Source organism: Janthinobacterium sp. SUN211 (assembly GCF_030587315.1).
GTDB lineage: Bacteria > Pseudomonadota > Gammaproteobacteria > Burkholderiales > Burkholderiaceae_D > Janthinobacterium > Janthinobacterium kumbetense.
Genome location: NZ_JAPWIC010000002.1, coordinates 346029 through 403573, shown reverse-complemented (window position 1 = coordinate 403573; position 57545 = coordinate 346029). Strand labels below are relative to the sequence as shown.

General features: G+C 63.1%; 54 protein-coding genes (2 of these 54 cut by a window edge). 24 read left to right on the top strand and 30 right to left on the bottom strand.

From position 1 onward, the window contains the following. The 9 genes from flgJ to flgB form a co-directional block, all read right to left on the bottom strand. Positions 1–268, bottom strand: the beginning of a protein-coding gene (flgJ, locus tag O3301_RS07500) for a flagellar assembly peptidoglycan hydrolase FlgJ (RefSeq protein ID WP_289911195.1). It extends 659 nt beyond the left edge of the window; 268 of the gene's 927 nt are visible here — the first part of the coding sequence; its start codon is at positions 266–268; its stop codon lies beyond the left edge, outside the window. A gap of 10 nt (positions 269–278) precedes the next feature. Next, a complete protein-coding gene (locus O3301_RS07495) occupies positions 279–1394 on the bottom strand; it encodes a flagellar basal body P-ring protein FlgI (protein WP_099666858.1) in 1116 nt (371 codons plus the stop codon). A gap of 2 nt (positions 1395–1396) precedes the next feature. Further along, a complete protein-coding gene (locus O3301_RS07490) occupies positions 1397–2047 on the bottom strand; it encodes a flagellar basal body L-ring protein FlgH (protein ID WP_099377950.1) in 651 nt (216 codons plus the stop codon). Positions 2048–2097: 50 nt separating this feature from the next. Then, positions 2098–2880, bottom strand: a complete 783-nt coding sequence (flgG, locus tag O3301_RS07485) for a flagellar basal-body rod protein FlgG (RefSeq protein ID WP_034754070.1) — start codon at positions 2878–2880, stop codon at positions 2098–2100. Between the two features lie 72 nt (positions 2881–2952). Beyond that, the gene (locus O3301_RS07480; RefSeq protein WP_070253727.1) at positions 2953–3696 is read right to left on the bottom strand and encodes a flagellar basal body rod protein FlgF; all 744 of its coding nucleotides are present in this window, start codon (positions 3694–3696) and stop codon (positions 2953–2955) included. Positions 3697–3756: 60 nt separating this feature from the next. Beyond that, positions 3757–5304 (bottom strand): flagellar hook protein FlgE, encoded by a 1548-nt coding sequence (locus O3301_RS07475; RefSeq protein ID WP_099666857.1) that lies wholly within the window; start codon positions 5302–5304, stop codon positions 3757–3759. A gap of 53 nt (positions 5305–5357) precedes the next feature. Further along, entirely contained in the window at positions 5358–6053 is a 696-nt protein-coding gene (locus O3301_RS07470) for a flagellar hook assembly protein FlgD (RefSeq protein WP_099666856.1), read from the bottom strand. A 15-nt stretch (positions 6054–6068) separates the two neighbouring features. Continuing rightward, the gene (flgC, locus tag O3301_RS07465; protein WP_071075845.1) at positions 6069–6470 is read right to left on the bottom strand and encodes a flagellar basal body rod protein FlgC; all 402 of its coding nucleotides are present in this window, start codon (positions 6468–6470) and stop codon (positions 6069–6071) included. A 2-nt stretch (positions 6471–6472) separates the two neighbouring features. After that, positions 6473–6925 (bottom strand): flagellar basal body rod protein FlgB, encoded by a 453-nt coding sequence (gene flgB, locus O3301_RS07460; protein ID WP_099666855.1) that lies wholly within the window; start codon positions 6923–6925, stop codon positions 6473–6475. A gap of 191 nt (positions 6926–7116) precedes the next feature. Between flgB and flgA the strand changes: the two genes are divergently transcribed. From flgA to O3301_RS07445, 3 genes are all read left to right on the top strand, one after another. After that, entirely contained in the window at positions 7117–7812 is a 696-nt protein-coding gene (flgA, locus tag O3301_RS07455) for a flagellar basal body P-ring formation chaperone FlgA (RefSeq protein WP_099666854.1), read from the top strand. 111 nt (positions 7813–7923) lie between these two features. Then, the gene (flgM, locus tag O3301_RS07450) at positions 7924–8232 is read left to right on the top strand and encodes a flagellar biosynthesis anti-sigma factor FlgM (protein WP_034787161.1); all 309 of its coding nucleotides are present in this window, start codon (positions 7924–7926) and stop codon (positions 8230–8232) included. Between the two features lie 8 nt (positions 8233–8240). After that, the gene (locus O3301_RS07445; RefSeq protein WP_099666853.1) at positions 8241–8708 is read left to right on the top strand and encodes a flagella synthesis protein FlgN; all 468 of its coding nucleotides are present in this window, start codon (positions 8241–8243) and stop codon (positions 8706–8708) included. A gap of 17 nt (positions 8709–8725) precedes the next feature. Here the strand turns inward: O3301_RS07445 and O3301_RS07440 are convergent, their stop codons facing one another. From O3301_RS07440 to O3301_RS07385, 12 genes are all read right to left on the bottom strand, one after another. Next, positions 8726–9220: a type II CAAX prenyl endopeptidase Rce1 family protein gene (locus O3301_RS07440; RefSeq protein WP_305056016.1), complete on the bottom strand. Its 495-nt coding sequence runs from the start codon at positions 9218–9220 to the stop codon at positions 8726–8728. A 186-nt stretch (positions 9221–9406) separates the two neighbouring features. Continuing rightward, a complete protein-coding gene (locus O3301_RS07435; protein WP_305056015.1) occupies positions 9407–10294 on the bottom strand; it encodes a hypothetical protein in 888 nt (295 codons plus the stop codon). Positions 10295–10337: 43 nt separating this feature from the next. Further along, on the bottom strand, positions 10338–10700 hold the full coding sequence (locus O3301_RS07430) for a translation initiation factor Sui1 (RefSeq protein WP_305052932.1): 363 nt from the start codon (positions 10698–10700) through the stop codon (positions 10338–10340). A 64-nt stretch (positions 10701–10764) separates the two neighbouring features. Then, entirely contained in the window at positions 10765–11547 is a 783-nt protein-coding gene (gene motD / locus O3301_RS07425; RefSeq protein ID WP_305053148.1) for a flagellar motor protein MotD, read from the bottom strand. A 5-nt stretch (positions 11548–11552) separates the two neighbouring features. Beyond that, complete coding sequence (locus O3301_RS07420) at positions 11553–12299, bottom strand: flagellar motor protein (protein WP_099666849.1); 747 nt, start codon at positions 12297–12299, stop codon at positions 11553–11555. Next, positions 12281–13012: an RNA polymerase sigma factor FliA gene (locus O3301_RS07415; protein WP_077407859.1), complete on the bottom strand. Its 732-nt coding sequence runs from the start codon at positions 13010–13012 to the stop codon at positions 12281–12283. The genes O3301_RS07420 and O3301_RS07415 overlap by 19 nt, the downstream gene beginning before the upstream one ends. Before the next feature lie 45 nt (positions 13013–13057). Continuing rightward, positions 13058–13921, bottom strand: a complete 864-nt coding sequence (locus O3301_RS07410) for an antiactivator of flagellar biosynthesis FleN protein (RefSeq protein ID WP_099666848.1) — start codon at positions 13919–13921, stop codon at positions 13058–13060. After that, complete coding sequence (gene flhF / locus O3301_RS07405) at positions 13914–15242, bottom strand: flagellar biosynthesis protein FlhF (protein WP_305056014.1); 1329 nt, start codon at positions 15240–15242, stop codon at positions 13914–13916. Before flhF ends, O3301_RS07410 begins: the two co-directional genes overlap by 8 nt. 268 nt (positions 15243–15510) lie before the next feature. Further along, positions 15511–17607: a flagellar biosynthesis protein FlhA gene (flhA, locus tag O3301_RS07400; RefSeq protein WP_077407865.1), complete on the bottom strand. Its 2097-nt coding sequence runs from the start codon at positions 17605–17607 to the stop codon at positions 15511–15513. Beyond that, positions 17604–18797, bottom strand: a complete 1194-nt coding sequence (gene flhB, locus O3301_RS07395) for a flagellar biosynthesis protein FlhB (protein WP_092608479.1) — start codon at positions 18795–18797, stop codon at positions 17604–17606. Before flhB ends, flhA begins: the two co-directional genes overlap by 4 nt. 138 nt (positions 18798–18935) lie before the next feature. Then, positions 18936–19934, bottom strand: a complete 999-nt coding sequence (locus O3301_RS07390) for a fumarylacetoacetate hydrolase family protein (protein ID WP_305056013.1) — start codon at positions 19932–19934, stop codon at positions 18936–18938. Between the two features lie 87 nt (positions 19935–20021). Then, positions 20022–20732, bottom strand: coding sequence for a pseudouridine synthase (locus O3301_RS07385; protein ID WP_034754110.1), 711 nt, complete (start codon positions 20730–20732; stop codon positions 20022–20024). Positions 20733–20988: 256 nt separating this feature from the next. Here O3301_RS07385 and O3301_RS07380 point away from each other — a divergent pair, with 256 nt between their 5' ends. Further along, positions 20989–21366 (top strand): hypothetical protein, encoded by a 378-nt coding sequence (locus O3301_RS07380; protein WP_305056012.1) that lies wholly within the window; start codon positions 20989–20991, stop codon positions 21364–21366. A gap of 374 nt (positions 21367–21740) precedes the next feature. Here the strand turns inward: O3301_RS07380 and O3301_RS07375 are convergent, their stop codons facing one another. The 4 genes from O3301_RS07375 to O3301_RS07360 form a co-directional block, all read right to left on the bottom strand. Next, positions 21741–22742 carry a S49 family peptidase gene (locus tag O3301_RS07375; protein WP_099666845.1) on the bottom strand — a complete coding sequence of 334 codons (1002 nt, stop codon included), beginning with the start codon at positions 22740–22742 and terminating at the stop codon, positions 21741–21743. Between the two features lie 39 nt (positions 22743–22781). Beyond that, a complete protein-coding gene (locus O3301_RS07370; RefSeq protein WP_115057572.1) occupies positions 22782–23159 on the bottom strand; it encodes a Rieske 2Fe-2S domain-containing protein in 378 nt (125 codons plus the stop codon). Continuing rightward, positions 23156–23815: an HAD-IIIA family hydrolase gene (locus O3301_RS07365; RefSeq protein ID WP_035821424.1), complete on the bottom strand. Its 660-nt coding sequence runs from the start codon at positions 23813–23815 to the stop codon at positions 23156–23158. The genes O3301_RS07370 and O3301_RS07365 overlap by 4 nt, the downstream gene beginning before the upstream one ends. An 88-nt stretch (positions 23816–23903) precedes the next feature. Beyond that, the gene (locus tag O3301_RS07360) at positions 23904–24899 is read right to left on the bottom strand and encodes an RluA family pseudouridine synthase (protein WP_077407877.1); all 996 of its coding nucleotides are present in this window, start codon (positions 24897–24899) and stop codon (positions 23904–23906) included. A gap of 686 nt (positions 24900–25585) precedes the next feature. Between O3301_RS07360 and O3301_RS07355 the strand changes: the two genes are divergently transcribed. The 6 genes from O3301_RS07355 to O3301_RS07330 all read left to right on the top strand — a co-directional run bounded on the left by O3301_RS07355 (position 25586) and on the right by O3301_RS07330 (position 35177). After that, on the top strand, positions 25586–28711 hold the full coding sequence (locus O3301_RS07355) for an Rne/Rng family ribonuclease (RefSeq protein WP_305056011.1): 3126 nt from the start codon (positions 25586–25588) through the stop codon (positions 28709–28711). Positions 28712–28799: 88 nt separating this feature from the next. Beyond that, positions 28800–30137, top strand: a complete 1338-nt coding sequence (gene chrA, locus O3301_RS07350; RefSeq protein WP_305056010.1) for a chromate efflux transporter — start codon at positions 28800–28802, stop codon at positions 30135–30137. A 29-nt stretch (positions 30138–30166) separates the two neighbouring features. Next, entirely contained in the window at positions 30167–31288 is a 1122-nt protein-coding gene (gene moaA, locus O3301_RS07345; protein WP_305056009.1) for a GTP 3',8-cyclase MoaA, read from the top strand. A 62-nt stretch (positions 31289–31350) separates the two neighbouring features. Next, on the top strand, positions 31351–33210 hold the full coding sequence (gene glp, locus O3301_RS07340; protein WP_305056008.1) for a gephyrin-like molybdotransferase Glp: 1860 nt from the start codon (positions 31351–31353) through the stop codon (positions 33208–33210). After that, positions 33207–33989 (top strand): hypothetical protein, encoded by a 783-nt coding sequence (locus O3301_RS07335; RefSeq protein WP_305056007.1) that lies wholly within the window; start codon positions 33207–33209, stop codon positions 33987–33989. Before glp ends, O3301_RS07335 begins: the two co-directional genes overlap by 4 nt. 288 nt (positions 33990–34277) lie before the next feature. After that, complete coding sequence (locus tag O3301_RS07330) at positions 34278–35177, top strand: MHFG family PEP-CTERM protein (protein ID WP_305056006.1); 900 nt, start codon at positions 34278–34280, stop codon at positions 35175–35177. Between the two features lie 12 nt (positions 35178–35189). Here the strand turns inward: O3301_RS07330 and rmuC are convergent, their stop codons facing one another. Both rmuC and O3301_RS07320 read right to left on the bottom strand, forming a co-directional pair. Next, positions 35190–36575, bottom strand: coding sequence for a DNA recombination protein RmuC (gene rmuC / locus O3301_RS07325; protein WP_289898665.1), 1386 nt, complete (start codon positions 36573–36575; stop codon positions 35190–35192). Positions 36576–36580: 5 nt separating this feature from the next. Further along, on the bottom strand, positions 36581–36976 hold the full coding sequence (locus tag O3301_RS07320; RefSeq protein WP_034785429.1) for a group II truncated hemoglobin: 396 nt from the start codon (positions 36974–36976) through the stop codon (positions 36581–36583). 132 nt (positions 36977–37108) lie between these two features. Between O3301_RS07320 and O3301_RS07315 the strand changes: the two genes are divergently transcribed. From O3301_RS07315 to O3301_RS07305, 3 genes are read left to right on the top strand one after another with little or no spacing between them, the layout of a single operon-like run. Then, the gene (locus O3301_RS07315) at positions 37109–38386 is read left to right on the top strand and encodes an MFS transporter (protein ID WP_305056005.1); all 1278 of its coding nucleotides are present in this window, start codon (positions 37109–37111) and stop codon (positions 38384–38386) included. 3 nt (positions 38387–38389) lie between these two features. Beyond that, the gene (locus O3301_RS07310) at positions 38390–38737 is read left to right on the top strand and encodes a GIY-YIG nuclease family protein (protein WP_143451483.1); all 348 of its coding nucleotides are present in this window, start codon (positions 38390–38392) and stop codon (positions 38735–38737) included. Between the two features lie 57 nt (positions 38738–38794). Further along, positions 38795–39244: a MarR family winged helix-turn-helix transcriptional regulator gene (locus O3301_RS07305; protein WP_099668394.1), complete on the top strand. Its 450-nt coding sequence runs from the start codon at positions 38795–38797 to the stop codon at positions 39242–39244. Positions 39245–39249: 5 nt separating this feature from the next. Here O3301_RS07305 and cqsA read toward each other — a convergent pair whose 3' ends face one another. After that, on the bottom strand, positions 39250–40497 hold the full coding sequence (gene cqsA, locus O3301_RS07300) for an alpha-hydroxyketone-type quorum-sensing autoinducer synthase (RefSeq protein ID WP_305056004.1): 1248 nt from the start codon (positions 40495–40497) through the stop codon (positions 39250–39252). A gap of 152 nt (positions 40498–40649) precedes the next feature. Between cqsA and O3301_RS07295 the strand changes: the two genes are divergently transcribed. Beyond that, positions 40650–41948, top strand: a complete 1299-nt coding sequence (locus O3301_RS07295) for a HAMP domain-containing sensor histidine kinase (protein ID WP_289911218.1) — start codon at positions 40650–40652, stop codon at positions 41946–41948. A gap of 3 nt (positions 41949–41951) precedes the next feature. Continuing rightward, positions 41952–42959: a response regulator gene (locus O3301_RS07290; protein ID WP_305056003.1), complete on the top strand. Its 1008-nt coding sequence runs from the start codon at positions 41952–41954 to the stop codon at positions 42957–42959. Here O3301_RS07290 and O3301_RS07285 read toward each other — a convergent pair. Together O3301_RS07285 and O3301_RS07280 are read right to left on the bottom strand one after the other, a co-directional pair. After that, positions 42956–45487, bottom strand: coding sequence for an ABC transporter permease (locus tag O3301_RS07285; protein WP_305056002.1), 2532 nt, complete (start codon positions 45485–45487; stop codon positions 42956–42958). The genes O3301_RS07290 and O3301_RS07285 overlap by 4 nt on opposite strands. A 21-nt stretch (positions 45488–45508) precedes the next feature. Beyond that, complete coding sequence (locus O3301_RS07280) at positions 45509–46540, bottom strand: adenosine deaminase (protein WP_305056001.1); 1032 nt, start codon at positions 46538–46540, stop codon at positions 45509–45511. A gap of 578 nt (positions 46541–47118) precedes the next feature. Here O3301_RS07280 and O3301_RS07275 point away from each other — a divergent pair. From O3301_RS07275 to O3301_RS07235, 9 genes are all read left to right on the top strand, one after another. After that, positions 47119–49041, top strand: a complete 1923-nt coding sequence (locus O3301_RS07275; RefSeq protein WP_099666829.1) for a PrkA family serine protein kinase — start codon at positions 47119–47121, stop codon at positions 49039–49041. Positions 49042–49113: 72 nt separating this feature from the next. After that, the gene (locus tag O3301_RS07270) at positions 49114–50382 is read left to right on the top strand and encodes a YeaH/YhbH family protein (protein WP_077407911.1); all 1269 of its coding nucleotides are present in this window, start codon (positions 49114–49116) and stop codon (positions 50380–50382) included. Continuing rightward, on the top strand, positions 50382–51983 hold the full coding sequence (locus O3301_RS07265) for a SpoVR family protein (protein ID WP_099666828.1): 1602 nt from the start codon (positions 50382–50384) through the stop codon (positions 51981–51983). Before O3301_RS07270 ends, O3301_RS07265 begins: the two co-directional genes overlap by 1 nt. A gap of 539 nt (positions 51984–52522) precedes the next feature. Then, the gene (locus tag O3301_RS07260) at positions 52523–53179 is read left to right on the top strand and encodes an energy transducer TonB (RefSeq protein WP_099377981.1); all 657 of its coding nucleotides are present in this window, start codon (positions 52523–52525) and stop codon (positions 53177–53179) included. 86 nt (positions 53180–53265) lie between these two features. Then, on the top strand, positions 53266–54198 hold the full coding sequence (locus O3301_RS07255) for a MotA/TolQ/ExbB proton channel family protein (RefSeq protein ID WP_199534342.1): 933 nt from the start codon (positions 53266–53268) through the stop codon (positions 54196–54198). Between the two features lie 3 nt (positions 54199–54201). Next, on the top strand, positions 54202–54630 hold the full coding sequence (locus O3301_RS07250; protein WP_077407915.1) for a biopolymer transporter ExbD: 429 nt from the start codon (positions 54202–54204) through the stop codon (positions 54628–54630). A gap of 105 nt (positions 54631–54735) precedes the next feature. Further along, complete coding sequence (locus O3301_RS07245; RefSeq protein ID WP_170840419.1) at positions 54736–55167, top strand: biopolymer transporter ExbD; 432 nt, start codon at positions 54736–54738, stop codon at positions 55165–55167. 78 nt (positions 55168–55245) lie between these two features. Then, positions 55246–56457 (top strand): hypothetical protein, encoded by a 1212-nt coding sequence (locus O3301_RS07240; RefSeq protein WP_099666826.1) that lies wholly within the window; start codon positions 55246–55248, stop codon positions 56455–56457. Between the two features lie 187 nt (positions 56458–56644). Next, positions 56645–57545, top strand: partial view of a bifunctional riboflavin kinase/FAD synthetase gene (locus tag O3301_RS07235; RefSeq protein WP_077407919.1) — the 5' portion only. 71 nt of this gene lie beyond the right edge of the window; only the first 901 of its 972 coding nucleotides appear in the window; its start codon is at positions 56645–56647; its stop codon lies off the right edge, out of view.

The window sequence follows — 57545 nt, the reverse complement described above, 5'->3', positions numbered from 1 at the left end:
CCAGGCCCGTGCCCCGCTTGGCCAGGTTCTGGCTCGTCTGCTGGTCCAGCATCGAGGTGTACATCTTGCTTTGCTGGCTATCCATGATGCCGTCCTGCGGCGTGGCTTCGCGCATGCTTTTCATCATCATGTTGATGAACATGGCTTCGAATTGCGTGGCCGCCTCTTTCAGGGCGGCGGGGTCCTTCGCCTTGGCGGACTGGCGCAAGCCATCCATGCCCTTGACGTCATAGGCGGCGGTATTGCTGAGGTCGGTTTGACTGATCATGGCGTGCCCATCAAATGATTTCAAGTTCGGCGCGCAGCGAACCGGCCGCCTTCATCGCCTGCAGGATGGCCAGCAAGTCTTGCGGCGAGGCGCCGATGGCGTTGAGGGCCTTGACCACGTCGGACAGCGAGGCGCCGCCCTTGACCAGCATGACCTTGCCCGGTTCCTTCTTGATATCGATCTGCGCCGTCTGCGTGACCACCGTGCGCCCGCCCGACAAGGGGGCCGGCTGGCTCACTTGCGGCTCGACATTGATGGTGACGGACAGGTTGCCGTGCGAAATGGCGCACGTTTCCAGAGTCACGGACTGGTTCATCACGACGGAACCGGTGCGCGCATTCATGATGACCTTGGCCGCCAGGCGGGCCGGGTTGACTTCGATGCTTTCCAGCTGGCCCAAAAAGGACACGCGCTGGTCGCTGCCGCTCGGCGACTGCACCTGGATCACGCGGCCGTCGAGCGCGGCGGCCGTGCCGGCGCCGTAGCGGCTGTTGATGGCGTCGACCACGCGGCTGGCGGTGGCGAAATCGGTGGCGTTCAATTCCAGGCGGATAGTGTTGTTGGCGCCCAGCGCCGAAGGCACGGTGCGCTCGACGGTCGCGCCGCCCGAGATGCGTCCCACGCTCAGGTGATTGATGACGACGGAACTGCCGGCCGCCTGCGCGCCCACGCCGCCCACCAGCACGTTGCCTTGCGCCATGCCGTACACCTGGCCATCGGCGCCCTTCAGCGGCGTCATCAATAAAGTGCCGCCGCGCAAGCTTTTCGCATTGCCCATCGACGACACCGTCACGTCGAGCAACTGGCCCGGCTGGGCAAACGCGGGCAAGGCCGTCGTCACCATCACGGCGGCCACGTTTTTCAGCTGCAAACTAGTGCCTTGCGGCAAGTTGATGCCCTGCTGCTGCAGCATCGCCGCCACGCTCTGGATGGTGAACGGGGTTTGCGTGGTCTGGTCGCCGCTGCCGTCGAGGCCGACGACGAGGCCATAGCCCATCAGCTGATTCTGGCGCACGCCGGCGATGCTGGCCAGGTCCTTGATGCGTTCGGCTTGCGCCACGGGCGCCAGCAGGGAAATGGCCAGGCCGAAAATGGCGAGAAAGCGGGGAAAGGTCGACGTTGCCATGATCAGAACGGCAACAGGCTGAGGAAGAAGCGCGACGCCATCGAGGCCATTTCGGCGCGGTCGATCTGGCTGTTGGTGCGGTATTCGACGCGCGCTTCGGCCACCTGGGTCGAGGGCACGACATTGCCCGTGCCGATGGTGTCCGGATTGACCATGCCCGAGAAGCGGATGAATTCCGTGCCCTTGTTCATGGCAATCTGTTTTTCGCCGGCGACGATCAAGTTTCCGTTTGGCAATACCTCGATCACCGTCACGCCGATGGTGCCGGAAAACGTGTTGCTGGCGGACTGGTTGTCGCCATCGGCAAATTTCGTCGCGCCATTCGCCGCCACGGTGCCGCCGAAACGGCCCTGGGCGAAGCCGGGCGTGGAAAAGCCCACGCTGCCGGACTTGTTGCCGGAACTGGCGCCCGCCTTGACGGCATTCGTGCGCTCGGTGATGGCGATCGTCATCGTGTCGCCCACGTGGCGCGCGCGGCGGTCTTCGAAGGCGGGACGGTAGGTCGACGGCTGGTAGATGGAACCGTTGTTGACGACCACGGGTTCCGGCATCGGCGCGCGCGTGGTGGTGGGATATTGCACGATGGACGTAGGCGTGATGGCGCAGCCGGACAGCAGGACTGCAGAGAACAAAGCGATGATGGGGTATTGCATGGCGAACCTCCGCTGCCATCCGGCGGCGGATGGCATGACGACTATGAAAATTAAAGTTGCGACAATTTCTGCAGCATTTGATCGGATGTGGTGATGGCCTTGCTGTTGATCTCGTAGGCGCGCTGCGTCTGGATCATGTTGACCATTTCCTCTGCCACGTTGACGTTCGACGTCTCGATATAGCCCTGCATCAGCACGCCGGCGCCGTTCGTGCCCGGGGTGTTGGTTTGCGCCACGCCGGAGGCGCCCGTTTCCATGTACAGGTTTTCGCCCTTCGATTCCAGGCCGGCGGGGTTGACGAAAGTGGTCAGTTGCAACGAGCCGATTTGCGATGGCGCAACAGTGTCGGGCAAGGTGACGGACACGGTGCCGTCGCGCGCCACGGTCAGGCTCAGCGCATTGGTCGGCACGGTGATGGCGGGCTGGATGACGAAGCCTTCCGAGGTGACGAGCTGGCCGTTGGCGTCCGTCTGGAACGAACCGTCGCGCGTGTAGGCGGTAGCGCCGTCCGGCATCAGCACCTGAAAGAAACCGGTACCGTTGACCATCACGTCGCGCGAATTGCCCGAGGCCTGGGGATTGCCCTGCGTATGGATGCGTTCGGTCGCCACGGTGCGTACGCCCGTGCCGATCTGCAAGCCCGATGGCAGCTGGGTCTGCTGCGACGATTGCGCGCCCGGCTGGCGCACATTTTGATACAGCAAGTCTTCAAACACGGCGCGCGACTTCTTGAAGCCCGTGGTGCTGACGTTGGCCAGGTTATTGGCGATCACGTCCATCTGCGTTTGCTGCGCTTCCAGGCCGGTCTTGGCAATCCAAAGGGAACGAATCATGATATTTCTCCAATAACAGCGCTAACCAGCCCTGTAGACTATTTCTATGCGACCATTATGCGGTGGCCCCCATCAATTCAAAGCGAGGATCTGGGTGGCTTTCGCCGCGTTATTCTCGGCATTCTTCAACAAGCTCATTTGCGTTTCGAACTGGCGCGCCAGGGCGATCATGCTGACCATCGAGTCGACGGGACTGACATTGCTGCCTTCCAGCGCACCGGTGGTCAGCTTGACGGCCTGGTCGGCCTGCGCCACCGTGCCATCCTTCAGGCGGAACAGACCGTCGTCGCCGCGCACCAGTTGCTGCTCGGGCGGGTTGACCAGCTTGATGCGCCCCAGCACCGTCGAGGGGCCGGGCGGCACGTCCGTGGAAATCGTGCCCACCGTGCCGTCGCTGGCGATGGCCACCGTCACGCCGGGCGGAATCGCCATGGGGCCCGTGTCGCCCTGCACCATCAGCCCGCCCTGCGTTTGCAGCATGCCGTTTTCATTGAGCTTCAGGGCGCCGTTGCGCGTATAGGCTTCGGAACCGTCGGCCGACTGCACCGCGATCCAGCCGCCGTTTTCCACGGCCACGTCGAGCGCGCGGCCCGTGTGCTGCATAGGACCTTGCGTGAAATCGGAACCGACCGTCGAATCGACGACGAAGGCGCGCGTCGGCATCATGCCGTCGGCCACCACGGGCACGGCGCGGAACGAGTCGAGCTGGGCACGGAAACCCGTGCTGGTGGCGTTCGCCAGGTTGTTCGCCGTGGTCGCCTGCTTGTCGAGGATGTGCTTGGCGCCCGAGCCGGCGGTGTAGATGAGACGGTCCATGTGTTTTCTCCGTGCAAAACGAAAGCCGGGAGCAGTCCGAAAGAACCGCTCCCCTTACTCTTAACGCAGGTTGACTAAGGTTTGCAGGACGGAATCCTGCGTCTTGATGGTCTGCGCATTCGCCTGGTAAGCGCGCTGGGCCGTGATCATGTTGACCAGCTCCGCCGTCAGGTCGACGTTCGACACTTCCACCGCCGAGGCGCGCAAGTTGCCCAGGGTGCCAGTCTTCGGCTCGCCCGTGATGGGCTTGCCCGAGGCCGAGCTTTCCACCCAGGCGTTGTTGCCCAGCGGTTCCAGGCCGTTCGGGTTGGTAAAGTTGCTCAACACCACTTGGCCCAGGGCGCGCGTCTTGCCATTGTTGTACTGGCCCTGGATGACGCCGTCGTCACCGACGATGAATTGGCTCAGCTGGCCCGCCTTGTAGCCGTCCGCTTCCGTTTTCTTTTCCGCCGTGGTGGTGCCCAGCTGGGTCGACCTGGTGAAATCGACCTGGACCGACAGGGTCGCATTCGCGCCCGTGGCCGGGAAGATCGGCAGGTTGACGGTAACGGGCAAGGTTTGCGGCGGCGTCAGGGCCAGCATGGCGGCCCGGTCCAGGCTGCCGACCGTGTTGAAGACCAGAGAACCTGTCTTTACGGCCGGCACCACGGTCACGTTGCGGATGGCCTCGTCGATCTGGTCGGGCGTGCGGCTCGAGTTGACGCCGTTCGGCACTGCGCTGCCGTAGGTGGCGGCGATGGCGGCCAGTTGCGCCGGCGTGGCGCCCGCGGCGGCGGCGGCGGCCGAGACGGCGGCACCGACCGCATTGCCATAGGCGACGGCGGCGGCCGTCACGTTGGCCGGCACCAGCGGCACGGCCGTGGCGGCGGCCTGGTAGGCGGCGCGCGCGGCCAGCGAGGCTGGGTCCGTCTGCAGGGCGGCCGCGACTTTCATGCTGGTCACTTCCGTGCCGTCAATGGCCGAGTAGACATCCCAGGTGTTGGTGCCCGTCTTGACATAGAAATTCGCCATGTTGTGGGAATTGCCCAGCGAATCGAAGACTTCGACGGGGAACTGCTTGTGGTAGGAGGTGTCGTCCGTCGACTTGAACGGCACCGTGGTCGGCATGGCCGTGTTCGAATTGAGGTTGACTTGCGTGTCGACCTTGGTCGTTGCCTGGGGCTTCATGTCCGACTGGTCGATCTGCAGGGGCACGACGGCGCCGGCGACGATCTTGCCGTTGACGTCGGCCGGATAGCCGGTCAGCTGCGCCAGCTGGGCGTTGACGATGAAACCGCTCTTGTCGACCTGGAACTGGCCATTGCGCGAATACTGGATGGCGCCATTCACGCTGGTACGGAAGAAACCGCCGCCATTGATGGCGATGTCGAGGGGATTTTGCGACGTTTCCAGGTTACCCTGGTTAAATTGCTGGGCGATTTGCGAGACCGACACGCCGATCCCCGCCTGGTTGCCGCCCACGCCATACAGCGAATTGGCATAAATGTCGGCGAACTGGGCCTGCGACTGCTTGAAACCCACGGTCGACGAGTTGGCGATGTTGTTGCCGATGACGTCCAGCGATTTGGCGGCGCCATTCAAGCCGCTCAGGCCTTGTTGGAAAGACATTGTGTTCTCCTGGTAGAAATTAGGGGTAGAGGGTCACGCTAAGGGGAAGCGGCTTACAAAATCTGTTTCACGTCGGCCATGGTGATGCTGCCCACGCCCGGCACATTCAATTTCACGCCATTGGCGCCCGTCGACACGCTGGCGACCGAACCGAACATCAGCGCCGTTGCATCCTTGAGCTTGGTGCCGCCGCGCGTCGCTTCCACGGCGAAGGTGTAGGCGCCGTCGGCCAGCACGACCGGCTTGCCATCCTTGTCGAGGTCGGCGGTGGAACCGTTCCAGCCCAGCGGCAAGGTGCCCGCCGGCTGGGCGCCCAGGTCGATGGAATGGACTTCCTTGCCATCCTTGTAGATGACGACCTTGACCTTGTCGGCGGCCGTGGCCAGGTCCACGCCCAGCAGCGCGGCGCTCTTGCTCAGGTTGATGTCCTTGCCCGCCGTCAAGACGCCATGGCCGATGATGTTGGCCGCCTGCATCGATTCGGCTTGCTGGTAGCTCGCTTTCAAGCTTTCCACGGTGGTATTGAGCTTGTTGACGCCCGTCACCGTCGACAGCTGGGCCAGCTGGCTGGTCAGCTGTGCATTGTCCAGCGGATTCATCGGATCCTGGTTTTTCAGCTGGGTAACCAGCAGGGTGAGGAATTTGTTCGTTTCCGCTTCGACACTGCCTGCCTCGGCCGTCGTCTTCTTCGGATTCATCGTCGCCATCAGGTCGGTGACTTTGGAGGTGTTCGTATCGATGATTGCCATAATGATCAGTCAGCCTTACTGGCCGAGGGTGAGGGTTTTCAGGAGCAGCGACTTGGCCGCGTTCATGGTTTCCACGTTGGTCTGGTACGAGCGCGAAGCCGACAGCATGTTGACCATTTCGTCGACCGTATTCACGTTGGGCATGGTGACGTAGCCCTTCTCGTCGGCCAGCGGGTTCTTCGGGTCGTAGACCAGCTTCATCGGCGACGGGTCTTCGATCACCTTCTGCACCTTGACGGCCGTGGCGCCGTTGGCCATGGGCACGGCTTCGAACACCACCTGCTTGGCGCGGTAGGCTTCGCCCGTGGCGCTGGTGGCGCTGTCGGCATTGGCCAGGTTGCTGGCCACCGTGTTCAGGCGCTGCGCCTGGGCGCTCATGGCCGAACCGGAAACATTGAAGATATTAAATAGCGACATGATTATTGTCCTCCCTGGATGGCCGTCAGCATGCCCTTGATCTGCGAATTGAGGAACGTCACGGCCGCCTCGTAGCGGATGGCATTGTCGGCAAACGCATTGCGCTCGAGATCCATGTCGACCGTATTGCCGTCGACGGCGCCCTGGGCCGGCGCGCGGTACAGCAGCGGCGTGCCGTCGGCCAGGGTCTCGACCTTGCCGCCACCGGGTGCGCCCGCAGCTGCGGCCACGCCCTTGCCCGGCATATGCTGCGGTGCCGTGCCCTTCAGGGCCGGCGGCACGCCATCCTTGCGCGCCATCGCCCCCTTCAGCGCGGCGGCGAAATCGACGTCGCGCGCCTTGTAGTTGGGCGTGTCGGCATTGGCGATATTCGAGGCGAGCAATTCCTGGCGCGTCGAGCGCAGGCTCAGCGCCGTCTCGTTGAAGCGCATGTAATCGTCGAGTTTCCCTATCATGTCAGGCTCCGGAAAGATCTGCCACTGGCGCCCGAGATGGCGGAAGGATGGCGGATTAGTGATGACAGGAAACATAGTAAGGTGCCCACCAGCAAGACCATCGCCGGATCAGACCGTACTTTTACCCCTTAATCGGCGCTTCGAACGGGGCGGCGCGCACTATCATGGCACTATTCCAGAGGCCTATCACCATGAAAACACCGCTCGCTTTCTTCTTTGCTTTTGCCGCCCTGCCACTGCTGGCGCAGGCGCAAAACGCCGGCCGGCAAACGCCGGAAGCGCTGCGTAACAGCGTGGAACAATTCCTGCAAGTGCAAAGCAACGGCTTGCCCGGCAAGGTGACGGTCACCGTCGGCGCCGTCGATCCGCGCCTGAACCTGGCTGCCTGCCCCGCGCCGCAGGCGTTCATGGCGCCGGGCGCGCGCGCCTGGGGCAAGACCACCGTCGGTGTGCGCTGCACGGCGCCCTCCAGCTGGACTATTTATTTACAAGCGAACGTGGCCGTCGTCGGCGACTACGTGGCCAGCGCCGTGCCGCTGGCGCAAGGACAAGCCATCGACGCCAGCCAGCTGGTGACGATGCAGGGCGACCTGGCCGCATTGCCGGCAGGCATCGCCACCGACATGGCCCAGGTCGTGGGCGCCAGCACGAATATTTCCTTGCCGCCAGGCACACCGATGCGCCTCGACACCCTGCGCCGCAAGCCGGTGGTCATGCAAGGCCAGCTGGTGCGCGTCGTTTCGAGTGGTAACGGTTTCCAGGTGGCATCAGAAGGGCGCGCCATCGGCAGCGCCGGCGATGGCCAGACGGTGCAGGTACGCACGCAGAGCGGCCAGCAGATCAGCGGCGTAGCGCGGGCTGGCGGCCTGGTGGAGGTGGCGTTTTAAACACGGATGGACAGCGATATTGTGGTCTGGCGCACTAAAGTTTCGGCAAAAGGTGCCGATAATGACACATATCCCGGAGTTTTTTGACTTCGACCAGACGAGGATCACGCTGTGAAAATTACCGATAACACCATTAAAAGCAATCCCGGCCTGCCGGTGGCGCCCGCGAGTACCTCCGGCGCCCGGAATGCCGAGAAAGCCCAGGCAACACCGACAACGTCGGACAATGTACGCCTGTCGCCGCAAGGACAGGCATTAGCGGCCAGTGCAACTGCCGGCAGCGGCGCCGTGTTCGACACGAAGAAAGTCGAACGCATCAAGCTCGCGATCGCCGACGGCCAGTTCCAGGTCAACTCAGAAAAAGTGGCGGACGGTCTCCTCGACACGGTCAAGGACTTGCTGCACTCACGAAATAGATAGGTTCCCTCATGCAATCAGTGACTCCGTTTTCCAGCCTGCGCGACGAGCAACAGCTCATGACCACATTGCTGGCATTGATGAAAGAAGAACAGCGGCATCTGGTTGCGGCTGACATCGATGCAATCACGGAACTCACGGCGCGCAAGACGGCACTGGTAGGACAATTGAGCCAGCTGGCGGCGCAACGCCACCAGGCGCTGGCGGCAGCCGGTTTCACGGCGGCCGAAGCGGGCATGGAAGACTGGCTGGTCGGCGCCAATGAAGCCGACGCGGCGCCCCTGTGGAAAGCCCTGCTCGAGACGACGCGCGAAGCCAAGGAGCAAAACCGCCTGAACAGCCTGCTCGTCAACAAGCACATGCTGCACACGCAAGGCGCCCTGAACGCCATGCGCCCCCCGGCCCAGAGCGGCAATTTCTACGGCCCCAGCGGCCAACCGACGACGAACACGGCCAGCCGGCGCGTCGTCATCGGCTAACAGCCTTGATTCGACGCTCATCCCAACAAATCGGGAAACACGAACGACCCGCACAGTATTAATCCATTGCTGCACGCATGCGCCGTGGCCGCCGCCACATAGGCGGGCGCCAGGCCCAAGCTGCGCGCCGCCAAGTAGCTGGCCGCGAAGATACCTCCGGCAATCAAAGTCATGCTGGCATGCAAAATGCCGGAGCCGCCCATGACATGCAAGAGGGAAAACAGTATCGCGCTGGCCAACAGGCTATAGCCGGCACGCACCTTGTAGCGGCGCAACACTTCAAGCGGCAGCCACTGCCCGATGAGCGTCTCGAACAATGGCGCCCAGACGACGACTGTCCAGAATATCCGGACCGTACCGGCACCTTCCAGCGATGATGAAGCGGAGCCGCCCAGCTGCTGTGGCGAGAACAAGGCCAGGGCTGCCAACAGCAACAGCATGGCAATGAAAAAATTGACGGCGCCCGCGCACAAGCCCAGGCGCATGGCGCCCCGCATGGGGCGCTTTGCCATGCTCGCCCGCAGCGCAGCCAAGTTGCCAGCCAGTCGTGGCATCGGCAAGTTCGTCGCTTTCAACATCCGTGTATTGCTCCTCATGGCGTACCCTGCCCACATGGGCACATATACGACCATCATAGCCCGGCACAGCCATGCGAAACCACATCAATTGTTGCAAAAAAGCATACAGCCCAGCGTATGTCAGCCGTGCGCGGCACGCCCCGCATGCTGGCGGTATTTCGCCACGATGGCTTGCGCCCTGGCGCTGGCGGCCGCTTGCTGCTCCGGCGTCAGTTCCGCCTGCAGCCAGTGCCAGTATTCGTCCTGGTAGGGATTGGTGACGCCGGGCGCGAGGATATCGTCGTAGACCTGGCGCAGCGCCAGCAGGTAGCCATACGCTTGCGGCGCATCCTTGCGCACCACGTCGCCATCGCGCAGGTAGGCCATCATCAGGGTAGCCACGCTGGTCAGTTCCGCCTCGTCCGCCTGCGCCGTCAACTGGGCGATCGCTTGCCGCTTCCACGCCTGCACCAGCGGATCGTCGGGACGGTTGCGCAGCGCGCTGCGGTCGCCGAACGGCCCTTCCGACAGGAAGATGGTCGCCGCGCCGGGCACGCCCGCCCTGGCGGCAGTCGCCAGGTAGCCGAGGCGGTCCTCGCGCTGGCGCTGCGTCAGGCCCGCGCACAGCTGCTGCTGGGCGGCTTTTTCCTGCGCCGTCATCTCGCGCCCCAGCTCGAATTCCATCCCCGGCAAGCGCCCTTCCTGCTGGAAGACGATGCAATCGTCGAGCAGGTTATATGCCGCATACGCGTCTTCCGGCTTGCCGCTGGCCGCCAGACGTTCGAGCTGCTGCGCCAGGGTGACGGGCATCGGCGCGGCATCGGCGACCGGGCTGGCATCGATATTCAGATACGATTCCAGGCTGCGTCCCGCCGACGCGCCTGCGGCGGAGGTGGCGGCAGCTTCCGGCGCGCCGCTCTCGGGAGCGGGCCAGTACACGAGCGCCAGCGCTGCCGCGATAGCGGCGGCGATGGCCAGGCCGGTGAATTTGACGTTCATGGTGAGGAAGCGCGTGGATGGGAAACGCACGTTACCACAGGCGCGCGGCGGCGGGCCGCACGCCTCCGCACGCTCAGCCGCCGGCCTTTTTCGGCTGGTGGCCCAGCTTGGCCAGCGCAGCCAGGATGGCGTCGACATGGTCGCCCTGCACTTCGATCACGCCATCCTTGACGGTGCCGCCCGAGCCGCACTGCGTGCGCAACTGCTTGCCCAGCAGGGCCAGCGCGGTGGCGTCCAGCGGCAAGCCCTTGACCACGGTGACGCTCTTGCCGCCACGGCCCTTGGTCTGGCGCGAGACGCGCACCACGCCATCGCCCGCGGGCGCCGCCTTCGCTTGCGCCTTGCACGCGCACTGCGCCAGCGGCTGGCGGCAGGCGGGACACATGCGGCCCGTTTCAGTGGAATAGACGAGACCGCCCAGGGAGCTACTTTTCATGAGGAAACGATAAAAGAGGAAGAAAGCGCGATTGTACCAAGCGGCAGCCCGCAGTTGACGAGCGTCAATTGGCCGGCGCAGGCGCCACGGGCGCCGTCGGCACTTCCGTCACCGTTTCGGGGATGCCCGACAAAATCGTCACGGCGACCCGGCGGTTGCGCGCGCGCCCTTCCGGCGTGGCGTTCGGCGCCACGGGGATATTGTCGGCGTGGCCCACGGCCGTCAGGCGCGACGCCTTGACGCCGCTGGCGATGAACAGGCGCACCACGGCGCTGGCGCGCGCGGCCGACAACTCCCAGTTCGAGGCAAAGGTCGAATTGCTGATCGGCTGCACATCCGTATGCCCTTCCACCTGCACGTCGTGCGTGTCGTCCTTGAGCAGCACGGCCACGGCGCGCAAGGCCTGGTCCGATTCCGCCGTCAGGCCCGCCGCGCCCGGATCGAACAGCACGCTGGCATTGATTTCCACGCTCACGCCGCGGCTCGTCTGCGTGACCCGCACCTTGCCTTCCTTGACCAGCGGCGCCAGGGTCGACGTCAGGTCCTGCGCCAGGCGCGTCATGTGTTCGCGCTCGCGGCGGATGGCTTCCGTGCGGCGTTTCAGGGCGGGATTGGGCAACGGGATGGCCTGCGGCGCTTCCATGATGATGGGCGGCGCGCCCTTTTCCAGGCTGAAGGCCTGGCCGATGGCGCTCTGGAAGACGCGGTATTTTCCTTCGTTAACTTGCGAAATCGCATACATGACGACGAAAAAGGCGAACAGCAGGGTGATGAAGTCGGCGTACGAGATCAGCCAGCGGTCCTGGTTATCCGGTTCCTCGTCATACTTCCTGCGCGCGCGCCGCATCATGGTCAATGCTCGTGCAAGAGGCTGGACACGCGCTCTTCGATGATGCGCGTGTGGTCGCCCGTGGCGATGTCGTACAGCACGGCGGCCGTGATTTCATACTGCACCACGCGGCGCGAAACGATGGCCTTGAGTTTATTGGCCACCGGCAGGAACAGCAGGTTGGCCAGGCCCACGCCATAGATGGTGGAGACGAAGGCCACGGCGATGCCGCCGCCCAGCTTGCTGGGGTCGGTGAGGTTTTCCATCACGTGGATCAGGCCCAGCACGGCGCCCAGGATGCCAATGGTGGGCGAATAGCCGGCCGCCGATTCCCACACCTTGACGGCCTGGCGCTCGGCCATTTCGTAGGCGGAGATTTCCACGTCGAGCAGCTGGCGCAGCTTGTCGGGCGCGATGCCGTCGACGATCATGCGCAAACCCTTGGCATTGAAGCGGTCGGCCGTGTTTTCCATCAGGCGTTCGAGCGCCAGCGGGCCGTCGCGGCGCGCCGTCAGGCTCCATTGCCCGATGTCGCGCGCCAGCGCGGCGCGCGTGTCCGACGGCGGCAGGAAGACCCAGCGCAGCATTTCCAGGCCGCGCACGAAGGTGCGCAGCCGCGTCTGCAGCAGCACGGCGCCGAAGGTGCCGACGATGACGATGGCAAAGGCGGCCGGCTGCAGCAGGGAGGCCATCTTGCCGCCTTCCAGTGCCTGGCCGACCAGCAGGCCCGCCAGCGCCAGCGCCAGCCCGATTACGCTGGACCAGTCCACGCCAGCTCCCTCAAGGTTGCGCGCAGGCGCGCGACGGCCTGGGTATGCAGCTGCGAGACGCGCGATTCGGATACGCCCATCACCGCGCCGATCTCCTTCAGGTTCAGCTCTTCTTCGTAATACAGGCCCATGAGTATTTTCTCGCGTGGCGGCAGCGCGTCGATGGCATCGATCACGGATTGCCGGAAATCGGTATCGAGCAGGGAACGCAAGGGGTCGCTGTCCTCGTCCACGCAGTGGCGGTCGAGGAAGCTGTCATTGCCGTCCGGGTCATGAAAGTCTTCGTAGTACACGAGCTGGTGGCCGCCGCCGTCGCCCAGCATTTCCTGGTAGTCGGCCAGCGACATTTTCAGCAGCTTCGCCACTTCCGACTCGGTCGGCGGATGGCCGAGGCGCTGCTGCAGGGTGCTCATCGCCTCTTCGATCTTGCGCATGTTCTGGCGCATGCTGCGCGGCAGCCAGTCGCTGGTGCGCAATTCGTCGAGCATGGCGCCGCGGATGCGCAGCACGGCATACGTCTCGAACTGCGCGCCATGCGTCTCTTCATAGCGCGTAATGGCATCGAGCAGGCCGATCATGCCGGCCTGGATCAGGTCATCGACCTCGACCGAAGGCGGCAATTTCGCCTTCATATGGTGCGCCAGACGCTTCACCAGCGGAATGTGCTCCGTCAGCAAATAGTCCTTGTTCGATTTCCCTTTGACCGTGTACATAGGCTGCTTATTGTTTTCTCATCTTATCTGGTGCTGCGGTTCGATTCAGGCGCTGAACTGGTGCGGGCTCCCCGTCTGGTACAAGGTGCCGCCAAGCACCGGCGCCGCCGAACGGGCCAGCCGCTCGGCCAGTCCGCGAAACGCCACCGACGCTCCCGCCAGCGGAAACGCATCGACCACGCTGCGGCCCAGCCGCGCCGCGCGGTGCAGATACTCGTCGGCAGGCACGGAACCCATCGAAGTCAGCTTCACGGCCAGGTAGCGGCTCGCCGCCTGCGCCATATTATCGTATACCACTTTTGCTTCGGATTCGGAAGCGCCGGTGACGAGAATGCCGAACGGACGGCGTCCCAGTTCCTGGCTCAGGCGCTTGATCAGGCAGTACGCCGCCTTGATCGAGGTGGCGCTGGTCGAGACTTGCACGACGATATCCGACGATGCCATCAGCGGCACGGGGAAGCAGGCCCCCTCGTCCGCCACGACGCCGTCGACCAGCACGATGCCGCTCTGGCGCGCCAGCACCTCGAACGTCTTGCCCAGGCGGCGCAGTTCATCCTCGCCCGCATAATCCATGCTGTCCATCAAATGGTTGCGCGCGCCCAGGCTGGCCACGCCGAAGCCTTGCGGCACCTGGTGGATGACCTGGTTCAAGCCGCACTGCTGGCGCGCCACGTCGCGCAGGCTGGCGCCGTGCGCCAGTCCCAGGCGCGATGCCACGCCATCGCTGCCGCCGCTGGCGTCGAGCAGCAGCACGTCATTGCCGCCGTAGACGAGCGACGCGCCCAGGTTGACCAGCATGGCGCCCTTGTCGTCCTGCGGCGTGGCCGAGAGGAACGTCATGACGCGCGGCTGCGGGCCGGCCAGCATGCGACGCAAGCCTTCGGCCTGGTCGAAATCGAAATTAGCCAAGGTGCACCCCGCGCGCTTCATTGTTGCGGGCGGCCGCCTGCGCCATCAGCAGCGGCAGTTCGGCGTCGGAAAACTGCGTCGCCGCCGCATCGCGCTTGAGCTTGAAGGCACGGTCGATCAGGTAGCCGCGGTCGGCCAGGTACAGGTCTTCCGGCACGCGCTGGCCGTTCGACACATAAAACAGGTTCAGCTTCTGGCGGATCACCACGTCGAGCACATTGCCGATCGAGGCCGCTTCATCGAGCTTGGTCATGATGCAGCCGGCCAGGCCGCTGCCCTGATACGCGCGCACCACTTCGTTCAACGTTTCCTGCGTGGCCGTGGAGTTCAGGCACAGCAGGCGCTTCACGTCGGCGCCGGCGCCCGACAGCATGGCCACCTGTTCCGTCACCATCTGGTCGCGCTGGCTCACGCCCACCGTATCGATCAGTACCGTATGCTTGTTCTTCAATTCTTTCAGGGCGATGCGCAAGTCCGCCTCGTCCTTCACGGAATGCACCATCACGCCGAGGATCTTGCCGTAGATGCGCAACTGTTCATGCGCGCCGATACGGTAGGCATCCGTGGTGATCAGCGCCAGCTTTTCCGGGCCGTGGCGCATCACGCAGCGGGCCGCCAGCTTGGCCGTGCTGGTGGTCTTGCCGACGCCCGTCGGGCCCACCAGGGCAAACACGCCGCCCTGCTCCAGCATGGCGTCTTCATTGGCCACAGTATTCAGGTTACGGCTCAGGACCGTCTTGATCCAGCGCATGCTTTGCGCGCCCTCGAGACCGGCCGGCAGCTTGTCGATCAGGTAGCGCGCCAGGCTGGCCGAGAAGCCGGCCGCCAGCATTTCGCGCAGCACGACGGCTTTTTGCGGCTCGCGCTGCTGCGTCGAACCCCACGAGATTTCCGCCAGCTGGGTTTCCATCATGCCGCGCATGGCGCGGATTTCATTCATCATGCCGCTCATCTCGGCGGCGGCGTTTTCCTTGACGTGCGCCAGCGCGCTGGCCATCATCTGCTGCATGCGAGCCATGTCCACTGGCTCGGAGGCAGCCTGGCGCGGCGCGGCAGGACGTGGCGCGGCCGGGCGCTGGGCCGGGGCGGCCGGACGCTGCGGCGTGGCGAACTGGGTCTGCAACTGGGGACGGGGCTGGGCCATTTCGGAGGCGGCCGGCGGCGAGGCCAGCGAAGCGGCGTCGTCATTGGCCAGCGCGAGGATTTCCACCACGCCATCGGCCTGGCGGTTCGACAGGATCACGGCATCGGGGCCCAGCGCTTCGCGCACCTTGCGCAGCGCATCGCGCGACGAGGCGCCCGTAAATTTCTTCACATTCATGACCGGCCTCCCAGGGCGGGGGTGGCGCAATATTGGCTGAACTGTGTGACCATCGTCGACTCCTGTTGCTTGAGTGCTGTCTTCCACATGGACACAGATCACCCGGACAGTTTCCATTATTAGCGATGCTTGCAGGAAATGATCGAAGGAACAGGACGGGAAAGTACCCGTTATTCAGTTTGCCGAGAGGAAATTGATGTTTATTTGACCAAAAGCAAGCACCGGGAGTCCGTCCCGCAGGAACCGACCCCGATGCCGCTCATCACAACTACTGCGCGCCCACCAGCGCCGTGACGCGGATGGTCTTGGTTTCCGGCACTTCCGCATGCGACAGCACTTTGAGCTGCGGCAAGGCGCGGCGCAGGAAACGCGACAGCAAGGCGCGCAGCGGCGCCGGCACCAGCAGCACGGGCGTCAGGCCCAGCGCTTCCTGTTGCTGGGCAGCCAGGCCCGCCTGGTGCGCGATGGTGTCGGCCAGGCCCGGCTCGATGCCGGCGCCGTCGCCGCCATTGCCCATCGCCTGCATCAGCAGCCGCTCCAGGCGGCTGTCGAGGGTCATCACGGACAGTTCGGCCGAGCCGGGGAACAGTTGCTGCACGATGGCACGGCCCAGGGCCACGCGCACCAGCGCCGTCAGGTCGTTCGGGTCTTGCGTGCTGACCGTATGCTCGGCCAGGGTTTCGATGATGGTGCGCATGTCGCGGATGTGCACGCCCTCGGCCAGCAGGTTCTGCAGCACCTTTTGCAAGGTCGACAGGGACAGCATCTTCGGCACCAGGTCTTCCACCAGGCGCGGCGACTCCTTGCCCAGGTGGTCGAGCAGCGATTGCACTTCCGCGCGGCCCAGCAGCTCGGAAGCGTGCGAGGTGATCAGGTGATTCAGGTGCGTGGCCACCACCGTCCCCGCGTCGACCACCGTGTAGCCCATCGATTGGGCCTGGTCGCGCAGGCTGGCGTCGATCCAGGTGGCGGGCAGGCCGAAGGCGGGGTCGTTCGTGGCCAGGCCGGGCAAGGTGCCGCTGGCCATGCCGGGATTAATCGCCAGGAACTGGCCGTTGAACGCTTCGCCCACGCCCACTTCCACGCCCTTCAGGGTGATGCGGTAGGCGGACGGTTTCAATTCCAGGTTGTCGCGGATATGCACGGGCGGCGCCAGGAAACCCACTTCCTGGGCAAATTTCTTGCGGATGCCCTTGATGCGCTTGAGCAATTCGCCGCCCTGCGTCTTGTCGACCAGGGGGATCAAACGGTAGCCCACTTCCAGACCCAGGGTATCGACGGGCATGATGTCTTGCCAGCTGGCTTCTTCCTGCTCGGGCGCCACGGTCGCTTGCGGCACTTCGGCCGGCTTTTCGGCCGCCGCCTTTTCCTGCGTGCGCTTCTTGCTGATCAGATAGGCGGAGCCGGCCAGCAGCGAGGCCAGCAGGATGAAGACCATGTTCGGCATGCCGGGAATCAAGCCCATGCCGCCGATGATGCCGGCGGTAATATAGAGCACTTGCGGTTTCGCAAACAATTGCCCCACCAACTGGGTGCCGATGTCCTGTTCGCTGGCCACGCGCGAGACGACGATACCGGCCGCCGTGGAAATGATCAGCGAAGGAATCTGCGCCACTAGGCCGTCACCGATGGCCAGCAAGGTGTAGTTCTTGAGCGCGTCGGCAAAACCCATGTCGTGCTGCAGCAAGCCCACCAGCAGGCCGCCGACGATATTGATGACGGTGACCATGATGCCGGCGATGGCGTCGCCGCGCACGTATTTGCTGGCGCCGTCCATGGCGCCATAGAATTCCGCTTCCTGCGCCACTTCCGTGCGGCGGCGGCGCGCTTCGTCTTCGCCGATCAGGCCCGCGTTCAGGTCGGCATCGATGGCCATCTGTTTACCAGGCATGGCGTCCAGCGCGAAACGGGCGCCCACCTCGGCGATACGGCCCGCACCCTTGGTCACCACCGTAAAGTTGATGATCGTCAAAATGATAAACACGACGATACCGACCGTGTAGTTGCCGCCGATCAAGAAGTGACCGAACGCTTCGATCACTTTACCGGCCGCGTCGGCGCCCGTATGGCCTTCCGTCAACACCACGCGCGTGGACGCCACGTTCAGCGACAGGCGCAGCATGGTCGACACGAGCAGGATGGTCGGGAACGCCATGAAGTCGAGCGGCTTGACCGTGTACAGCGCCGTCAGCAGCACGATGATGGACAGCGCGATATTAAAACTGAAGAAGATGTCGAGGATGAAGGCCGGCAGCGGCAGCACCATCATCGCCAGCAGCATGATGATGATGACAGGCGCGGCGATGCCCTTGCTGGCGTTGCCACCCATTCCGCTGAGCCAGGCTGGCATTCTCAGGCCGTTCATGGTGTACTTCCTTTATTCTTGTCTTCTGCGCCGGCTGCGGGCGGTGTCTGTGAGGCGGGATTCTGCGGGTCGAGCTCGGGCGGCACGTCGAGTTTCTTCGGCTTGTCGGGACGCTCGCCCTGGCCCTTGCCATAGCTGCGCAGCTGGAACACGTAGGCCAGCACTTCGGCCACGGCGCCGTACAGCGCCTCGGGAATCTCGTCGCCGATGTCCGTATGCTTGTACAGCGCGCGCGCCAGGGCCGGCGCTTCCAGGATGGCGACCTTGTGTTCGCCGGCCAGTTCGCGGATCTTCGCCGCCACCTCGTCGACGCCCTTGGCCACCACCTGCGGCGCGCCGCGCGAATTCTCGCCATACTTCAAGGCCACCGCGTAGTGGGTAGGGTTGGTCACCACCACGTCGGCCGTCGGCACGTCGGCCATCATGCGGCGGCGCGACATTTCATGCTGCATCTGGCGGATCTTCGCCTTGATCTGCGGATTGCCGTCCGATTCCTTCGACTCTTGCTTGACTTCCTGCAAGGACATTTTCATCTTGTTGGCGTAATGCCACATCTGGTACGGCCCGTCGATGGCGGCGATCAGGCCCAGCGCGCCGACGATCAGCAGGAAAGCCGTGATCAAGAGGCTGATCAGATGGGCCGAACCGGCGCGCAGGGATTCCACCGACAAGCCCAGCACGGCGTCCTTTTGATGCTGCATCACCATCCAGGCGACGACGCCCACGACGAGGGTCTTGGCGATGGCCTTGAGCAATTCCACCAGCGCATTCTTCGAAAACATGTTGCCCAGGCCGCGAATCGGGTTGAGCTTGCCAAAATTGGGTGTAAACGCCTTGGAACTGAACAGCCAGCCGCCCACCAGCACGGGCGAAGCCAGGGCGACGAGCATGATGGCCAGCGCGTACGGCAGGCACGTCAGCAGGACCGAGCCCACGTCATAGCCGATGCGCAACATCATCGCGTCGGGATTGAGTATCTGCTCCCGGTCCAGGGTCAGCCCGGACACCATGACGGCCGTCAACCGCCGCACGATGGCGTCGCCGGCAAACCACAGGCAACAGCCGGACGCCATCAACACAGTGAACGTTGCCACTTCACGCGATCGCGGAACGTCGCCTTCCTCACGCGCCTGCTCGAGGCGCTTCGGTGACGCGGCTTCGGTCTTTTCTGCGTCGCTGTCTTCCGACATCAATCAACTCCGGTGAAGTCCTGCAGCCTGGCTAGGCGCAATACGGACTGGGCATGTGGCATTATCGAGTCAAGTGCCTGTTTACCATCGGCGGAACAGGAGGACAAATGCCCTGTATTTCCTTTACTCCCAGTAACCTTAGCGGGACTTGCGCGCCTCGGCCTGTTTCACGGTCTGTTCAATCGCGCCGAACAGGGATTTACCGTCATCGCCCAGCATTTCCAGCCGGACCACGTCGCCAAACAACAGGAATGGCGTGCTGGCGACGCCATCGGCGATCATCTCCTGGTTACGTCGCTCAAAAATACTGGAAAATCCTTTCTTGACTTCCTTGTTGGCGACCCCGCCCGCGCTCACCACGCTGCCGGCGCGCGCGTTGCGCGTCTGGCACAGGTGGGCGAGCAATTGCGGATAATTGAACGCCATGTCGGCGCCCGCATGGGGCTGGCCCGTCAACTTGCCGTTCAGGCTGCAACGCAGCGCGTAATGCACCTTGCCGCCGCGCCAGGCGTCTCCCAGCTCGTCGGGCGTGATGGCGACTGGAGAGCACGCCATGGCCGGTTTCGCCTGCAGGAAACCATAACCACTCGCCTGCTCGTCCGGCGCCAGGTTGCGCAGGGTGATGTCGTTGACCAGCATCAACAGCTTGATGTTCAGGTGCGCCTGGTCCGGTGTCGCCCCCATGGCCACGTCGTCCGTGATGGCGGCGATGCCCGCTTCGTAGTCGATGCCCCACTGCTCGTGCGCCAGCACGATCTCATCCTGGGCGCCCAGGAAATCGTCGCTGGCGCCCTGGTACATCCGTGGCGCATCGCGCAGATTGGCGGGCGCCTCGCTGCCCGCCGCCTTGCAGGCGCGCTCGATCTGCTGCAGGTAGGCTGCGCCAGCCACGCGCAGGCTGCTGCGCGGCAAGGGCGCCATGCAGTTGGCGGGATCGAATTCGAAGGCGCGATGGCCGCGGCCGCTATTGATGGTCTGGTACAGCAAATCGAGCTGGGGCGCGATGAAACTCCAGTCGTCGAGCGCCTTTTGCAGGGTCGAGGCGATGCCATCGGCCAGATGGGCCGTTTTCAGGTCGCGCGAGACGACAGCCAGCTGGCCGTCGCGCGTGCCATCCTTCAGGGTAGCTAATTTCATGTGCGGGAAACTTCGTCAAATGCAGGCAATGGAGACTAAAGACGCCAAAAAGCCGGGATATCCCCGGCTTTGGCGGTCAGGAAGGGGCTAGGCCAGGAGCGCGATCTGCTCGGGCGTGAGGTAGCACCACTCGCCTTCGGCGATGCCCAGCGATTCCAGGGTCAGGCTGCCGATGGCGGAACGGTGCAGCGCGCTGCAATGGTTGCCGGCGGCGGCCAGCATGCGCTTGACCTGGTGGTACTTGCCCTGTTCCAGCACGATTTCCAGCTGGTGCTCGCCGCGCTTGACGCAGACGAGGGCCGCCAGCGGGGCCGGCTCGTCGTGCAATTGCACGCCGGCCAGCAGCAGGGCCACCAGCTCATCCGTCACGGGCTCTTGCGTGGTGGCCTGGTAAATCTTCGGAACGTGGCGCTTCGGCGACGATTGCGCATGGATAAACGGGCCATCGTCGGACATCAGCAGCATGCCAGTCGTATCGTGGTCGAGCCGGCCGACGGGCTGGACTTCGCGCCAGGTGAATTGTTCCGGCAGCAGGGTCAGCACGCCAGGATGATGGCTGGGCTTGCGCGAGCATTCGAAGTTGGCGGGCTTGTTCAGCGCCAGGTACAGGTGCGCGCGGTACACCCATTCTTCTTCGAACACGTGCAGCACCAGGCCCTCGGTCTCGACGGTGGTGCGGTAATTGGTCTGGGTGACGCCATCGATGACGACATCGCCATCCTCGATGAGGGAACGACAATATTTACGGGTGCCAAAACCCTGCGATTGCAGGATGCGGTCTAGGGATAATTTACTCATGGGCGTGACTTTACCAGAAGCGGCTGGCAGCGTGAAGCGGCGGCGCCTGGCGTCCGCGCGGCGGTCCAGGCGGCACGAAACCATGGTGCACGCAGAAATACCAAAAAGAACAAGGTGAGATTTGGCGAGAAATGGTTGATTCCTTTGAGAAATATCAAGCGCTCGGAATATCGCGTTGATAGACTGAAACTTCGTTAGGAATCCGCCTAACGAGGTTTAGGAATAATAACTAGGCAACGACTGACAAGGACATCGTATGGAGCATACCGATACCATCGCCTTACAAGGCAACATCGCCGACATGCGCCTGCGCATCGCCGCAGAACAGGCGGCCATGCATAAGGTCAGACTCGGCGTGGCGCGCTGGAGCACCGCCCCTGCGCCGCAGGATGCGGACGCGCCGCCATCGCCGGCAAGCCAGACGCGCTGGCATGCCGAGGCGCAATGTCATTTCATGTGCTGGCTGGAACTGGGCGGTTTTGCGCACGCGGATGCGCAGGCCGACAACGCGACCGCGCCCGTCATGGCGGACATGCCGTCCGACATCGGCAGCAACGTTGACGCCGGTGCAACAGCAGCCAGGGAAACCAGCGCCGTTCCCCTGCCCGTGCACTGCAACGGCTGCGCCGTCTGAGCGCGGCCCATCCGACCAGCCATGCCACGCCCTCGCATGCCTGCCTTGCCAGCACGCTCAACCTCCTCCGGCGACACCGGACCATCGAACATGAACGACGCACAAAAGGAAACGGCGGCATTGCGCCGCCGTTCCCAAGCCCCATCGGGACTTTAGTGAGGAATGTAAATTCACTCAAAACCACATCTGCGATGCGGCGAGTAGTTCCAAGACCTGCCAATCAAGTTAGTACTGACAACATAGTTGATATATCGCCCCTCCTTGAAAAGAACTACGCTTTCACTATAGCCCAAGCAGCCCTATTTTCAAGCCAATTTACCACCTTATTGAAAATCATTCTCGACTGGCTTGCCTGCCTGCCAAGAGTGATGTCCTCAGCGCAACGCTGGTTGCGACTGCTGCACGGCCGCCTTCATGGCGCCCGCCCCCATGGCGGCGCCAAACTTCTTCAGCACCCGTTCCGGCAAGCCTTCATGCTGCGTGTAGTCGACGATGTCTTCCGCCTTGACGACGTCGCGCGCCACGCTGTCGACCGTGCCGAAATCGTCGGCCAGGCCCATTTCCACGGCTTTCGCGCCCGTCCAGTACAGGCCGGAGAAGGTATCGGCCGTTTCCTTCAGGCGCTTGCCCCGTCCCGCGCGCACCACGTCGATGAATTGCTGGTGGATTTCATTGAGCATGCCTTGCGCATACGCCTTGTGTTTTTCCGTCAGGGGGCTGAACGGGTCCATGAAGCCCTTGTTCTCGCCCGCCGTCAGCAGGCGGCGCTCGACGCCCACCTTTTCCATCACGCCCGTGAAGCCGAAGCCATCCATCAGCACGCCGATGGAACCGACCACGCTGGCCTTGTTGACGTAGATGCGGTCGGCGGCGGCGGCGATGTAATAGCCGCCCGAGGCGCACATTTCATCGACCACCACATATAAAGGCTTGTCCGGATAGCCCTTGCGCAGGCGCTGCATCTCGTCGACGATCATGCCGGCCTGCACGGGACTGCCGCCCGGACTATTAATATGCAGCACCACGGCCACGGAACCGGCATCGGAAAACGCCTTGTCCAGCGCGGGGATGACGACGGCGGCCGAGCCGCTGCCTTCGGACTCGATGGCGCCGCTGATGTCGATCAGGGCCGTGTGGCGGCCCAGGGTTTCGCTGTCGTCGGCCGTGTTGTAGTCATAAAACACCCACAGGGCGAACAGCACGATCAGCAAGCCGAAGACCTTGAAAAAGATGCTCCAGCGGCGGTGCGCGCGTTGCTCTTGCAAAGTGGCAAATACCAGCTTTTCCAGCACCTCGCGCTCCCAGTGTCCCGCAGGGGCGCCGTGGCCGGCGGCTGGCGCGCTACTGTCCAGCTTGTCATTCGTGTTATCGCTCATGGTTCACTTTGCGTAAATTACAGAAGGCCTGCCCCGGCCTCAGGCCGGCAGCGGCTGGACATACTCGTCGGGTTGCCAGTACAGCTGGCCATCGCGTTCGGCCACGGCGATCGGGCGCAGGCGCCCGCCCTTGCAGGGACCGCCCGCACAGTAGCCGCTTTCCGGCACATAGATGGCGCCATGCGTCGAACACATCAGGTACAAGCCGCTGGACTCGAAAAACTCGCCCTCCGCCCAGTCCAGCTCGATCGGCACGTGGGCGCAGCGGTTCAGGTAGCCATACGCCTTGCCGCCATGGCGCACGACAAAGCCCGTGGTGGCTTCACCGCCGGCCGAGACGGGAAAGCGCACGCCCTTGCCGCCATCGGCCACGGCGTCGGCGGCACAGATGAAAACGTCGACAACATCGTTCATCATGCGTGCTCGCTCAGCCATTGATGCAGCTCGGCCACCGTGGCGGCCGAATACAGGGGATTGCAAGCTTGCAACTGCGCCACCGGATGCGCTCCATACTCTACGGCAATACCAGCCGCACCCGCATTGCTCGCCATCAATAAATCATGGCTGGTGTCGCCGATCATCACGGTGCGGCGCATATCCTGCCCCAGTTCCCGCGTCAGCTCCTGCAGCATGGCCGGATGGGGCTTGGAAAAGGTTTCATCGGCGCAACGCGTCGCATCGAACAGGGACAGCAGCTTGACGGCATTCAAGGAGCGGTTCAGGCCGACGCGGCTCTTGCCCGTGGCGACGGCGAGGAAATACGCTTGCTGCGACAGTTCCTGCAGCATCTCGTAGACGCCAGGAAACAAAGCCAGCTCATGGTCGCGCGACAGATAGTGATAACGGTAGCGTTCCGCCATGCGCGCATGGTATTTCGGCTCCACGTCGGGCATCACCAGCTGCATGGCTTCCTGCAAGCCCAGGCCGATCACGTGCGAAGCGAGCAACTCGGTGGGAATTGGCAAGCCCAGGTCTTTGGCCGACGCCTGGATGCACTTGACGATGGTCGAGGTACTGTCTATCAGGGTACCGTCCCAATCGAAGACGATCAGATCAAATTGCTTTCTTGCCATGTTTCCCGACGGCATAGCCGCCGGCTCCTTGAGAATGAATGCTGGCGACTGACTACCTTGTGAGTAGTGTCGCGCGCACGGTGGATATTTAGCGTGCGGCAACGGCCAATGGTTTGCCCAAGCTTACCAAGAAACGCTCGCATTCGGCAGCCAGCGGCGCGTTCAGGGTCATCGTCTTGCCCGTTTCCGGATGCGTGAACGTGATCTGGTGCGCGTGCAGGAACATGCGTTTCAGGGCGCCGCGCGTGCTGTCAGCTTTCAACAGGGCACGGTTGAGGGCAAAGTCGCCATATTTATCGTCGCCGGCGATGGGGAAACCGGACGAAGACAGGTGCACGCGGATCTGGTGCGTGCGTCCCGTCTTCAATTCCGCTTCCAGCAAGGCGAAGTTGTGATATTTATGCAACAGTGAAAACACCGTGTGCGACGCCAGGCCATCGGCCTGCACGGCCACCCGGCGCTCGCCTTCGGCCGTCGTATATTTGTGCAACGGCAACTTGATATGCTGGCGCGCATTCTTCCAGTCGCCCGCCACCAGCACCAGGTAACGCTTGTCCGTGACGCCGTCGCGCATCTGTTCATGCAGATTCGTCAACGCGGAACGTTTCTTTGCCAGCAACAACAAGCCGGACGTGTCGCGGTCCAGGCGGTGCACCAGTTCCAAAAACTTGGCGTCGGGGCGCGAAGCGCGCAATTGCTCGATCACGCCGAACGACACGCCCGAGCCGCCATGCACGGCCACGCCGGCCGGCTTGTCGATGACGAGCAGCTGCGCATCTTCGAAGATGATCTTGAATTCGGCGGCCGGCGCGCCCGTGGCGGCCTTTTCGGCCACGCGCACGGGTGGAATGCGCACCACGTCGCCGGCGGCGAGACGGTACAGCTGATCGATACGGCCTTTATTAACCCGCACTTCTCCCGATCGCAAGATCCGGTAGATGTGGCTTTTAGGCACTCCCTTGCACACTCTTAATAAGTAGTTGTCGATGCGCTGGCCTGCTTCTTCCTCGGCGATCGTTACGAATTGGGCTTGCGGCTGAACCGGGGGTGTTGAAGGGGGAACAACATCATTTTGACTCTTCATTTACTATGTCTTCCCAGAAATCTCTCTAAGTCCTTCATTTTGAATATATAATTGTTTTTGCTGCGGCCCTGGCTGCTGCGAGTGTAAGAATAAAAGCACATTTTACACAGGGGCGTCTCCACCGGCCTCGCCAAATTGCAAATTCGGTGGAAAAAAATGTATATGCACCATCCCTGCGCGAATCAAGGTTGCACCGTAGTTGTAATCGGATAACGCGTGGAGATGCTGAAGTGAGTGTATTGGATTATAAGGATAAGTACCCGTTAGCGCGACTTATCGAGTCGGGCTCGCGGGTTGATGAAGTTGATAACGCTTGCCGTTTTCGCCAAACCCCGTATGCGGCCACAATACTGAGGGTTGTCGATGAATAGGCTGAGGCCAAGCCTCGCCATCGCGATCCCTGTAATGAGCCGGCTTACGATTTGGCTCTGAATTTGCTGACCACTTGCATTCTCTGCCCCCGACATCCGGGCTGCTTCAGATGAGTTGCAGGTGTCCTGTGCACTCGGCATGACGATCGACCTCACCGCGCCTGTTGCGGCCGTAACGTATACCTCGTACGCGTTGTTGCTCCGCACGCCTAGGCATTTCCCCCGCCAGCACTCCCGTTCTCGCATATATCCCTGTACTTCGCCGCTTCCCCGGAAGCGGCTTTGAGATGGCCTACGGGTCGCGGAGTTATAAAAATGAAACGCATGTTGTTTAATGCCACGCAGCAAGAAGAACTGCGCGTAGCGATTGTCGACGGACAAAAACTGATCGACATCGATATCGAGACAGCCGGGCGCGAACAGCGCAAATCCAACATCTACAAGGGCGTGATCACGCGCATCGAGCCATCGCTCGAAGCGTGCTTCGTCAGCTATGGCGAAGACCGCCACGGCTTCCTGCCCTTCAAGGAAGTTGCCCGCACGTACTTCCGCGAAGGCGTGGACGTGCGTAACGCCTCCGTCAAGGAAGCGCTGCGCGAAGGCCAGGAAATCATGGTCCAGGTGGAAAAGGAAGAGCGCGGCAACAAGGGCGCCGCCCTGACCTCGTTCGTCTCGCTGGCCGGCCGTTACCTGGTATTGATGCCGAACAACCCGCGTGGCGGTGGCGTATCGCGCCGCGTGGAAGGTGAAGAGCGCCAGGAATTGCGCGAAACCATGGATAAACTGGACTTGCCAGCCGGCATGTCCGTCATTGCCCGCACCGCCGGCATCGGCCGCAACGTCGATGAATTGCAGTGGGACTTGAATTACCTGATGCAACTGTGGCGCGCCATCGAAGGCGCCGGCAAGTCGGCCAACGGCGCTTTCCTGATCTACCAGGAATCGTCGCTCGTCATCCGCGCCATCCGCGACTACTTCCAGCCCGACATCGGCGAGATCCTGATCGACACCGACGAGATCTACGACCAGGCGCACCAGTTCATGAGCCACGTGATGCCCGACATGGTGCACCGCGTGAAACGCTACAGCGACGACGTGCCGCTGTTCTCGCGCTTCCAGATCGAACACCAGATCGAAACGGCGTACAGCCGCACCGTGCCGCTGCCATCGGGCGGCGCCATCGTGATCGACCATACGGAAGCGCTGGTCTCCGTCGACGTCAACTCGGCCCGCGCCACGCGCGGCTCGGACATCGAGACGACCGCCTTCAACACCAACTGCGAAGCGGCCGAAGAAGTGGCCCGCCAGCTGCGCTTGCGCGACTTGGGCGGCCTGATCGTCATCGACTTCATCGACATGGAAGTGGCAAAGAATCAGCGCGAAGTGGAACAGCGCCTGAAAGATGCCCTGCACCATGACCGTGCCCGTGTACAAATGGGCAAGATTTCCCGCTTCGGCCTGATGGAACTGTCGCGCCAGCGCCTGCGTCCTTCGCTGTCCGAAGGCTCGCACGTGACGTGCCCGCGCTGCTCCGGCACCGGCCACATCCGCGATACGGAATCGTCCGCCCTGCAGGTGCTGCGCATCATCCAGGAAGAGGCGATGAAGGAAAACTCGGCCACCATCCACGTGCAAGTGCCCGTGGACGTGGGCGCCTTCCTGCTGAACGAAAAGCGCGGCGAAGTGCTGAAAATCGAAAACCGCCACCGCATCGCCGTGATCCTGATCCCGAACAAGCATCTGGAAACGCCGCACTACAAGCTGGAACGCATCAAGCACGACGATCCGCGTCTGGAGGACAGCCAGGCCAGCTACAACCTGGCCGAAAGCGCTGAAACCGACATGGCTTACAGCAAGCGCCAGAAGGAAGAAGCCAAGCCGCGCCAGGAAGCCGTCGTCAAGACGATCACCCCTGACCAGCCGGCACCGCTGGTCGAGCGCAAGCCCGTCGAAGCGAAACCGGCTCCCGTGGCCGCGCCTGCCGCGCCGCAAGGCCTGATCGCCAAGATCATCAGCTTCTTCACCGGCGCCCCGGCACCGGTGGCACCGGCGCCCGCCCCTGTCGCCCCAGCCAAGCCGGCCGGCGCCGACCGCGGCGACCGCAACAGCCGTGGCCCGCGTGGCCGTGGCCGCAACGGCAAGCCTGGCCGCGAAGAGCGCGAACCGGGCCAGGGCCGTCCAGCCCAGGACGATGCCGCGAAAGAAGCGGAAGCACTGGAAAAAGCGGCCCGTCCGCCACGCCCGCCGCGTCCGCCACGCGAACCGCGTGAAGCACGCGAAGGCGGCGATGCAACGGCAGCGCCACGCGAACGGGGCGAACGTCCTGAACGCGCGGAACGCCCGGAGCGCGCCGAGCGTCCGGAACGTGCCGAACGTCCGCCACGCCAGCCACGCGAAGGCCGCGAACCGCGCGCCGACAAGGCTGTTGTTGCTGAAGTGAAAGCTGAAGAGCTGGCACTGGTTGGCGCCACCGCCAGCGCAGTGAACGTCGTCGTGCCGTCCAACGGCCCGGAATCCGACACCGCACCGGCCAACCTGCTGAAAGCACCGGCGAATGCCGGTCCTGAAGGCGAAGAGACGGAAAACGACGTGGAAGGCGAAGAACCGCGCCGCCGCCGTCGTCGTGGCGGCCGCAACCGCAACCGCCGCGACCGCGAAACGGGCGAGCTGATCGAATCGGCAAATGGCGAGAACGAAGGCCAGGATGCGCCAGTGATCAGCTTTACGGTTGCTCCGGCGCCAGAAGCCGCTGTCGCTGCCGCGCCAGTGGAAGCTGCCGCCGAAGCCGCGCCAGCCGTCGTGGCTGAAGTGGTGGAAGTGGCCAAGGTCGTGGACATCGCCAAGGTCGAAGAAGCCGCTCCTGTCGCAGAAGTTGCCCCAGCTGCTGAAGTGATCGTGCCGGCAGCCCCTGTCGAAGCCGTCGTTGCTGCAGCGCAAGCTGAACCAGCCGCTGCTGAACCGGCACCGGTTGCCGAGTACAGCTTCGCCGAGAAAGCGCAAGCTGCACCTGCGCCTGCGCCAGCGGAAGTCATCGTCGAAGCGGCGCCAGTCGTGGAAGCAGTTGCTGTCGTGGAAGCAGTTGCTGTCGTGGAAACGGTCGTCGTGGTGGAAGAAGCGCCGGTAGCCGAAGCGGCACCTGTCGTGGCGGAAGCCGCGCCGGTGGTTGCCGAAGTTGCTCCTGCTCCTGCTCCTGCTCCAGCGCCGGCACCTGTCGCCGCGCCTGCCCCGGCACCTGCCGCGCCAGTGGCCGCGCCGCTGGACTTGAGCGCAGTGCTCGGTTCGGCCGGCCTGACCCTGGCTGCCACCGATCCGGAAAAACTGCGCCTGGCGCAGGAAGCGGCCGCCAAGGCAGTCGCTCCGGTACGCAAGCCGCGCGAACGCAAGCCATTGCCGCCGCAATCGGATGAGCCGTTGATCCAGGTCAACACGCAGCGTCCATAAGCGTGCCGGGTTCGCCCAGCCGCCGATGATGAAAGGGGAAGCTCAGGCTTCCCCTTTTTTACGCCCCCCCCCTTGCCAGCCAGCCGCCATGCACGAGAACGCCAACCAACTTCCCTCCCCCGTCAGCCTGCGCAGCGCCTTCTGGTACTGGCTCAAGCTCGGTTGCGTCAGCTTTGGCGGTCCGGCCGGACAAATCGCCATGATGCATGCGGAACTGGTGGAAAAGCGGCGCTGGATTTCCGAACAGCGCTTCCTGCACGCCCTGAATTACTGCATGCTGCTGCCGGGGCCGGAAGCGACCCAGCTGGCCATCTACATCGGCTGGCTGATGCACCGCACGCGCGGCGCCCTGGTGGCGGGCCTGCTGTTCTTGCTGCCTTCGCTGCTGCTGCTGATCGTCCTATCCTGGCTGTACATGGCGTATGGCCACGTGGCCGCCATCGCCGGCATCCTGTACGGCGTCAAGCCGGCCGTCGTCGCCATCGTGCTGGCGGCCGCCTGGCGCCTGGGCCGGCGCACCTTGCGCAGCCCCGGCCTGATCGCCATCGCGGCGGGCGCATTTGTCGCCATCGCCGCGCTACAGCTGCCATTTCCGCTGATCGTGCTCGCCGCCGCCCTGCTGGGCATGGCGGGCGGCCGCTGGCTGCCGGCCCACTTCCATGTCGGCGCCGCCTCGCATGGCGGCGCGGCCCGCTACGGCGCCGCCCTGATCGATGACGACACGCCCACGCCGGAACACGCGCGCTTCAGCTGGCCGCGCCTGCTTGGCACGGCGGCCGTGGGCCTGGCCCTGGCCTTCCTCGCCTGGCTGGGCCTGGCCCTGGCGGGCGGCGCGGACCAGCCGCTGGCGCAGATGGGCGTGTTTTTCAGCAAGGCCGCCCTGCTGACGTTCGGCGGCGCATATGCCGTACTGCCCTACCTGGTGCAGGGCGCTGCCGAGCACTACCACTGGATCACCGGCGCGCAAATGATGGATGGCCTGGCGCTGGGCGAAACGACGCCCGGTCCCCTGATCATGATCGTCGCCTTCATCGGCTTTGTCGGCGGCTGGAGCCACGCCGTGACGGGAGAACACCTGTGGCTGGCGGGCGTGTGCGGCGCGCTCGTCGCCAGCTGGTTCACCTTCCTGCCCTCGTTCATCTTGATCCTGGCCGGCGCGCCGCTGGTGGAAGCATCGCGCGGCAATCTGCGCCTGAGCGCGCCCCTGACGGCCATCTCGGCGGCCGTGGTAGGCGTCATTGCCAGCCTGGCCCTGTTCTTTGGCCGCCATGTCTTCTGGCAAGAAAACCCGCTGCCGCACTGGGACTGGCTGGCGATTGCCATCGCGCTGGCGGCCGGCGTGGCGCTGATCAAGTTTCAAGTGGGCACCATCAAATTGCTGCTCGCCTGTGCCATCTTCGGCCTCGTGCTATCGTATCTGCCTTGAACGACTCAACGTAAGTGGTATCACCTTTCATGGCTGACAAGATTATCTACCTCGCCGAAGCCCGCAATGGGGCTTTGGCGATTCCTGCGCAGCTGGATAGCCCCAGCGGCAACGTGGCCGACAGCCTAGGCCGGCCCCTGCACGACTTGCGCATCTCGATTACCGACCGCTGCAATTTCCGTTGCGTGTATTGCATGCCCAAGGACGTATTCGACAAGAACCACGTCTACCTGCCGCACACGGATTTGCTGTCGTTCGAGGAAATCACGCGCGTGGCGCGCCTGTTCGTCGCGCACGGGGTGGAAAAGATCCGCCTGACGGGCGGCGAGCCGCTGCTGCGCAAGAATATCGAAAAGCTCATCGCCATGCTGGCAGAACTGCGCACGCCGTCGGGCCAGCCGCTGGACCTGACCCTGACGACCAATGGTTCCTTGCTGGCAAGAAAAGCGCAGGCACTCAAGGATGCGGGCCTGAACCGGGTCACCGTGTCGCTCGACTCGCTCGACGACGCCACCTTCAAGCGCATGAACGACGTCGATTTCGCCGTCGCCGATGTGCTGCACGGCATCGATGCGGCGCACGCGGCGGGCCTGGGGCCCATCAAGATCAACATGGTCGTCAAGGCCGGCATGAACGAGCAGGAAATCGTGCCCATGGCGCGCCACTTCAAGGGCACGCCCTACATCCTGCGCTTCATCGAATACATGGACGTGGGCGCCTCGAACGGCTGGAACTTGCAGGAAGTCATCCCTTCCGCGGAAGTGGTGCGGCGCATCGCCGCGCACCTGCCCTTGCAGCCCATCGATCCGAACTACGCGGGCGAGACGGCGGCGCGCTGGCGCTATGCCGATGGCAGCGGCGAGATCGGCCTCATTTCCAGCGTCACGCAAGCGTTTTGCGGCGAATGCAGCCGCGCCCGCCTCTCGACCGAGGGCAAGCTGTACACGTGCCTGTTCGCCAGCAGCGGCCACGACTTACGCAGCCTGCTGCGCGGCGGCCGCAGCGATGCGGAAATCTCCTCGGCCGTGGCGCAACTGTGGCGCGGCCGCGGCGACCGCTATTCGCAATTGCGCACCAGCCAGACGGATTTGACGGGCGGTGCGCTTGAGCACGGTAAAAAGAAAGTGGAAATGTCGTACATCGGCGGCTGAATCGGGCGCAGCACGCGCCCGCCGCTGCTACCATGGCGCATGCACCAATTTTCCTACCTGACATGATCAACAAACACGACATTACCGGCCTGATCCTGGCCGGCGGCCTCGGCACGCGCATGGGCCAGCGCGACAAGGGCATGTTGCCCCTGCATGGCCAGCCCCTGGCGCGCCACGTGGCCCAGCGCCTGGCGCCGCAAGTGGGCCAGCTGGCCCTCAGCGTCCACGCGGATGCGGGCGACTACGCGCACTTCGGCCTGCCCGTGTGGCCGGACGTGCTGCCAGGCCAGCTGGGGCCGCTGGCCGGCTTACACAGCGGCATGCAGCACGCCGGCACGCCTTATCTGCTCACCGTGCCGTGCGACTCGCCCCTGCTGCCGCCCGACCTGGCAACGCGCCTGGCCGCCGGTTTGACGCAAGACAATGCCGACCTGGCCATCGCCGTCACCGAGGAAATCGATGCGGCGACGGGAGCGGCCGTGCGCCGCCCCCACCCCGTCTTTTGCCTGGTAAAAACATCCGCCCTACCCCAGCTGGACGCCTATCTGCGCGGCGGCGAACGCCGCATGCGCACCTGGCACGGCCCCTTGAAACTGGCCGAAGTACTATTCGAAAACAATAGTGCATTCGGCAACATCAATACGCCGGACGAGCTGGCTACCCTGCAGGCGCAGGGCCTGTCCGTGCCGATGGCGCAAGCCATCCTGGCCGACACGGTCGCGCCCGTCGCCGAGATCGAGGAACTGCCGCTGCCGCAAGCGTTCGAACGCATCCTGGCGGCCGACATCATCTCGCCCATCAGCGTGCCCGCGCACGACAATTCCGCCATGGATGGCTATGCGCTTTACGGAGCTGACCTTGGCGCCGACCTCGGCGGCGACACCCCCGTGACCCTGGCCGTGGTCGACACCATCCTGGCCGGCCGGCCCGGCACAGTCAAAATCGGACGCGGCCAATGCGCGCGCATCATGACGGGCGCCGTCATGCCCGATGGCTGCGACAGCGTGGTGCCGCAGGAACTGGTGCTGCAAGCGGGCGACGCCAGCATTACCGTGGCACCGGACTGCATCCGCGCCGGCGACAACCGCCGCTTCAAGGGTGAAGACTTGATGCGGGACAAGCCGGCCCTGCTGCAAGGCAAGATACTCGGGCCGGCCGAGCTGGGTTTGCTGGCCTCGCTGGGCATCGCCACGGTGCCCGTGCGCCGCCGCCTGCGCGTGGCCTTCTTTTCCACCGGCGACGAATTGCGCTCGATCGGCGAGCCACTCGACGCGGGCTGCATCTACGACAGCAACCGCTACACCCTGCTGGGCATGCTGACCCGCCTCGGCTGCGAAGTGCTCGACATGGGTATCGTCAAGGACAATCCGCAAGCGCTGGAAGCGGCCCTGCGCGGCGCCTGCGCTTCGGCCGACGTCATCATCACGTCGGGCGGCGTGTCCAGCGGCGCGGCCGATTTTACGCGCGACATCCTCGCGCGCCTCGGTGAAGTGGCCTTCTGGCAAATCAACATGCGCCCGGGCCGCCCCATGGCCTTCGGGCGGATTGCCAGCGAAGGCGAATCGGCCTTGCTGCTGGGCCTGCCAGGCAACCCGGTCGCCGTGATGGCGGCGTTTTATTTCCTCGCCCGCCCCACCCTGCTGCGCCTGATGGGCGCCGACGCGGACACGTCCGCCCTGCCGCTGCTGCAAGTGGCGGCGCAAGCGGCGATCCGCAAGAAACGGGGCCGCACGGAATACCAGCGCGGCATCGTCGAGCGCGGCGCAGACGGGCGCCAGCACGTGCGCGTGACGGGCGCGCAAGGCTCGGGCATCCTGCGCTCGATGACGCAAGCCAATTGCATGATCGTGCTGCACGAAGCGCAAGGCCACGTGGCCGCCGGCGACCTGGTCGATATCGTGCTGTTCCAGGGATTGGTATGAAACTGATACTGGCACTGGCCCTGCTGCAGGGCATGGCGGCGTACGCCGGCGAAGTGCACAGCAATGGCTACACGGTGCGCTTCGATGAACGCATCGAGGATGCGCACGGTGACTTGCACGGCGACACCGTGGGCCGCATCCGCCTCGTGCGCACCAGCGACCAGGCGCTCGTGTGGCAGGAAAACACGCCCTTGCGGCCCGGCTGCGGCGCCGTTGCGGCCGTCACCGCCCTCGACGACCGCTTCGTCGCCCTGTGCGGCCACCTGGGCGGGCGCCATTACACGCAAAAGATCATTTTCATGCAAGGCAACTCACCCGCCATGGTGAGCGTGGACCAGTACGATGCGCCCAGTCCCGTGCGCATGGAGCGGGACGGATCGCTGGCCATCGACGTCCTGCGGCGCGACCGCTTTCCTGGCGAACTGACGGGCCCGCATTACTTTCCCACCGTGTACCGCTTGCACCGCGATGACGCCACGTTCGGTTTCGTCCCCAGCTTTGATGGCGATGCCGCCGGGCGCTACTGGCAGCACTACCGCGCCACGCGCCAGGCGGCGCCGGCGGCGTCCGTGCTGCCGGAACTGCTGGCCTCCCTGCTGGCGGCCCAGGCCGGCAAGCAATCGATCTGCGCGGAACTGGACACGCTCGCCGCCGACTTGCAGCAAGGACGGCAGTACGATGCGCAAGGCGCGCGCACCTTGATGCGCACCTGGCTGCACAAGCTGCCCGCCATCGGCTATCCCGCCTTCGATACGCAAGCCTGCCCGGGCCGCATCTAAGCATCCCTTGCCGCGCCGCCGCCGGCGGCGCATCCCCAAGCTTCCCCTCCCGAACGGCCCGCCTTGCGCGGGCCGTTTGCATTGCCCCTTCGCAATCAATTTTCTTCCCGGAAACTGCTCGGCTATCGAGATAAAAATGTTAATTATTTCTTTAAATAATATATCAACAAACATAACACTAATTGTAATTATTTTATTTATTTGTTGATATTGAAGTTTCTTCGGTGATAACATCCGAACTTATACGAAAAGTTCAATTTTGATATTGTTTTCACGAGGAAACTAATAATGAGACATCGCTCTTGGAGCGCGGGCGCCAGCATGCTGGGAGCGGCTTGCCTGCTTGGCCTATTGACCCTCGCGCCGCCGCCCGCCTACGCAAAAGGGGCCCCCCGGGCCGACGTACTGGACAACTGCAGCTGGAACCGCCCCGGCGCCGACCCGTTCATGGGCGACGTCGTGGCCGCCGTGGACAGGTACCCGGACATCGCGCCGCAGGTGCGCGAGCAATTGAAGGCGCGCATGCGCGCGCGCCAGTATGATGAAATCGTCGTGATCAGCCGCGACGCCATCCGCGGCAAGGGCAATTACGATGCGCGCATCAGCGACATGCATTTCGGCCCGGGCCGCGTCTGCCGCAATGTCACGCGGGCAGGCTGGAGCGAGCAGATGCAGGAAAGGGGACTCGTGTACTGCGTGCAGGGCGCCTGCATCCTCGTGCCCACCGTGTGCCGCAATGTCAGCCGCATCACGCAGGCGGCGGCCGGGCCGCGCGGCGCTGGCGCGGCCCCGGTTGGCGCCGCGCCGGGCGGTGCAACGCCGGCAGCGGCCGCGCCGGCGGCAACGGGCGTGCCCGTCATCGAGCATCCCGTCGCCGCGCATGGCGGTTCGCTCACAGGCGCGGCGCCGCCGGCCGTGGTGGCCGGCCTGCCCCTGCCGGGCTTCGATTTCGTGCGCGGCAGCCGCGACACGATGTTGCCGTCGGGCATAGGCGGTGGCCAGCCACCGCGCGGCAGCAGCATCATCGTCGAGCCATTCAACCCCACCGTCATGCTGCCTTCGCTGCCGCCCACCGGCCTGTCCGTCCTGCCCGCCGTGCCGGAACCGCAAACGTGGGCCATGCTGCTGGCAGGACTCGCGCTGACCGTCTGCACCACGCTGCGCCGCCGGCCTGCGGCGGCGGCCTGAACGGCGGCGGTGCTATTCGCCGTCCGCTTCGGCGGACAGCCCCGCGTCCGCCTTACCCAGCAGCAAGGCAGCCGCCTCGCCCGGCAAGGCTTCCACGGATTTCAATTTGCGCGCCATTTGCCGGCTGCGCACTTCCGCGCTTTCGATATTCTTCGCCGCCTTTTCCAGGGTCAGCCGGGTCTGCGACAGCACGTCGCCAAACTTGCCGAATTCCGTCTTCACGGCGCCCAGCACTTGCCACACTTCCGACGAGCGCTTTTCCAGCGCCAGGGTGCGGAAACCCATTTGCAGGCTGTTGAGCAAGGCCGTCAACGTGGATGGCCCCGCGATGCTGACCCGGTGCACGCGCTGCAATTCATCGGCCAGGCCCGGGCGGCGCAACACTTCCGCATACAAGCCTTCCGTGGGCAGGAAGAGGATGGCAAAGTCGGTGGTCAGCGGCGGCGCCAGGTATTTGTCCGCGATGGTTTTCGCTTCTCCCCGCACGGCCCGTTCCAGCTCGCGTCCGGCCAGGGCCACGCCGTCCGCATCGGCCCGCTCGGCCGCTTCGACCAGGCGTTCGTACTGTTCCTTGGGGAACTTCGCATCGATCGGCATCCACACGGGCGGCCCGCCATCGGACAGGCCCGGCAGTTTCAGGGCGAATTCCACGCGCGCGCCGCTGCCCGGCAAGGTTTCCACGTTCTTCGCGTACTGGTCGACAGTGAGTACCTGCTCCAGCAGCATTTCCAGCTGCACTTCACCCCACGTTCCCCGCGTCTTGACGTTGGTGAGCACCCGCTTCAGGTCGCCCACGCCCAGCGCCAGCTGCTGCATTTCACCGAGGCCCTGGTGGACTTTTTCCAGCCGCTCCGACACTTGCTGGAACGAGGCAGTCAAGCGCGTCTCCAGCGTCGCGTGCAATTTCTCGTCGACCGTCTTGCGCATCTCTTCCAGGCGCGCGCCATTGTCGGCCTGCAAATCGCGGATCTTGCTTTCCAGGGTGGCGCGCACTTCCAGCATGCGCTGCGCATTCGACTCCGTCAGCTGCGCCAGGGTCTGGTTGGTGCTGTCGGCAAAGCGCGCCAGGCTTTGCGCCTGTTCCTCGCGCCCGACTTTTCCCTGCGCCTGCATCTGCGTGCGCAGGCTGTCGAGCTGCTGCAGGGTCGCCGCCTGGAATTGCGCCAGGCTGGTGGCCAGGTCTTGCCGCGTCGCCTGTGCCGACGCCTGCAGCTGCAGCCGCACTTCGCGCTCGACCCGGTCGATGCGCTCCAGGCTTTGCTGCTGGTGCTGCTGCACCAGGGCCAGGGTGGTAGCGCCATCGCCGGCCGCGCCGCGCGGGCGCAGCAAGATCAATAGCAACAGGACGATGGCGACGATGGCGGCGCCCAGCAGGCTGTAAAACTCGATTGGGCTCATGGGTGTCAGTCAGGTTTGTTGCGCATCCAGTCGGCCGTCTGATAGAACGATTCCATCAGGCGCACGCGCAAGGACTCTTCGATGCCCGTGTCTTCCATGGCCCAGGCCATGGCGCGCAGCCACTGGTCGCGCTCGCTGGTGCCGATGGCGTAGGGCAAGTGACGCGCGCGCAGGCGCGGGTGGCCGAATTTCTCGATATACAAGTCCGGCCCGCCCATCCATCCCGTCAGGAAGAAATACAGCTTGTCGCGCGAACCGTCCGTCGAAGGCGGATGCATGACGCGGATGCCGGCGAACTCGGCTTCGAGTTCCATCAAGTCATAAAAACGATCGACCATTTCACGCAGCACGGGGGCGCCGCCGATGGTCTCGTAGAGGGTGGGGGCAGTGGTATCAGTCATGGCCGCCATGATAGCGCAAGCGCCGGCGGCCCATGCGGCGCCAGCTTCCGCTGCCGGCATAAAAAGCAATATACTTGACTACTCAAGCTTTTATCAACTACCATGCAATCTTTAAACACGGACAGGTCAACCATGCCCACCACCGCAGAACCTCCTTTGCTACGCAATACCAACTTCCGCTGGCTGCTGGGCGGCGGCCTCGTCTCCATGCTGGGCGACCAGTTCAGCATGCTGGCCCTGCCCTGGCTGGTGCTGAGCCTGACGGGCGATAGCCTCAGCCTGGGTATCGCCGTGGCCCTGATGGGCGCCCCGCGCGCCGTGCTGATTTTGCTGGGCGGCACCATCGCCGACCGCTATTCGCCCCGGCGCGTGATGCTGCTGAGCAAATACGCGAACGCCGCCATCCTGCTGGCGCTGGCGGGGTTGCTGCTGCTGGACCAGGCCAGCCTGGCGCTCGCGTATGCGGCCGCGCTGGCGCTGGGTATCGCGGCCGCCTTCGGCATTCCCGCCGGCACGGCCATCCTGCCGCAAGCCGTGCCGCCGCAATCGCTGCAGAACGCCAATGGCTTGCAGATGGGCGCGCGCCAGCTGTCCCTGCTGGCCGGCCCCCTGCTGGCGGCGCTCGTGCTCGGCGCCCACGATGGCGCGCAGCACACCTCCATGGCGGCGCTGGCCGCCGCCTTTGCCATCGATGCGCTGACGTTCCTGTTCTCTGCCTGGACCTTGCGGCAAGTGAGCCTGCGGCCACTGGCCGCGGCGGCGGCGCAGGGCATGTGGCGCGACATGGCGGCGGGCCTGGCCATGGTGTGGCGCGACCTTCCCTTGCGCAGCTGCTATGCGTACTGGGCGGTGGTGGCGTTCTTCGTCATGGGGCCGCTGCAAGTGGCCTTGCCCGTGCTGGCCAGCGAGCGCCTGCAGGGCGCCTCCGCGCTGGGTTTGCTGATGGGCGCGCATGGCGCCGGCACCCTGGCCGGCATGCTGGCGTCCAGCCTGGGCGGCGCCTGGCTGCGCCGCCACTTCGGCGCCACCCTGCTGCTCGTCGACGCGGTCGTCGGCCTGCTGCTGATGGCGCTGGGACAAATCAGCTCGGCCTGGCAAGGCGCGGCCCTGCTGGCCGTGACAGGGTTGCTGGGCGGCTACTTGCAGGTGGCCATCTTTACGTGGATACAGCGGCGCGTGGCGCCCGCCATGCTGGGCCGGGCGATGGCCCTGTTCATGGGCATCTTCCTGGGACTGGCGCCGCTGTCGGCGGCAGCCACGGGCGCGCTGCTGCGCCACCTGAGCGTTGGCGAGCTGTTCTGCGGCGGCGGCGCCCTGCTGCTGGCGGCCGCCGTGGCGGCCGCATTATTTACCGCCATCCCGCGCATCGCCGGACCGGAAACGATTACCCAAACGATATCGGAGAAGTAAAACATGGACAAGACACGACAGGCAACATTGAAAGCGCACTACCGGCAACAGCCGCCGCCGCTGGGCATCATCGCCTTGCGGCACTTGCCCAGCGGGCGCACCTTGCTCGACAGCAGCCGCAACGCGCCCGGCATGCTGAACCGCCACCGCTTCGAGCTGAACCTGGGCAAGCACCGCAACGCCCTGCTGCAGGCGGACTGGCGGCGCGACGGCGCGGCGGCCTTTTCCTGCGCCGTCATCGATACGCTCAAGCTGCCCGACGACCCCGCCTTCGATGCGGACGCCGAACTGGGCGCCCTGCTGGAACTGCACCGCGCACAGTGGCTGGAGCAAGGCCAGCCGCTGTATTGAGCGGCATTGCTTTACACTTGCGTACTCAAGCATTTCGCAATGGATAAAATGGACGCCATGAACGATCACACTCTCCCGTCGCCGGACGCCGATGGCGCGCTGGACTTTTGCCTGCGCCTGGCGCGCGCCCAGGCGCTCATCGTGCGCCGCTTCGACAGCGCCCTGGGCAATTTGCATGGCCTGAGCTTCAGCGACTATCAATTGCTGTACCAGCTGCAGCGCGCGCCCGGTGCGCGCCTGCGCCGCATCGACCTGGCCGAGCGCCTGGCGTTGACGGCCTCGGGCGTCACGCGTTCCTTGATGCCACTGGAAAAGATCGGCCTGGTGGCGCGCCAGGCCGATGCACGCGACGCCCGCGTCGGCTATGCCGTGCTGACTGCCGCCGGCCAGGAATTGCTGGGACATGCGAGCGCCACCGCGCAGGCGGTGGGGCGCGAATTGCTGCAGGATGCGCCGGCAGAACAGCTGGGAGCGCTTTCCGCCCTCCTGGGCCGGCTGGCCGGCTGAAGCCCCTACACGAGCGCCAGCCTGCGCAGGCGCCGCGTCGATGGCCAGTGTTCCACGCCCGCTTCGGCGCGGATGGCGGCGCAGCCCGCCAACACCCGCTCGATGGCCGCCCCGTCGAGCCCCGCATTGAGGGTCAGGCGCACGAGGGCGCGGTTCTTCGCCGTTGCCGGGGCGCAAAACATGGCGCCGTAAATGCCTTGCCGCTCCAGCGCCTGGCGCAGGACCAGGGTGGCCGGTTCGCCGCCCGCCTCCAGCGCCACGATCTGCTCCGTGCCATCGCTGACGTTGTAGCCCAGTTCGCGCAAGCCTGCGCGCACCTGCAGCGTATGGCGTTGCAGGGTGGCGCGCCGCTCGTCGGCAGCCATGATGAAATCGAGCGCCGCGCCCAGCCACGCCAGCTCATGCGCCAGCAAACAGGAACTGAAGATGGCGGGGCGTGATTCGGACAAAAAATAGCCCTTGAAGCGGCTGGAACAGCTGATGAAACCGGCCCGGCCCGCGAAGGCCTTGGCCAGCGACGCCGTGCGGAAATGCACGCGGTGGCCCAGTCCCCACGCCTCCACCAGGCCCGCCCCCTGCGGGCCATGCGTGCCCAGCGAGTGCGACTCGTCGACCACCACCACGCAGTCGCTGCGCTCGGCGATGTCGAGCAATTCCAGCAGCGGCGCCAGGCTGCCGTTGGTGCTGTACAGGGCGTCGACGACGACCACGCCGCGGCCATGCTTTTCCACCTGCCGCCGCAAGTGCGTCATGTCGTTGTGCAGGAAGGGCACGGCCTGGGCCTGCGCCGACAGCACGCCTTCCCACAGCGAGGCGTGGGCCTGCATGTCGAGGTAGACGGGAATGCCGGGGCTGGCGATGCACTGGATCAGCCCGACGTTGGCCGCCATGCCGGACTGCGCCAGGATGCCGTCCTCGCTGCCCATGAAGCGGGCCAGCCGGCTTTCCAGCCGGTGCTGTTCGCTGCCTTCCTGCAAGTACACGGCCGACATCAGCATGCCGCCCGCATGCGCCTGCAGGGACGCCACCTGGGCCGCCACCAGCGCCGGCTCGGCGGCGATGGACAGGTAGTCATTGCCGGCCAGGAAAATGGCATGGGCGGGTGTCGGTTGCCAGGCATGGGGATGCTGGCCGCCCAGCAGCTTTTCGATGCGCGTGACGTGGTGCGCATCCATGCGCCGCACGATGTAGTCTGGCAAGCAGTGTTCGGCGCGGACGAAGGATGGGGCATGCAAGCTGGTAGCGATGGTCATGAGTTTTCTCCTAGGGAAAGGTTTGCTGCGGCTTAAAGCCTTGACCGTCTCGCGAACCCATCCATTGACGTATATCAATGTCCGATGAGATAACCGTTCAACCAGGAAAATTTACGCGATGATAATGTTCTGAAGAGAATCAAGGCAGAGTCATGACGCAGCAATTGCAAGGACGATGGACACACTGGCGCAGGCGCCTGCTCCATTCGCTGCTGCATGAACGCATGCCCCATGAAAACCTGGCCGGCAGGGTCGCCATGCTGGCCGCCGTGGGCACGGTGGCGATGCCGCTGTACTACCTGCTGTGGAATTACTTTTTTCCGCAAGCCTATGAAAACCTGACCTTGCGCCTGACGGGCGTGGGCATCTGCGCGGTCGGCCTGTTTGCGCGCCACTTCTCGGCCCGCTGGCTGTCGCGCTACCTGCTGTTCGCGCTCAGCTACATCCTGCCCTTCTTCTTTACCTTCATGTTTCTGATGAACCACGCGTCGTCCATCTGGAGCGAATCGCTGCTGATCGGCCTCGTCGTGCTGTTTCATTTCGAGACGAAGCTGGCTTGCCGCGCCTACCTGATCGGCACCAGCACCGCCTGCCTCGCCGTCATCCTGCAGGGAGAAGGCGACTTCCTGCTGCAGCGTGAAGTGCTGCAGCAACTGCCCGTGCACTGGTTCACCATAGCCGCACTGTCCGTGGTGAAAGTGGGCAGCAAGGTGCTGGAACTGGAACGGCTGGCCGGCCTGTCCGCCGGGCTCGGTTCCGTGGCACACGAGCTGCGCACGCCGCTGACCAGCGTGGAAGCCAATGTGCGGGGCATGCGCCGGCTGCTGCCGCAGCTGGCCGGCCAGGCGCACGACTTGCCGCCGCTGCAGGAAGCCCTGTCGCGCATCCAGTTCGAAGTGCGCCACATGCAGCACATGATCGATTTGTTCCTGATGAGCGCCAGCGCCGTGAACCGCAACCTGCAGCCCAGCCAGGCGCTGTCGATGCTGGCGATGGTGAATTCCGTGCTGAAGCGCTACCCATTCACCGGCAACAGCCAGCGCAGCCGCGTCAAGGTGGACGTGCGCGCCGACTTCCAGTTCGCCGGCCAGGACGAACTGTGCGTGGTGATCCTGCTGAACCTGCTGAGGAACGCGCTGAAAGCCATCCAGCGGGCCGGCAAGGGCCGCGTGCGCATCATCATCGACGGCGCCCGCCCCGTGCCCAGGCTGCTGTTCATCGACACGGGCTGCGGCATCGCGAAGAACCGCCTGCCGCTGATCTTCGAGCGTTTTTATTCGTATCCCGTGCATAACGGCAGCGGCATCGGCCTGGCCCTGTGCCGGCAGATCATCACGGCCTGGCAGGCGCGCATCCGCTGCGTGTCGCGCGAGCATGCGTATGCGATTTTCATCCTGGAATTTCCCCAGCCCCTGCCTGCCCGCTTACAACCCTCTTCCCCCGCAAGGTGATGCATGCAACTGCCCGTCTACTCCCATCCGACCCTGACCGTATTGATCGATGACAGCGATTCCTTCCTGAAAAGCCTGGCGTTCCAGCTCGATCCCGCGCTGGCGCGTCTGACCTTTCATGACACCAGCAGCGCGCTGCACTGGCTGCGCCACAGCACGCAGCCGGGCGAGACGCCGCTGCACGTCAATTTCGATACGCAAAACCTGCCGCGCGACCAGCGCAACGTGGCGCTCGACCTCGAACGCATCTGGCGCATCAGCGGCCAGGCGCAGCGCTTTGCCGTGCCTTCCGTGCTGGTGGTCGATTATTCGATGCCGCAGATGAATGGCCTGGAATTCTGCCAGGCCGTGCGTGACTTGCCGTGCAAGAAGATTTTATTTACGGGCGCGGCCGATGAAAAAGTGGCCGTGACGGCCTTCAACCGGGGCTTGATCGACCGCTACATCAAGAAGAGCGACGACGATGCGCTCGATATCCTGGAACAGGAAATCGTTTCCCTGCAACGCGAATTCTTCCTGCAGCAGTCGGACACCGTGCGCGACTTGCTATTGCTGCACGACTATAGTTTCCTGCAAGACGAAGCCATGGCCGCCGTCGTGCAGGAGCTGTGCCGGCGCCATGGCTTTGTCGAGTTCTATATTTTCCCGAATCCCTGCGGCATCCTGTTTTTCACGCGCGACGGCCAGGCCCGCCTGATGATCATCGAGACGGAACGCAGCCTGCACACGCAGTACGAAATGGCGCGCGACAGCGACGCGCCCGAGTCCCTGCTGCTGGCCTTGCTGGAAATGCGCGTGATCCCGTACTTTTCCGATGCCGACAGCGACGGCATGTATGCGGCGCACATCGGCGAAAACTGGTTCCGCTATTGCGCCGCACCGACCATCTGCCTGGGGCGCGAAACCTACTTCTGGGCCCTGTTCGACGTGCCGCCGCACCAGCTGGGGCAGCCAGTCATGTCCTACTCGCAATTTTTACGCGCGCAGGCGGACGACAGCGTGGGAGCCTAGCTTTCCCGCAAGGTTTGCAGCGGCGGATGTTTCAGCACATTGCGCAAGCCCAGCCAGCCGCCGGCGATCGCGCACAGGGCGCCGGCCAGCAAGCCAAAGGCCCACACGCCGGGCGCGAAGCTCCAGGCGAACTTGAACTGGTACGTGGCCAGCGCCCAGCCCATGGCCGCCGCGCCCGAGGCCGCCAACAGGCCGGCCAGCGCGCCGACGAGGGAAAACTCGATCAGCTGCGCCTGCGCCAGCTGGCGCCGCGTTGCGCCCAGCGCGCGCAGCAGGCCCGCTTCGCGCGTGCGCTCGTCCTGCGAACCCATCAAGGCCGCATACAGCACCAGCAAGCCAGAGGCCAAGGTAAAGGCAAACAGGAATTCGACGGCCGTCACCACCTGGTCCAGCACGCCCTGGATTTGCTTGAGCACGCCGCCCACGTCGACCACCGTCAGATTCGGGTAGTCGCGCAGCAAGGCATTGCCCAGGTCGGCCTGCGCGGGCGGCAGATGGAACGCCGTGATCCACGTCTGCGGCGTGTCCGCCATGGCGGCCGGGTTGATGATGACAAAGAAATTGACGCGCATCGAGCCCCATTCCAGCTTGCGCAAACTGGTAATGGCCGCTTCCACGGGCTGGCCGGCGATGTCGAAGCGCAGCTTGTCGCCCAGCTTCAGCTTCAGGGTCTTGGCGATGCCTTCTTCCACCGACGCCTCGGCTGGCGCGCCCGGCGCATTGCCGAACCACTTGCCGGCCACCAGCTTGTTTTCTTCCTGCATGGTGGCCATCGTCGACAGGTTGAATTCGCGGTCGGCCAGGCCCTTGGCGCGGTCGTCCTCATACGTGGTTTCCGTGATGGCGTTGCCGTTCACGGCCACCAGGCGCCCCCGTATCATCGGATACAAGGGCGCATTGGCCACGCCGGCCTGGGCCAGGCGCGCGGCGATCGGGTCTTTCTGTTCCGGCAGGATATTGATCATGAAGCGGTTCGGCGCGTCCGGCGGCGTGGCGTTGCGCCAGGCCACCATCAAGTCGCCGCGCACCACCGTCAGCAGCAGCAAGGCCATCAGGCCCAAGGCCAGGGACACCACCTGGATGACAGTGGCACCCGGGCGGCGCTGCAGGGACGTGACGGCGAAACGCCAGCCCTGGTGATTGAAGGCGCCGCGCAGGGTTTTCAGCGAGCGGATGCCCAGCCAGCCGGCCAGGCCGAACAGGGCGAAGCCGCCCAGGAAGCCGGCCGCCGTCAGCAGGGCCAGTTTCACGTCGCCCGCTTGCCACAGGAGCAGCACGACGAAGGCGGCGATGCCCAGGCCGTAGGTGGCCAGGGCCAGCGCCTGCGGCGGCTCCTGCTCGCGACGGATCACGCGGTTATGGGGGACATTGCGCAACTGCAAAATCGGCGGCAAGGCAAAACCCAGCAGCAACAGCATGCCGGTGGCCACGCCTTGCAGGGCGGGCAGCATGGATACGGGCGGCAAGTCGCTCTGCACCAGCTTGCCCAGCAGCTCCAGCAGCACCAGGTGGCCGCCGAAGCCCACCATCACGCCGACGACGCTGCCGGCCAGTCCCACCAATAAGAATTCGATCACGTACATGGCAGTGACCTGGTTTTGCGTCAGCCCCAGGCAGCGCAGCATGGCGCAGGCGTCCAGGTGGCGCAGCATGAAGCGGCGCGCCGCCATGGCCACGGCGACGGCCGCCAGCATGGCCGACAGCAAACCGACGAGGGACAGGAAGCGGTCGGCGCGATCCAGCGTCGATTGCATCTGCGGGCTGCCCGATTCCAGCGATTCGATGCGCACGCCTTTGATCGCTTGCGTCTTGATCTGGCTTTCCAGCCAGGCTTGATATTGCGCAAGCTCGCCCGCCTTGGCGGGCGGCGCCGACAACAGCAAGCGGTACGACACGCGCGAGCCGTTCTGCACCAGCGCCGTGGCGGCCAGATCGCTCAAGGGCAGCATCACGCGGGGAGCGAAGTTGAGGAAGGAGGCGCCGCGGTCCGGCTCGCTGGCGATCAGTTGCGTGACGGTAAACGCCTTGTCGCCCAGGGTCAGCGTGTCGCCGAGCTTGGCGTTCAGGCTGGACAGGATGGCCGCATCGACCCACAGGGTGCCGGGCGCCGGCACCTGGTCCGTTGGCCGGCCGACGGCATCCTGCGCCTCGCTAACCTGGGTGGTGATTTTCAGCTTGCCCCGCTGCGGGTAGCCGGGCGAGACGGCCTTGATGGACGCCAGCTGCGACAGCGACTGCTCGCCCTCGCCCGCCTGCGCCATGCTGGGAAACGTCACCGTATCGGCCAGGATGAAGCCGCGCTTCTGCGCCTCCGCGCGCCAGGCCTCATTGACGGGCTGGTCGGCGCTGATGACCAGGTCGGCCCCCAGCAACTGGTGCGCGTCGCGGTTCAAGCCCGCGCGCAGGCGGTCGACGAAGAAGCCGACGGCCGACAGGGCCGCCACGGCGACGATCAGCGCGACGAGCAGGAAACGCAGTTGCCCGGCGCGCCAGTCGCGGCCGGTCATTTTCAGGGAGAGGCGGAACATGGGCGGCGGGTCTTTATAGAGTTACTGCGCGCTGCCGTGGGCGGCGGCGTGCTGCGCGAAATACGCATCGACGGTAGCGAGGAAGGCGTCTTTCTGCGCCTGCTGCAGGAAGGCGGCGATGAAACCGTTGCGCGCCAGGCGTTGCGCGTGGGATAGGCCCAGCGGCAGCGCATCGAAGATGGCGTCGAAATTGTCGTTCATGTAGCCGCCGAAATACGCGGGATCGTCCGAGTTCACCGTCACCAGCAAGCCCGCGTCGAGCAATTGCACCAGGTTATGGTCGTGCATCTGGTCGAACACGCGCAGCTTGGTGTTCGACAGGGGGCAGACGGTCAGGGCGATCTGTTCGCGCGCCAGGCGGGCCGTCAGTTCCGCGTCTTCCAGGCAGCGCACGCCATGGTCGATGCGTTCGACCTGCAAGTCGTCGAGCGCCGTGCGGATGTAGGCCGGCGGGCCCTCCTCGCCCGCGTGGGCCACCAGGTGCAGGCCCAGTTCGCGGCAGCGGGCAAACACGCGCGAGAATTTCTCGGGCGGGTTGCCCACTTCCGAGGAATCGAGGCCGATGCCGATGAATTTGTCGCGGTGCGGCAAGGCGTCTTCCAGCGTCTCGAACGCCTCTTTCTCGCTCAAGTGGCGCAGGAAGCACAGGATCAGGGCCGCGCTGACGGGACTGTCCTGGCAGGCGCGGTGGATGCCGTTGATCACGTCGGCGATGGGCACGCCGCGCGCCGTGTGGGTTTGCGGGTCGAAGAAGATTTCCGTGTGCAGCACGTTATCGGCTTCGGCGCGGCGCAGGTAGGCTTGCGTCATGTCATAGAAATCCTGCTCTTTCAAGAGCACGCTTGCGCCAGCGTAATAAATGTCGAGAAAAGACTGTAAATCCGTAAAAGCATAGGCGCTGCGCAAGTGTTCCACCGATTCATAGCCCAGAGGCACGCCATTGCGCTCTGCCAGTGCGAAAATCAGTTCTGGCTCCAGCGAGCCTTCGATATGGATATGCAGTTCGGCCTTCGGCATGCCGCGGACGATCGCGCGCAATTGGGGGTTCATCATGGGTGTTCCTTATAGGGTGACGATAAAAATGCTGGCTCGCGCACGCGCACGCGCTGCGCGCAGGGCCATCAGACATGCAGGCATCTTAGCGCAAGATGGCCAGCCTCACCGGCGCCAGGCCGCCATGGCGCAGGCTGCGGCGGCGCCATGGCCGGCTCCGGCACGCGCTGGCGAATTGTCGTATGATGGTTTAAAAGGTATACAAAAGTTCATTGGAACCGATGAAAAATTTGATGATTTATCCAATTAAATCAACAATTTACAAACAAGTATTAAGGATATGCCGACATATCTTTTGACTTCCTGATCCTTTAGAGCAATAATAAATTTCATGGGGTAATGGTAGGTGCAGCAAGCGCTATCAACAGTGAAAAAAAAGCCGGCTGGCCACGTCAGCACACGGCATCAAGCGCCAGTTTTTTGGTCCGGGCAATCCGGACTCGCAAAGACAGCCGGGCTTGAAACAACAATAAAAATCGATACGGGGTACAGGAAAAGTTCAAGCGGCAAGCCCAGGCGAGTGCCAGGCGGGCGGCCATGGTGACTGGCAGTACGGGTTTACATTAAAGGACATTGACATGACCATTTTTGATAACTATGCAGCACGCTACGAGCGCACCCGCGAAGAGGAAATGTCGCTCACCGACTACCTGGCCCTGTGCAAGAAGGACAAGCTGACGTACGCCAGCGCTCCCGAACGCATGCTGGCCGCCATCGGCGAGCCGCAGCTGGTCGACACGCGCAACGACACGCGCTTGTCGCGCATCTTCGCCAACAAGATCATCAAGATCTATCCCGCCTTCCGCGAGTTCTACGGCACCGAGGAGGTGATCGAGCAAGTCGTCTCATACTTCCGCCACGCGGCGCAAGGCCTGGAAGAGCGCAAGCAGATCCTGTATCTGCTGGGGCCCGTCGGCGGCGGCAAGTCGTCCATCGCGGAAAAACTCAAGTCGCTGATGGAACACGTGCCCTTCTATTGCCTGAAAGGCTCGCCCGTCAATGAGTCGCCGCTGGGCCTGTTCAACGAGGAAGAGGACGGCACCATCCTGGAAGAGGATTACGGCATCCCGCGCCGCTACCTGCGCAACATCCCCAGCCCGTGGGCCGTGAAACGCCTGCATGAATACAATGGCGATATCAACCAGTTCCGCGTCGTCAAGCGCTATCCATCCGTGCTGAAACAGATCGCCATCTCGAAAACGGAACCGGGCGACGAAAACAACCAGGACATTTCCTCGCTGGTGGGCAAGGTCGACATCCGCAAGCTGGAAGACTATGCGCAGGACGATCCGGACGCCTACAGCTATTCGGGCGGCCTGTGCCTGGCCAACCAGGGCTTGATGGAATTCGTGGAAATGTTCAAGGCGCCGATCAAGGTCCTGCACCCCTTGCTGACGGCCACGCAGGAAGGCAATTACAAGGGCACGGAAGGCTTCGGCGCGATTCCGTTCGACGGCATCATCCTGGCCCACTCGAACGAGTCGGAATGGAAGACGTTCAAGAACAACCGCAACAACGAGGCGTTTCTTGACCGTATCTATATAGTCAAGGTGCCGTATTGCCTGCGCGTCTCCGACGAAATCAAGATCTACGACAAGCTGGTGGCCAATTCCTCGCTCGTCAAGGCCCCGTGCGCGCCCGGCACCCTGCGCATGATGGCGCAGTTCGCCATCCTGTCGCGCCTGAAAGACCCGGAAAACTCCAGCATCTTCTCGAAGATGCTCGTCTACGATGGCGAAAACCTCAAGGACACGGACCCGAAAGCCAAGTCCATGCACGAATACGTCGATTACGCGGGCGTGGACGAAGGCATGAACGGCCTGTCGACGCGCTTTGCCTTCAAGATCCTGTCAAAAGTGTTCAACTTTGACAATTCCGAAGTGGCTGCCAATCCCGTGCATCTATTATATGTACTGGAGCAGCAGGTCGAGCGCGAGCAGTTCGCGCCGGAACTCGAGCAGCGCTACTTCTCCTATATTAAAGAGCACCTGGCGCAGCGCTACGTGGAATTCATCGGCAAGGAGATCCAGACGGCTTACCTGGAAAGCTATTCGGAATACGGGCAGAACATCTTCGACCGCTACGTGACGTTTGCCGATTTCTGGATACAGGACCAGGAATACCGCGATCCGGACACGGGCGAAAGCTTCGACCGCGAATCGCTGAACAATGAACTCGAGAAGATCGAGAAACCGGCGGGCATTTCCAATCCGAAGGATTTCCGCAATGAAATTGTGAACTTCGGCTTGCGCGCGCGGGCCTCGAACGGCGGCAAGAATCCCGCCTGGACCAGTTATGAAAAGTTCCGCACCGTCATTGAAAAGAAAATGTTTTCGAATACGGAGGAATTGCTGCCCGTGATTTCCTTCAATGCCAAGGCCAGCGCCGACGATGCCAACAAGCACGCCGACTTCGTGGCCCGCATGGTGGAAAAAGGCTATACGGCCAAGCAGGTACGCCTGTTATGCGAATGGTACTTGCGCGTGCGCAAGTCATCCTAGCGCGGACAGCGGAGGCGCGCTCCCGCCCGAGGGCAGGCGGGGCGCGCAAGACGAGAAGCAAGGAGGCACCCTTTGACATATCTCATCGACAGGCGCTTGCAAAGCAAGAATAAATCCGCCGTCAACCGCGAGCGTTTCCTGCGGCGTTACAAGGGCCAGATCAAGGATGCCGTGGGGCGCGCCATCAAGGGGCGCTCGATCACGGACGTCGAGAATGGCGAGAAGGTCAGCATCCCCGTCAAGGACGTGGGCGAACCGTCGTTCGGCCACGCGCATGGCGGCGTATGGGAAGTGGTCAATCCCGGCAACAAGGAATACCTGAAAGGCGACCAGATCGCGCGGCCGAAAGGCGGCGGCGGCGCCGGGCGGGGCAAGGCGGGCAATAGCGACGAGACGACGGAAGACGACTTCATCTTCGAATTGTCGCGCGAAGAATTCATGAATTATTTCTTCGAGGACCTGGAATTGCCGCACATGGTGAAAACCCAGCTGACGGCCACCACGGAATTCAAGAACCAGCGCGCCGGCTACAATATGTCGGGCACGCCATCGAACATCCACGTGCTGCGTTCCCTGCGCGGCGCGCTGGGGCGGCGCATCGCCGTCGGCGGCGGCGCCCGCAAGCAGCTGGCGCAGGCCGAGGAAGACCTGGCCGAACTGCTGCACGAAGGCGCGCCCGACAGCGACCCGCTCGTCACGGAACTGCGCCGCCTGATCCACCACCTGCACACGCGCCTGCTGGCCATCCCCTTCATCGACCCGTTCGACTTGCGCTACAGCAACCGCATCAAGGTGCCCAAGCCGATGACGCAAGCCGTCATGTTCTGCATCATGGACGTGTCCGGCTCCATGGACGAGTCGCGCAAGGACACGGCCAAGCGCTTCTTCATCCTGTTATATCTGTTCCTCAAGCGCGCCTACGACAAGATCGAGGTCGTCTTCATCCGCCACCATACGGCGGCGGCCGAAGTGGACGAGCATGAATTCTTCAATTCGCGCGAGTCGGGCGGCACCGTCGTGTCCTCCGCGCTGCACTTGCTCAACACCATCATCGACGAACGCTATGGCGCCGGGCAATGGAACAGCTATGTGGCGCAGGCGTCCGACGGCGACAACTGGGACAACGATTCCGTGCTGTGCCGGCAATTGCTTATTAATACCATCATGCCCAAGGTGCAGTACTACACCTATGTCGAGATCACGGACGGCCCGCAGCAAAACCTGTGGGAGCAATACGCGGGCGTGCTCGACCATCACGCCCATTTCGCCATGCAAAAGATCGTCACGCCGGCCGATATCTACCCGGTCTTCCGCGAACTGTTCAAGAAACAGGTGAAATGATGAGTGCAGCCTTTGACCGCGCCAGCAACACCCCGGGCGAACCGTTCGCGCGCCTGCGCCACCCGAACGCCCTGCCCGAGCAGTCGGAATGGACGTTCGAGCTGATCGAGCAAATCCACGAGGAAATCCGCCGCGTGGCGAAACAGTTTGGCCTCGACACCTATCCGAACCAGCTGGAAATCATCACGGCCGAGCAGATGATGGATGCCTATACCTCGGTGGGCATGCCCGTTTCCTACAACCATTGGTCGTTCGGCAAGCATTTTTTATCGACCGAGAAAAGCTACAAACGTGGCCAAATGGGCCTGGCCTACGAGATCGTCATCAACTCGAACCCGTGCATCGCCTATTTAATGGAGGAAAACAGCCTGACCATGCAATCGCTGGTGATCGCGCATGCGGCGTACGGCCACAACTCCTTTTTTAAAGGCAATTACCTGTTCCGCGCCTGGACGGATGCGGACGCCATCATCGACTATATGGTGTTTGCCAAGAATTACATCGCCGAATGCGAACAGCGCCATGGCGTCGACGCCGTGGAATTGCTGCTCGACTCGTGCCACGCCATCCAGAACTATGGCGTGGACCGCTACAAGCGCCCGGCGAAACTGTCGATGGCGAAGGAATATGCGCGCCAGAAAGAGCGCGAAGCCTATGTGCAGTCGCAGATCAACCAGCTGTGGCGCACCCTGCCCCGCCGCGAAGATGAGGAGGAAGAGGAAGACCAGCGCAAGGCCGCGCCCCGCTTTCCGCCCGAACCCGAGGAAAACCTGCTGTATTTCATCGAAAAGTATGCGCCGCTGCTGGAACCGTGGCAGCGCGAGATGGTGCGCATCGTGCGCAAGATTTCCCAGTACTTCTATCCGCAGCGGCAAACCCAGGTCATGAACGAGGGCTGGGCCACCTTCTGGCACTACACGATATTGAACCAGCTGTATGACGAAGGCGTGGTGGGCGACGGCTTCATGATGGAATTTCTGAAAAGCCATACCAACGTGGTCTACCAGCCGCCCATCGACAGCCCGTATTACAGCGGCATCAACCCGTATGCGCTGGGTTTTGCCATGATGAGCGACATCCGCCGCATCTGCGAGCACCCGACCGACGAAGACCGCGCCTGGTTCCCCGACATGGCCGGCAGCGACTGGCGCAAGAGCCTGGACTTTGCCATGCGCAATTTCAAGGATGAAAGCTTCATCGCCCAGTACCTGTCGCCGCGGTTGATCCGCGAATTCCACTTCTTTACCGTGCTCGACGACGACAAGAATGAAAAACTGGCCATTTCCGCCATCCACGACGATGCCGGCTACCGCTACGTGCGCCAGCAACTGGCGGAACAGTACAACCTGGGCAACCGCGAGCCGAATATCCAGGTCTGGTCCGTCAACACGCGCGACGACCGCGCCTTGACCCTGCGCCACACGCAATTCCAGCGCCGCCCGCTGAACCAGCAGGCGGCCGAGGTGCTCAAGCACGTGGCACGGCTGTGGGGCTTCGATGTGCACCTCGATACGGTCGACCCACAGGGGGCGGTGCTGGGCACCTTGAATTGCCGGCGCGAGAAGCGCAACCGGCGCGATGACCCGGTTGCCAAGCCATGAAATGATTTGTTGATAATAATCAATAGCAAGAATATAAGCGCTTCCTATGCCTATATAGGAATTCAGTATGGCCTGGCGGCCTCGAAACGGCTGTCAGGAGCGCCTTTTTTGACCTGGGTGAAGTGCGTTCCGCACCCGTTTGGTGCGCGCGACGGGCTAAGTGGTCTGGTTCCGAGCCAAAATATTTCCAAAAAGAAAGATTTTTCTCCAAATTTAGCAGTTTCCATATTGAATATCACGAAATATAATTCCGCCAGATCGACACATCGGAGAACTTAGCAGCGGTCGCCCAAAACGGCTGTAAAAAACCGATAAGACCGCCTTTTTTTATGTCCGAAAGCGTGCAAAGATGACATAAGCAAGTACGTTTTCAGGGCGCAAAAGCGCCAAAAATTTAACCGGTTTTAGGCGTTAAAAATCTGTGTAAAATAAAGAATTCGTATGTATAATTCGGCGACGTCCCGGATACGGCTGGAGCTTTGTGTCGTCATTTTGGGGTTCAGTTGCAAGACAAGAGATGGTATTTGGAGAAAGCAGGCATGAATTTTTCGAACGAGAAAAGTCCCAAGAACTACACAGGCATCACTATCGTTGTCCTGCTGCACGTTCTCGCGGCTTACGGGATCGTGACGGGCTTGGGCAAGCGGTTGGTCACCAAAATGATGGAACCGGTTGAAACCAAGATTATCGAGGAAGTCAAACCGCCTCCACCGAAGGATCTTCCACCGCCACCACCGCCGCCAGAAATGAAGGCGCCACCGCCGCCATTCATTCCGCCAGTCGAGGTGAACGTGCAGCAGCCGCCACCACAGCAGAACGTGATTGCAAATGCGACTGCCGTGAAGCCAGCCACGAATGTATTGGCACCGCCATCGCCGCCTGCACAGCCTGCGCCAACTCCTGGACCAGCCAAATCGGTGCGTACGCCGGCCGTGGTTGACTTCAGCGTCTGCGAAAAACCGGCTTATCCAAAGTCGTCGCAGCGTAACGAGGAAACCGGTGTGGTGACACTGTCGTTCCTGATCGGTGTAGACGGCAAGGTCGCTGATTCGAAGATCGTGAAGTCCAGCGGCTTCAGGGACCTGGACAAAGCCGCGGTGCAAGGTATCAGCCGCTGTACATTTAAGCCGGCAACAGTTGACGGCAAGCCGGAACAAGGCTGGCAGCAAATGCAATACGTTTGGTCGCTGGATTAAAACCCGAGACAGTTATCCCCTGTCTCACACTATGATTTCGTTGTCATTACGTTCAGCGATCTGTTATTTTTAATTTTGGAGGAAGCATGTTTAAGAATACCCGTTTGTCCGCATTTTTTGCCGCGGTTCTGTTGTCCGTTACCGCTACTACCGCTCTGGTAGCAGCTCCGGCATTCGCTGACGCGCCAGCATCGGCTGCCGCTTCGGCTCCTGCGGCAGACGCTGCACCAGCACCAGTTGCTGCAGATGCCGCCGCTCCAGCAGCAGACGCAGCAGCAGCTCCAGCCGCTGATGCAGCCGCTCCAGCCAAAACCGAAGAAGTACACAACCCGTTCGGCCTGCAAGCAGTGTGGGACGGCGGCTTCGTGCCACGCGCCACCCTGATCATCATGGTCATCATGTCGATCGGTACCTGGTACATCATCATCACCAAGCTGATCGATCAAATGAAGATCTTCAAGCAAGCTAAAGAAGCCGCTGCCAAATTCTGGAAAGCTCCTTCGATCGCTGCTGGTTCGGCAACCCTGGAAGAAGGTTCGCCATTCCGCTTCATCGCTGAATCGGGCACCAAGGCAACCGCTCACCATGACGGCGCCCTGCTGGAACAAATCGATCTGTCGACCTGGGTGACGATGTCGATCCAGCGCGCTTCGGACAAAGTCCAATCGCGTCTGCAAGATGGCCTGTCGTTCCTGGCAACCGTTGGTTCGACCGCTCCGTTTATCGGTCTGTTCGGTACCGTTTGGGGTATCTACAACGCACTGACCGCTATCGGCATGACCGGTAACGCATCGATCGACAAAGTTGCAGGTCCAGTTGGTGAAGCACTGATCATGACCGCTTTCGGTCTGCTGGTCGCTGTTCCTGCCGTTCTGGGTTACAACTGGTTGGTTCGTCGTAACAAAACCGCAATGGAAGACATCCGCTCGTTCAGCGCCGACGTTCACTCGGTTCTGGTTTCCGGCGTAATGTCCACCAGCGAAGCTGGCCGTGCTGCCGGCGCTAAAAAGATCGGATAAGTCATGTCGATGTCCGTCGGCTCCGACAGCGGAGATCAAGATCAAGTAATGTCAGAAATCAACACGACGCCGCTCGTCGACATCATGTTGGTTTTGCTGATCATTTTCTTGATCACCAGTCCAGTTGTCCTCAAGCTGCAGAAAATCGATCTGCCGATCGAGGCCAACCAAGCCCTTCAAACCAAGCCGCAAAACGTTAACATCGTTGTTAACAAGGATGGCGAGATTTACCTGGGCCAGACCAGACTGAGAGACACGAACGAATTGTTCGATTATCTTAAAGTTGAAGCAGTGAAAGTACCGCAGCCGGAAGTACACGTTCGTGGCGACCAAGAAACACGCTACGAATCGATCGGCCGGGTTATTTACACGACCCAACGTGCCGGGATCCAGAAGGTCGGCTTCATCACCGAACCACCTGACAAGGGCTGATAGCGACTGACAGCGGCGTCCCGGCAACAGGGGGGCGCCACTGAAGGAAGCTTGCCGGGCGGCAGTTTCGCCCGGTGCTTCGTTGGACTTCTTAAAGGAAACACTATGAGTATGAATGTCGGTTCGGGAAGCGCAGCAGGCGCGGATCCGGAACCAATGATGGAACTGAACATGACGCCCCTCATCGACGTGATGCTGGTGCTGATTATCATGTTGATCATCACGATTCCTAAGCAAAACCACTCGGTGAACCTGAACATGCCGGTCGGCACCCCGCCGCCACCGACAACCGAACCAGTGGTCGTCACGATCGATGTCGATTTTGATGGCACTATCTTGTGGGACAATCAGGTCGTACCTGATCGTAATACGCTGGAAGCCAAACTGAGCAACGTTGCTGCGCAAGCAGATCAGCCAGAAGTGCATCTGCGTCCTAACAAGCTGGTGGAATACAAAGTCGTCGCCGGTGTGATGGCGTCGGCGCAGCGTCTGGGCGTGACCAAAATCGGTCTGGTCGGCAACGAGCAATTCCAGTAAGCTGCAGCAATCAGGTTATCTTTACATCCGAATAGGCAGGACTTCCTGCCTATTCGCTTTTTACTGAAAGACTTTCTCATGTCCAAGTTTCGTCTCGCTCATCTCGGCCTCGTCATGGCCGCTATCGGTTTTACCGCAGCAACTCCCGTAATCGGCCTGGGCTCGCTGGCATATGCCGCGGACACCGTGCGTGCCGAAGTGGGCAAGCCATTGCAAGAAGCGCAAAAACTCGCTGGCAGCGGCAAAAACAAGGAAGCACTGGCCAAGCTGCGCGAAGCTGACAGCGTCGGCGGCAAGACCGCCTTTGAAAGCTACCAGATCGAACGCGTGCGCGCCTCGGCTGCTGCCGCCGCTGGCGACAACGGCACCGCCATCAAGGCTTTTGAAGCCGTCATCAATTCCGGCCGCCTGAGCGCCGCCGAAGCCCCCAAATTCACGCAAGCGCTGGCAGGCATGTACTACCGCGCCAAGGATTGGCCAAACACCATCACCTGGATCAAACGCTCGCTGAAAGACCGCGAAGATCCACAGATGCGCGAACTGCTGATCCAGACCTACTACGTCAGCGGCAACTTCGCCGAAGCGGCAAAAGAACTGCAAGCACGCGGCGGCAACTCGGAAGCGAGCCTGCAAATGCTGGCCAACATCCAGCTGAAGCAAAACGACAAGGGCGGCTACGTCGCCACCCTGGAAAAACTGGCATCGAGCTATCCGAAAACCAGCTACTGGGCCGACCTGCTGAACCGCGTTTCGGGCAAACCTGGCTTCTCGCAACGCCTGGGCCTGGACGTCCAGCGCCTGCGCCTGGCCAACGGCCTGTTCAGCAAGCCTTCCGAATACATGGAAATCAGCCAACTGGCCCTGCAAGCAGGCAATCCTGGCGAAGCGCTGAGCATCATCGAGCAAGGCTACAAAAAAGGCGTGCTGGGTACCGGCGCCGATGCGCCACGTCACCAGCGTCTGAAAGACCTGGCCCTGAAAACCCAGGCTGACCTGAAAGCCAACGCAGCCAAGTCGGAAGCGGAATACACCAAGAACAAGGACGCCGACAGCTTGAGCAAGCTGGGCTTCGCCCTGGTCTACGATGGCCAGGCCGAAAAGGGTCTGGGCTTGATGAACGACGCCGTGAAGCTGGGCACCGCCAAGTATGCGGAAGAAGCCAAGCTGCATCTGGGCATCGCCTACATCCACGCCGGCAAGAAGTCCAACGCCACGACGGCACTCAAAGCCGTCAAGGGCACGGATGGCGCGGCTGACCTGGCCCGCTACTGGACCTTAATGAATAAATAAGACAACACCGCCAAGGCGTTGTCGGGCAGCTAGTCGAGTGCCATCCAAAAGCGTTGCCAGCATACCCGCCGGCAACGCTTTTTATCATTTCAGCAGTGAAATTCGCCCTGCGTCCGCCCTGCCGGGTGTGCATCCCTGAAACAGTCCGTATAATCCCCCTTTTGGCACAGTTTTTCATCAGATTCCTATGAAGGTATTCCGCGGACTTCCCAATGCCCAGGCACGAGCGCCTTGCGCTCTGACCATCGGCAATTTTGACGGTGTCCACATCGGCCATCAAGCGTTGCTGGCGCGCGTGCGCGGCGCGGCAACCGAACTCGGCATTGAAGCGGCCGTGATGACGTTCGAACCGCACCCGCGCGAATTCTTCGCGCAGCGCGCGGGCGACCTGTCCAAGGCTCCGCAGCGCATCGCCAACTTGCGCGACAAGCTGCAATCGCTGGATGACGCCGGCATCGACCGTGTCGTCGTCGAGCACTTCAGCGCCCAGTTCGCCGCCTTGACGCCGCAGGAATTCACGGAAAAAGTCCTCGTCGATGGCTTGCACGTGAAATGGCTGATGGTCGGCGACGACTTTTGCTATGGCGCCCGGCGCGCCGGCGACGTGGCCATGCTGCAGGAAGCGGGCCGCAAATATGGTTTCCATGTAGAAACATTGCCTACCGTGATGAACGGCAGCACGCGCATCTCGTCGTCCGCCGTGCGCCTGGCGCTGGCCGCCGGCGATTTCCCGCTGGCCACGCAGCTGCTGGGCCATCCGTACGCCATTTCCGGCCATGTCATCCACGGGCAGAAACTGGGCCGCACCCTCGGCTTCCCCACCCTGAACCTGCGCGTGGCGCACCGTCCCGCCCTGTCCGGCGTCTTCATCGTGCAAGTGCACGGCCTGGCGCCGCAGCCGCTGCCGGCCGTGGCCAGCCTTGGCGTGCGCCCCACCGTCGACGACAGCGGCCGCGTCTTGCTGGAAGTGCATCTGTTTGATTTCAATCAATCCTGCTACGGCAAGCTGGTGCGCGTGGAATTCCTGGAAAAGCTGCGCGACGAAGAAAAGTACGACGATTTGCCCACCCTGACGGCCGCCATCGAGC

Coding starts and splice junctions, on each gene's coding strand:
- O3301_RS07280 (WP_305056001.1), bottom strand. CDS start 46,540: ATGATGAACCCCCAATTGCGCGCGATCGTCCGCGGCATGCCGAAGGCC.
- O3301_RS07250 (WP_077407915.1), top strand. CDS start 54,202: ATGTCGATGTCCGTCGGCTCCGACAGCGGAGATCAAGATCAAGTAATG.
- O3301_RS07275 (WP_099666829.1), top strand. CDS start 47,119: ATGACCATTTTTGATAACTATGCAGCACGCTACGAGCGCACCCGCGAA.
- glp (WP_305056008.1), top strand. CDS start 31,351: ATGATCAACAAACACGACATTACCGGCCTGATCCTGGCCGGCGGCCTC.
- O3301_RS07260 (WP_099377981.1), top strand. CDS start 52,523: ATGAATTTTTCGAACGAGAAAAGTCCCAAGAACTACACAGGCATCACT.
- chrA (WP_305056010.1), top strand. CDS start 28,800: ATGCACGAGAACGCCAACCAACTTCCCTCCCCCGTCAGCCTGCGCAGC.
- cqsA (WP_305056004.1), bottom strand. CDS start 40,497: ATGACCATCGCTACCAGCTTGCATGCCCCATCCTTCGTCCGCGCCGAA.
- O3301_RS07415 (WP_077407859.1), bottom strand. CDS start 13,012: ATGTACACGGTCAAAGGGAAATCGAACAAGGACTATTTGCTGACGGAG.
- O3301_RS07380 (WP_305056012.1), top strand. CDS start 20,989: ATGGAGCATACCGATACCATCGCCTTACAAGGCAACATCGCCGACATG.
- O3301_RS07495 (WP_099666858.1), bottom strand. CDS start 1,394: ATGGCAACGTCGACCTTTCCCCGCTTTCTCGCCATTTTCGGCCTGGCC.
- O3301_RS07240 (WP_099666826.1), top strand. CDS start 55,246: ATGTCCAAGTTTCGTCTCGCTCATCTCGGCCTCGTCATGGCCGCTATC.
- rmuC (WP_289898665.1), bottom strand. CDS start 36,575: ATGAGCCCAATCGAGTTTTACAGCCTGCTGGGCGCCGCCATCGTCGCC.
- O3301_RS07390 (WP_305056013.1), bottom strand. CDS start 19,934: ATGAAATTAGCTACCCTGAAGGATGGCACGCGCGACGGCCAGCTGGCT.
- flhB (WP_092608479.1), bottom strand. CDS start 18,797: ATGTCGGAAGACAGCGACGCAGAAAAGACCGAAGCCGCGTCACCGAAG.
- O3301_RS07245 (WP_170840419.1), top strand. CDS start 54,736: ATGAGTATGAATGTCGGTTCGGGAAGCGCAGCAGGCGCGGATCCGGAA.
- O3301_RS07305 (WP_099668394.1), top strand. CDS start 38,795: ATGAACGATCACACTCTCCCGTCGCCGGACGCCGATGGCGCGCTGGAC.
- flgC (WP_071075845.1), bottom strand. CDS start 6,470: ATGTCGCTATTTAATATCTTCAATGTTTCCGGTTCGGCCATGAGCGCC.
- O3301_RS07290 (WP_305056003.1), top strand. CDS start 41,952: ATGCAACTGCCCGTCTACTCCCATCCGACCCTGACCGTATTGATCGAT.
- O3301_RS07320 (WP_034785429.1), bottom strand. CDS start 36,976: ATGACTGATACCACTGCCCCCACCCTCTACGAGACCATCGGCGGCGCC.
- O3301_RS07310 (WP_143451483.1), top strand. CDS start 38,390: ATGGACAAGACACGACAGGCAACATTGAAAGCGCACTACCGGCAACAG.
- O3301_RS07330 (WP_305056006.1), top strand. CDS start 34,278: ATGAGACATCGCTCTTGGAGCGCGGGCGCCAGCATGCTGGGAGCGGCT.
- O3301_RS07480 (WP_070253727.1), bottom strand. CDS start 3,696: ATGGACCGTCTCATCTACACCGCCGGCTCGGGCGCCAAGCACATCCTC.
- O3301_RS07475 (WP_099666857.1), bottom strand. CDS start 5,304: ATGTCTTTCCAACAAGGCCTGAGCGGCTTGAATGGCGCCGCCAAATCG.
- flhA (WP_077407865.1), bottom strand. CDS start 17,607: ATGAACGGCCTGAGAATGCCAGCCTGGCTCAGCGGAATGGGTGGCAAC.
- O3301_RS07265 (WP_099666828.1), top strand. CDS start 50,382: ATGAGTGCAGCCTTTGACCGCGCCAGCAACACCCCGGGCGAACCGTTC.
- O3301_RS07440 (WP_305056016.1), bottom strand. CDS start 9,220: ATGGCAAAGCGCCCCATGCGGGGCGCCATGCGCCTGGGCTTGTGCGCG.
- O3301_RS07430 (WP_305052932.1), bottom strand. CDS start 10,700: ATGAAAAGTAGCTCCCTGGGCGGTCTCGTCTATTCCACTGAAACGGGC.
- O3301_RS07375 (WP_099666845.1), bottom strand. CDS start 22,742: ATGAGCGATAACACGAATGACAAGCTGGACAGTAGCGCGCCAGCCGCC.
- O3301_RS07360 (WP_077407877.1), bottom strand. CDS start 24,899: ATGAAGAGTCAAAATGATGTTGTTCCCCCTTCAACACCCCCGGTTCAG.
- flgG (WP_034754070.1), bottom strand. CDS start 2,880: ATGATTCGTTCCCTTTGGATTGCCAAGACCGGCCTGGAAGCGCAGCAA.
- O3301_RS07385 (WP_034754110.1), bottom strand. CDS start 20,732: ATGAGTAAATTATCCCTAGACCGCATCCTGCAATCGCAGGGTTTTGGC.
- flgA (WP_099666854.1), top strand. CDS start 7,117: ATGAAAACACCGCTCGCTTTCTTCTTTGCTTTTGCCGCCCTGCCACTG.
- O3301_RS07365 (WP_035821424.1), bottom strand. CDS start 23,815: ATGGCAAGAAAGCAATTTGATCTGATCGTCTTCGATTGGGACGGTACC.
- O3301_RS07355 (WP_305056011.1), top strand. CDS start 25,586: ATGAAACGCATGTTGTTTAATGCCACGCAGCAAGAAGAACTGCGCGTA.
- O3301_RS07285 (WP_305056002.1), bottom strand. CDS start 45,487: ATGTTCCGCCTCTCCCTGAAAATGACCGGCCGCGACTGGCGCGCCGGG.
- O3301_RS07370 (WP_115057572.1), bottom strand. CDS start 23,159: ATGATGAACGATGTTGTCGACGTTTTCATCTGTGCCGCCGACGCCGTG.
- O3301_RS07255 (WP_199534342.1), top strand. CDS start 53,266: ATGTTTAAGAATACCCGTTTGTCCGCATTTTTTGCCGCGGTTCTGTTG.
- flgB (WP_099666855.1), bottom strand. CDS start 6,925: ATGATAGGGAAACTCGACGATTACATGCGCTTCAACGAGACGGCGCTG.
- O3301_RS07445 (WP_099666853.1), top strand. CDS start 8,241: ATGCAATCAGTGACTCCGTTTTCCAGCCTGCGCGACGAGCAACAGCTC.
- O3301_RS07470 (WP_099666856.1), bottom strand. CDS start 6,053: ATGGCAATCATCGATACGAACACCTCCAAAGTCACCGACCTGATGGCG.
- flhF (WP_305056014.1), bottom strand. CDS start 15,242: ATGAATGTGAAGAAATTTACGGGCGCCTCGTCGCGCGATGCGCTGCGC.
- motD (WP_305053148.1), bottom strand. CDS start 11,547: ATGCGGCGCGCGCGCAGGAAGTATGACGAGGAACCGGATAACCAGGAC.
- O3301_RS07335 (WP_305056007.1), top strand. CDS start 33,207: ATGAAACTGATACTGGCACTGGCCCTGCTGCAGGGCATGGCGGCGTAC.
- O3301_RS07490 (WP_099377950.1), bottom strand. CDS start 2,047: ATGCAATACCCCATCATCGCTTTGTTCTCTGCAGTCCTGCTGTCCGGC.
- O3301_RS07315 (WP_305056005.1), top strand. CDS start 37,109: ATGCCCACCACCGCAGAACCTCCTTTGCTACGCAATACCAACTTCCGC.
- O3301_RS07295 (WP_289911218.1), top strand. CDS start 40,650: ATGACGCAGCAATTGCAAGGACGATGGACACACTGGCGCAGGCGCCTG.
- moaA (WP_305056009.1), top strand. CDS start 30,167: ATGGCTGACAAGATTATCTACCTCGCCGAAGCCCGCAATGGGGCTTTG.